The organism is Thiothrix caldifontis (genome assembly GCF_900107695.1).
Lineage (GTDB): Bacteria > Pseudomonadota > Gammaproteobacteria > Thiotrichales > Thiotrichaceae > Thiothrix > Thiothrix caldifontis.
The window spans coordinates 1-57,671 of sequence record NZ_FNQP01000013.1 but is presented as its reverse complement, the minus strand read 5'-3'; the positions used below and the strand labels follow the sequence as shown (position 1 = coordinate 57,671).

Below are 57,671 nucleotides of genomic sequence, written 5' to 3'. Positions count from 1 at the left end.
CCACTCATTCTCGATTCAAAATCTGTTAAGCCATATTACGTTTGTGTTTGGGGCATTCCCTCAATACGCCAGTAATAACAGTTTACCTGACTGGAGCCTCAGTCTGGAGATGCAATTTTACTTTGTATTTCCACTACTGTTAGTATTTTTCAAACCTTCACGGGTATTTTATGTGTTGGCTATAGCAATTCTTGCTGTACTTACCTTTGAAAAGCTGTTTGGTCTCTACTTAGATAATGGTTTACTCGGCAACTACCCGCAACCGAGTTTCTTGCCATTCAAATTTCATGTCTTCGTCGCAGGCATGGCACTGGGCTATCTGTGCAAATATGTGGACAGAAAAATCCTGTTACGCAGCCCTTACTGGTTAGTATTTTTATTACCTCTGCTATTGCTGAATAAATATGTGATCATTATTGCTCTCAGTATCGCAGTGCTCGTACTTTCCCAACATAAGCTGGTACTAGCCATTAATGGCTTACTTGAGAAAAAATTATTTAGATTTTTAGGTGATATTTCCTATGGCGTTTACCTAGTCCATTTACCCATTGCTTACTTTGTTGTGCAGCAACTATTGGCTTGGGATCACTTTCATGCCATAGGAGCGTTAAGCCGTTTTGCAGTGGCATCATCTATTTCACTGACCATTATTATTCCAGTTGCCTACCTGCTACATCAGGCAATAGAAATTCCCGGCATCAACTTAGGGAAGCGCTTAACTAGCAATCGCGATGTGAAGCATGTGCCCAGCATCGGAACAGGACAATAACACCGCTATACTACAGTGCCGCTAACTGAGTTAGCGGCCAACGTGGTTTGGCTTGAATCACCGCCGCTTCATTCGCACCTGCCTTCAAACGTAATGCGCCCGCATACGCAATCATTGCACCGTTATCGGTGCAAAATGCCAGACGCGGGAAATACACTTCTCCCGGCAACTCTGCCAATCGTGCCCGCAAGCGTCGGTTTGCGCCCACGCCACCCGCCACCACCAGCCGCTTGCGCCCCGCCTGTTCCAACGCCCGCCGACATTTGATAAACAGCGTATCTACCACTGCTTCCTCAAACGCTCGCGCAATATCTGCTTTATCCTGTTCCGTCTGCCCAGACTTCTGCCAAGTCGTCAGTGAAAACGTCTTTAAGCCGCTGAAGCTGAAATCACAGCCTGGTCGATCCACCATTGGGCGTGGAAATTTGTACACCCCCTCACGCCCTTGTTCCGCCAGCTTTGCCAGTAAAGGCCCCCCCGGATACTCTAGGCCCATCAGTTTGGCGGTCTTATCAAACGCTTCACCCGCCGCGTCATCCACGCTTTCGCCTAGAATGTGATATTCACCAATGCGCGGCACATCCACCAGCATGGTATGCCCACCTGACACCAGCAACGCCACAAACGGCAATTCTGGCGGGTTTTCTTCCAACATCGGCGCGAGCAAATGCCCCTCCATGTGATGCACGCCCACGGCGGGGACATTCAAGCCCCAGGCCATCGACCGCGCAATCGAAGCGCCCGTCAGCAATGCGCCAATCAGCCCCGGCCCTGCGGTGTAGGCAATGCCATCAATATCCGCCATTGTCATATCAGCATCCACCAACGCCTCGCGCAGCAAGGGCAACACGCGGCGAATATGATCCCGCGATGCCAATTCCGGCACCACGCCACCGTATTCAGCGTGCATCGCAATTTGGCTGAACAAGCGATGCGCCAACAAGCCTTTGTCGGTGTCGTACAACGCCACGCCGGTTTCATCACAAGAGCTTTCAATTCCAAGTACGCGCATGAGGGTCTTCTGGGGTTAAACAAGATGAACGGCAGTATATATGCTAAAGTTGCGCGATGACAAAACAAGGTATTGGAAACATGCGATTCTTCTGGATGCCCTTGCTGGCGCTCTTACTGCTGGCACAGACACCCGCTATCTGGGCAAAAGACCGGCTGATTTTACTCGCCGGACAATCCAACATGATGGGGCGTGGCAAAGTGAGTGAACTGCCTGCCACCTACAAAACCACCCCGGCGAATGTGAAATATTTCTACCAAGGGCGCGAACACCCACTGGCAAAATTTGCATGGTTTGGCCCCGAAGTCAGCTTTGCGCACGAAGTTGCCCGCGCTTTCCCCAACGACACCATTATCCTTGTCAAGCAAGCCGCATCGGGCAGCCTGATCCAGCAATGGCAGCCTGATCAGGCGCTTTATAAAGCCTTGCTACGCCAAGTGGGTTTTGCTACCCCCAAAGACACAACCTTGCAGGCAGATGCGATTCTATGGATGCAAGGGGAGAGCGATGCACAAGAATCCATCGGTGTCGCCCAACAATACGGCAAGCGCCTGACCACATTGGTGACACAATTGCGCACGGATTTGGCTGCCCCCAATAGTTTATTCATTTACGGGCAAATTAATCTGGAACACGAGAAACATGCCGAATCCATTGCAGCGGTACGTAGCCAGCAGCAAGCGGCACAGCAACAATTACCGCGTGCGTTGATGGTGTCTAGCGACGGTTTAGGTAAGCAGATTGATGGCATTCACTACGATGCTGCGGGCCAAATGGAATTAGGCAAACGCTTCGCAAAAGCCTACATTCAACAGATGAAATAGCACACGAAATCATGGTATTCACGCGCATTTTCACCTACGATTGTGCACCACAACAAAAACAGTCGCCGCCCGCAGTTGATTAACCATCAAGGGAGTAGAGCCATGACCATTATTAAGCAAGACGACGTAATTGCCAGTGTGGCGGATGCGTTGCAATTCATTTCATATTACCACCCCATCGACTTCATCGAAGCGATGCACAAGGCGTGGGAACGTGAAGAATCACCAGCGGCGAAGGATTCTATTGCGCAAATCCTCGTCAATTCGCGCATGTGTGCCGAAGGCCACCGCCCGATTTGCCAAGATACCGGCATCGTCACCGTATTCGTCAAAGTTGGTATGAACGTGCAGTGGGAAGGTGAGATGAGCCTCTCCGACATGATCAACGAAGGCGTGCGCCGTGCGTACTTGAACCCTGATAACGTATTGCGTGCCTCCATCCTCGCCGACCCTGCGGGTGCGCGAAAAAACACCAAAGACAATACGCCAGCGGTGATTCATTACGAAATCGTCCCCGGCGACACCGTGTCGTTTGACGTGGCAGCCAAAGGCGGCGGTTCTGAAAACAAATCTAAAATGGTTATGCTTAACCCCTCTGACAGCATTGTGGATTGGGTGTTGAAAACCGTGCCAACGATGGGAGCAGGCTGGTGTCCGCCGGGAATGCTCGGCATTGGCATTGGCGGCACGGCTGAAAAAGCCGCTGTATTGGCAAAAGAAGTGCTGATGGAACCCATCGACATTCAGGAACTGCAAGCCCGTGGTGCACAAAACCGCGTCGAAGAATTGCGTCTGGAACTCTACGAAAAGGTCAATCAACTCGGTATTGGCGCACAAGGTTTGGGCGGCTTGACCACCGTGCTGGATGTCAAAATCAAAGACTACCCGACGCACGCTGCATCTTTGCCCGTGTGCATGATCCCCAACTGTGCAGCGACGCGCCACACCCATTTCGTGCTGGACGGTTCGGATGCATCCTTGCAAACCCCGCCAGACTTATCCAACTGGCCGCAAATCTCGCTAGCAGGTGGTGCATCAGCCACCCGCGTCAACCTCGATACCATCACCCCAGAGCAAGTACGCAACTTGAAACCGGGCGAAACCGTATTACTGTCTGGCAAAATGTTGACCGGGCGTGATGCGGCGCACAAGCGCATGATCGACATGCTCAACAAAGGCGAAGCGCTACCAGTTGATTTGAAAGGACGCTTCATTTACTACGTTGGCCCCGTTGATCCGGTGCGTGATGAAGTCGTCGGCCCTGCTGGCCCTACCACTTCCACCCGTATGGATAAATTCACCCGTCAAATCCTGCAACAAACCGGCTTGCTGGGCATGATCGGCAAATCCGAACGTGGGCCGATTGCGATTGACGCGATCAAGGAATTCGGTGCGGTGTACCTGATGGCAGTCGGTGGGGCGGCGTATTTGGTGTCCAAAGCGATTACTGGCGCAAAAGTGCTGGCATTCCCCGAACTGGGCATGGAAGCCATTTATGAGTTCGAGGTCAAGGATATGCCAGTCACCGTTGCTGTCGATAGCAATGGTGAGTCGGTGCATACCACCGGCCCTGCACAATGGAAAAAGATTATTGATGCACGTTTAGCACACTAATTGCCACAGACTGGCGCAACGGCTGATCAATGCGCCAAAATCTTCGCCAAAAATGCCTGCGTGCGCTCGTTGCGCGGGCGGTTGAAGAAATCGTGCGGGTTGTTTTCCTCCACGATTTGCCCCGCATCCATGAAAATCACGCGATCGGCTACCGATTTGGCAAAGCCCATTTCGTGGGTAACGCACAGCATGGTAATGCCCTGTTCGGCGAGTTCGGTCATCACATCCAGCACTTCCTTGATCATTTCAGGGTCAAGCGCGGAGGTAGGTTCGTCGAACAGCAGCACTTGCGGGGTCAGGCATAAGGTACGCGCAATAGCAACGCGCTGTTGCTGCCCGCCGGAGAGTTGCAGCGGGTATTTGTGCGCTTGTTCGGCAATCTGTACCCGCCTGAGTTGCGTCATGGCACGTTCTTCCGCCTCGGCTTTGGAGAGTTTGTTGACCTGAATCGGCGCAAGCGTGAGGTTTTCCAGCACAGTCAAATGCGGGAACAGGTTGAATTGCTGGAATACCATGCCGACTTTGCGGCGCACTTCGTGCAGCACTTTCACGTCGTCGCTGAGTTCCAAACCATCCACCGTCAGCTTGCCCTGCTGATGGGCTTCCAAACGGTTGATACAGCGGATTAGGGTGGATTTGCCGGAACCGGATGGGCCGCAAATGACAATGCGTTCACCCTTGCGCACCTGCAAGTCGATGTCACGCAAGACGTGGAAGTGGTTGCCGTACCATTTGTTGACTTTGGCGAATTCGATCATGTAATCAGGCATTAATGCACTCACTTATCCGTTTGTATAATGCTAACGATACAAAAAAAGGTTCTTCAACTTGTTACCTGTCACCCCTGTTTTAGCGGCTGCTATATACATATTACTAGGAGCATCCGCAAAAAACGTATTGTTACTCAATTTCTGAGTCTCCAGAATCGCCACAATATCAAAGTTCTGCTTATCTTCTTCCTTGCCGGAGATAGCCACCGTATTACCACTGAACGTAATACGTTTACCACGCAAAAATAATCGATACCATGTATGACTACTGGGTGCATCCAGTTTAAACTGGCAACCGGATACCTGCACATTGGGAGTATCCCCAACCATCAACAACACCGCCTGTGCAGACTGAGAAGAGTTGAACTGACACTTGCTGACTTTCGTCAACGTTGCATCTTCACTATAAGTATAGCTAGGCCACAACGCCACTTCGTCGAAATAACAACCGGTAAAAGTAATATTAGCAGCGGCAGGCACAACAGCCGCATCTGCTTTCTTGCTATTCTTAAACAAACAATTGCTCAATTGTACTGGGTTTTGGGTGGAATACTTGTCGGTGGCGACGAACTCAAACCCTTCATTATCCACAAAGCGGCAATTGTCAAAGGTAATATTACCGGTCGAATGATCACCTTTACTCGTCCCTGACGGATCATCATGCCGGTAATTTGGCTCAATATCGACACCCGCAGCAGGTGAATGCGACCCATACAGCCCCGTATCCCCGGTATTGCTGAACGTACAATTGCGAAATGTCGCATAACGCAACTGGATAATACTCACACCTTGGCGGGCATTGCGGTCAAATACGCAATTTGTCACTGTCAGGTATTGGGTAACTTTAAAGTTGTTGATCTCACCCGCTTCCTATACATACAAGCCATCAGTACAACAATGGTGAAGGTTAACATTGGTCAGTGCCACTTTATAGCAACCGCTCAGGGAAATGCCACAAGATGCGCCTTCTGCGGTAGCCTGCTTGGTAATAGTACCAGCACCACCATCCAAGGTCAGTCCATCAATACTGAGGTTTTTGCAGCTAGTAAACATCAATCCGACACTATCATGATAAGAATAGCTAAAACCTTCATACTCCCAATCAGCCGTTCTCACCCACCCCCCATCGCAAACAATCTGGGCGTTCTGCCCGGCAATGGATACGTTGGTGCAATTGCTAAGCGTCAAATCCGTCACCTTATTGGCAAACTGCCCGTCAGATACCTTGTGTACCCCAATCCGATAAACACCGGGCGGAAAATATAAGACGCCTGTGCGTTGCTTATTGATCTGTGCGAACGCCCGCTGCAAGGCAAGATAATCATCGGTTATCCCATTCCCCAACGCACCGTATTGTTTGACATTTACTACCGGTAATTTTGCCGCAGATGCGGCCTGAGCATCGCTCAACAAACCCGCCAAACCTAAACCAGCATACAGATGAAATGTTCGTCTATGCATCACTCCCCCAATTATTAATTAATAGTTTTATTGCAAATAACACACTGAAGTATTAATGCGCCTTCCCCCGATTCACCTGCCGCTCCACCCACTGGCTGTAGCGCGACAAACTGAAACAAAACACGAAATAAATCGCCGCGATAAACAAATACCCTTCCAGCTTGTACGCCATCCAGTTCGGGTCGCTGTTCACAGCGAGATCCAACGAGCCAGTCAGCTCGTACAGGCTCACAATCGTCACCAGTGAGGTATCCTTGAAGGTGGAAATGAAGTTATTCATGATCCCCGGCACAACCGTTGCCAAGGCTTGCGGCAAAATAATCTTGCGCTGCATCTGCCAGTAAGTCAGCCCCAAAGATGCCGCCGCTTCGTATTGCCCACGCGGAATCGCCTGCAAACCACCGCGAATCACTTCCGCCAGATACGCCGCCGCAAACAACGTCATTGCCACCAACACCCGCAGCAGCACATCAATCGAGAAACCTTCCGGCATGAACAGCGGAAACAGAAACGATGCCATAAACAGCACCGAAATCAGCGGCACACCGCGAATCAGTTCCACATAAACCGTGCAGAGCGTCCTGATCACCGGCAAAGCCGACATGCGCCCCAATGCCAGCAAAATCGACAACGGAAATGCGCCCACCACCGACAACGATGCCAGCAAAATGGTCAACGGCAAACCGCCCCATTGATCGGTTGTGACCACGCTCAGACCAAACACACCGCCATGCATCAGGGTAAAAAATACCGCTAACACCCCCAGCCACAACGCTGCCAACCACGGCTTCCAAAACATCCGCATACAGCTTGCCAACAACAATGCCATCAGCAACAAAGTCGCCGCGAACGGTCGCCACTGTTCCTCAAACGGGTAACGCCCGAAAATGATCACGCGGTATTTTTCTGCCACCACACCCCAACACGCGCCCGCGCCACGTGCCGCATTGCATTGCTCCGCATCGGCTGCCCATACCGCATGATGGATGCCCCAACCCCACAGGTGCGAAACCGCGTAGACCAACAACATTCCCAATAGCAGCGTTACCGCACTGTTAAACATATTATTAAACAAATTGGCGCGTAACCATGCCATTGCCTAACGCTCCTTAATCGCCGCACGACGATTGTAAGCATTCATCAGTACGGAAGTGAGCAACGAAAGCGTCAGGTAAACCGCCATAATCACCGCGATACACTCCACCGCCCGCCCCGTCTGATTGATCGAGGTATTCGCAATCGACACCAGATCAGGGTAGCCCACCGCTACTGCGAGCGAAGAGTTTTTGGTCAGATTCAAATACTGATTGGTCAACGGTGGAATAATCACCCGCAACGCTTGCGGCAACTGAATCAAACGCATGGCTTGCCCCCGACTCAAACCCAGTGCCAGCGCCGCTTCGTGCTGTCCACGCGACACAGAAGCAATGCCACTGCGCACGATTTCTGCAATGTAAGACGCAGTATAAATCACCAACCCCAACAATAAGGCCAGAAATTCCGGCGAAACATTGATGCCACCTTTAATACCAAATCCGGCCTTGACCGGCATATCCCCAAACCAAGGCAAGGTTAAGCCTGTTTTGGTGAGAAACATGCCGAGAAAAGGGTCGGCTTCCCGTGCAGTTGGCAAAAACTCAACCAATAACAGATACCACATCAGCAATTGCAACAACAGTGGGATATTGCGGAAGATTTCCACATACATCAGGCACAAACCACGAATCAGGATATTCTGGGAAAAGCGCCCTACCCCCAGCAATACGCCGAGAATAGTGGTGAGAATAATGCCAATGAGGGCAACTTTTAGGGTATTACCTAAGCCGGTAAGAAAAGCTTTCCAATAAGGTTGCGTCGATTCAAACCCAAACAGGCTTTCACTAATGTCAAATCCGGCAGGTTGCAACAGGAAGCCGAAGCCGCTTTGAATGCCACGGGTACGCATGTTTTCCAGCGTATTGTCGGCGAGAATGGCAACGCACAATACCACCAGCAACAACGCGGCAAGCTGATAGAGCCAACCGCGTATTTTTTGGTTGCGCCAGAAGCTCATTAACACGTTTAACGAATCGGTGGCGCGTACAAAATCCCGCCCTGATTCCACAGCTTATTCAAACCGCGATCCAGTTTCAGTTGGGAATCATTACCAACATTGCGCTCGAAAACTTCGCCGTAATTGCCCGTCGCTTTCAAGGCTCGGTATGCCCATTCCTTATCCAAACCCAGCAATGCTCCCATGTCTTCCGCTGTACCCAGAATACGCTGGATATTCGGATCATCGCTGGTTTTCTTTTCATCCAAATTGGCTTGGGTAAGCCCGTATTCTTCGGCTTCGATCAGCGCATTCAACACCCACTTGCTGATGGCAAAGAACTCGTCATCACCACGGCGTACCAACGGCCCCAATGGTTCTTTGGAAATAATTTCGGGCAAAATCAGGTGTTCATCAGGATTTTTCGCAATGGTACGCTCCGCTGCCAAGCCTGACGCATCCGTGGTATACGCCTCGCAACGCCCGCTGTGGTAAGCACCCGTTGCCGCTTCATTTTTTTCAAACACCAACGGTTTAATATCCAATTTATTGGCTCGCGCAAAATCAGTCAGGTTTTTTTCGGTCGTCGTGCCGGATTGGACACAGACGGTTGCCCCATCCAGTTCCTTGGCACTGGCAACTTTCAGCTCTTTTTTCACCATGAAACCTTGTCCATCGTAATAAATTGTGCCGACAAAGTTTGCCCCTAGCGACGCATCGCGGGTCAACGTCCAGGTCGTATTGCGTGACAAGATGTCGATTTCACCCGATTGCAATGCCGTAAAACGCTGTTGCGCATTCAAGGGGACGTATTTCACCTTGCTGGCATCGCCTAACACGGCTGCTGCGAGTGCTTTGCAGTAATCCACATCCATCCCACTCCACTTGCCTTCGCTATCGGCGGAAGAAAAACCCGCCAGTGCCACATTGACGCCGCACACCAATTGATCGCGGGACTTGATGGTATCCAACGTTTTACCTGCCTGAACAGGCAAACTGAGCATGACCGCCGTACACAGGGTAACGCCCGCCAAAGCACGCGCAAGAGTAGTTGTTAGCATCGGTGTTCCTCTTTTAATAAAATTTGCCGCGCAACAATAGCAACGGAACACCCAATAGTATAAACATCAATGGAATAATCAGCCAATTGCCAACCCGCACATAAGGGGTTGTGCCTTGCATCGGTGTGGCATAACCACTGATTACCGTAGCAATACGCGGCTCAGCCGTAGCAGTTACTTTACCGTTTTCATCAATAATCGCGCTAACACCGTTATTGGTAGCCCGCAACAAATAGCGCCCGGTTTCCAACGCCCGCATCCGCGCAATTTCCGCGTGTTGTGCCGGTTCAATTGAGCCGGTAAACCAGCCGTCATTGCTGACATTCACCAACATCGTCGCTTGTGGCAATCCGGCAATCATTTCTTCGGCATATGCATCTTCGTAACACACCGACATGCGCATCGGTTGGCCCGCCACCATCAGGGTATTCGTACCATCCCAAGCGGTCACATTGTCATACGGCAATTTGATGATATGTTCCAAAAAGCGCAGGTATTTCAACAAGGGAATGTATTCGCTGAATGGCACAAGGTGTTGCTTCGCGTACACATGCTCCCCCGTATTGATGGAAACTTCCACATCACGCTCACCACCCACCGCCATCACTGCGTTGTACACCGCCTCGGTATCACGATTCACATGAAAGCCACCGACCAATAAATCGGCTTTTGCCTCACGCGCCCAATCCTGTAACGGCAACATCACATCCAAGGATTGCGGGAAAAAATCGGCGAGCGCGGTTTCCGGCCAAATCACCAAGTGGGAGGATTCAACGTTCGGGTACTTATCCCCATCCATCAAATCCAAATAGGCTTGGATATTGTCATTGCGGAATTCGCGTGACCACTTGGTCAATTGATCAACATTACCTTGCAACATACTGACATATAACGGCTCCCCTGCGGGTTCAGTCCAACGAATTTGTCCCAAACCAAACCCACCCGCTACTACAACCATCGCCAAGCAGCTAGCAATCACCCGTTCACGCAAAGTTCCCAGCACCAACAAAACCGACACACCCGCGCAGACAGCGACCAACCAACTAACCCCTAACACCCCAGTTATTGGTGCATAATGTGCCAGCCAAGTATCAATTTGACTGCTACCCAGTTGTAGCCACGGAAACCCTGTTAGAAACCAACCGCGAAACCATTCCGTCAATACCCAAATCGCTGGAAATACCACCAATAAACGCACCGCTTGTGGCATATGCGCGGTATACCCCGCCAACCAACCAAACACTAATAAAAATAGCGCCATGATCACCACAAAAATTGCCACCATGAAAGCTGCAATGAAAGAATTTGCGCCGCCGAAAAAATGGATACTGACATAAATCCAGTGTGCCCCCCCGGCAAACACCCCCACTCCAAACACCCACGCCAACCACAAGCGTTGCTTGGTGGGCACCGACTTCAGATTCAGCCAAAATAATACCGCAGGGGCAAGAAATGCAAACGCACGCCACTCAAGAGGCGCAAACGCTAAAGTCATCGATGCACCTGCCAGCAAAGCCAGCAGGTAAGCAAATGTTGAAAGGGAGTCGTTAGAGTTACGAAAAGACAGCATGATTGGAATATCCAGCGCAGCAAAATGTGAGCGGATTATAACGCAGGCACTTCCTCAGAACATGAATTTTCCGTGTGGGGCAACACTTCCAGCAACAAAATACGCCGGGAATCGCTGCGCAATACCCGAAACAACCACCCCATTAACACCACCTCCTCGCCCTGACGCGGGATTTTGCCCAATTCATGGATCACAATCCCTGCAATGGTATCGAATTCCTCGGTATCAAATGCGGTTCCCACCGCCTCATTGAACTCATCAATCGGGGTCATGGCCTCAACAATGAAACGCCCGTCACCTTGCGGCTGGATATTGGTGGAAATATCTTCCTCATCGTCGTGTTCATCGTCAATATCGCCGACAATCTGTTCCAGCACGTCTTCAAACGTCACTAGCCCAGAAATACCCGCGTATTCGTCGATAACGACCGCCATGTGGTTACGGGTTTTACGAAATTCAGTCAGTAGCCGATTCAAACGCTGGCTTTCGGGGACAATTAATGCAGGGCGAATAATGTCATCAATTTCAAATTCTTGTTCACGTCCGCTGTATTTGAGCAAATCTTTTGCTAACAATACCCCAACCAAATCATCGCGGTCTTCATCTACCACGGGATAACGCGAATGCTCAGTTTCTGCAATACGAGCGAGAATTTGGGTGAAGTCATCTTCATGGTAGATGAAATTGATTTGCGAGCGCGGAACCATGATGTCACGTACCTGTAGCGCACCAAATTCCAATACCCCTTGCAACATTCCCACCGTTTCACCCGGAAGGAGGTTTTTTTCATTAGCCCGTTGTAAATCGTCTATTAAATCTTCCCGACTTTGGGAAGTAAGATCGAGTTTATTGATTAACCATTGTTTCCATCGCGGTCGAGGTCGCGAGTCACCTATGTCAGTTTTCATTGTTCCTCTGGAGGTCAGTGATAAGGGTCGGGAAAGCCGAGTTTAAGCAGCAAAGTGGTTTCTAAACCTTCCATCTCTTCTGCTTCGGTGTCCGTTATATGGTCATAACCTTGTAAATGCAACAAACCATGTATCAGCAAATGTGCCCAATGTTGGGTGGCAGTTTTGCCCTGTTCGGCTGCTTCTCGCTCGACCACGGGCAAACAAATAACCAGATCACCGAGGTATTCGATGTCATCGTCATCTTCTGGAATCGGTGGCGCATCGTAAGGAAACGACAATACGTTTGTCGGGTAATCTTTGTCCCGATAAGCGCGATTGAGTGCCTGGCTTTCGGCTTCATTGACGATGCGCACCACCACACCGGCTTCTGCATCCTCCGACCATACGGCTTGCGCCCAGTGTAATAAATCGCCTTCAGCAGGAATCGTCGGGTAAGCTTCAGGGTTTTGAATATCAAGTTGCAGGCTCATGTTGCACGCTCTCGCTCAAAGCCTTCATACGCTGCCACAATCTTTTGTACCAGTTTGTGCCGCACCACGTCACGCCCGCTGAACCAGTTAAAGCTAATACCTTTAACACCTTCCAGAATTTCAGCCGCTTGACGCAGGCCGGAAGTTTGATGGCGTGGCAAGTCAATCTGGGTAATGTCACCCGTAATCACGGCGGAAGAGCCGAACCCTAAGCGTGTCAGGAACATTTTCATTTGTTCTGTTGTGGTATTTTGCGCTTCATCCAGCAAAATAAACGCATCATTCAAGGTGCGCCCACGCATATAAGCCAACGGCGCTACTTCAATGACATTGCGCTCAATCAGCTTGTTGACTTTTTCGACACCCAGCATTTCGTATAATGCGTCATACATTGGACGCAAATACGGGTCGATTTTTTGCGACAAGTCCCCGGGTAAGAAACCCAGACGTTCCCCCGCTTCCACCGCTGGTCGTACCAGCACCAAACGGCGCACTTCATCACGCTCCAAGGCTTCGACCGCGCACGCCACTGCCAGCCAAGTCTTACCTGTACCAGCAGGACCAATGCCGAAGGTAACATCGTGGGTGCGGATATTTTGGATGTACTGACTTTGCGCTAAACCTTTCGGTTTGATGTAACCACGCTTGGTGCGAATGCGCACATCGTCGCCAGTATTGGCTTGCACCTTGTCGAGATTGGCTTCTTGCAGAAACAGATGGATACTTTCTGGGCTGAGCACAGTTTCCGCCGTTTCTCGATAAAGGTCGTGCAGTAGATTGATGGTTAACTGTGTAGTCAGCGGCGTTCCGGTAATCTGGAACAAATTGCCGCGATTGCTCAGCTCAACGCCGAGGCGATGCTCTAATTGACGCAAGTGCTGATCAAATTGACCGCACAAGTTCATTAAACGCTCGGTATTTGCAGGTTCAAGCTCAAACTGAACGGTGTGCCTGTCACTTTCCGTTGCAGCAGTAGTTGTAGTGGTCAAGAAGACTGAGAATTCCATAAAGGGAGACAGTTAAAGTATAGCCACAGCCCTACCTAGGTTCAACCGTTCCGATAAATGGTAGGATAATCGCGCGTAATCTTATGATATTATTTTGACCAAGTACAATATAGCAAAATAATGACGATGCACATCCGGGGGAAACAACCGTGCAAGTGACGCTAAGCTTTTTTACGCAGGCAACAGGTTGGCATAAACCCTTACCTGATGTTGACTCATCCCAGACGTTGGTATTGATATTCAGCCCGCCCGATAGCAAACACCACCAAACTGCTATAGAACAGTTACATGCCTTTTATCCGCAATCAGTGATCGCGGGTTGTTCCACTGTTGCTGGTATTTTCAACGAGCATTTGCTGGAAAATGCCTTAGTGGTAGGTATTATTTGCTTTAAGACAACCCGTCTAGCCTTTTCCAGTGCTGAATTACCGCATCTAGAAGATTCTTTTAAAATAGGCAAGCAAATTGCCACTGACTTGAATGCACCTGATCTTAAAGGTATTTTTATTCTAACCGATGGTCTTAACACCAATGGCCACGAATTAATTCGTGGCATAGCATCGGTTATTAATGAAACCAACGTCACCGTAGTCGGTGGCTTAGCCAGTGACAATATGCAGTTTGTATCCACATGGATATTGTACCAAGGGCAAGCGGTCTCACAGCGAGCCTGTGGCGTTGGTTTTTATGGTAAAGATCTCGTCTTTACCAGCTACGCTCGTGACGGCTTCAAGCCGTTTGGCCCTGAACGTATGATTACTCGTTCAGCGGGTAATACTCTGTATGAAATTGATGGTCGCCCTGCCCTACAACTCTATAAAGAATACCTTGGGGAACATGCTGATAACTTACCCGCAACAGCCCTACACTTTCCCTTAGCTATCTGGAACCAAACCAAAGATCACTACGTAGTACGCACCGTGATTTCAGTCGATGAAGCGAATAACAGCCTAGGGTTTGTGGCAGATATTCCACAGGGTTATCAGACTCAATTGATGTATGGCAGTTTTGATAATTTGCTGGAAGGCGCAGAAATAGCCTCACGCAGCTTAGCAAATCGCCTACCGCCACAAACCCCCGTCTTCGCACTCACCATCAGTTGCTCAGGACGCAAGCTCGTCATGGGCGATGACGCTGATCAAGAATTAGAAGCCACGCTTGAAAACCTTCCTAGCGGTAGTCAACAGCTTGGATTTTACTCCTACGGTGAATTAGCCCCCACTGCACTCGGTGGGCAGTGCTGCCTGCACAACGAAACCATGACCTTAACGGTGATGTATGAAGGAAGTTAAACCCCTCCATAAGCGCTTACAAAAACAATTAAAGCGCAGTGGCCTGCTCCAACATGGCTTACCGGATGATCAAAATAAATGGCAGAATTTTCTGCACCAAATCGACCTCTCGTACACCGGCACAAGTGACGCGCAATATTTGCTGGAACGCTCCCTAGAAGTATCGTCGCAGGAAATGCGCAAACTGTATGACGATCTCAAAGCCGAAACCGAACAACGTATCGAAGCCTTACACAAATCCGAACAAAAAACCCGCTTCATGGCCAATATGAGCCACGAACTACGTACCCCAATACACGGCATTTTGGGTTCATTGGAAATCGTGAAAGATACGACACTGGATCCGCGTCAGAAATTATTCGTCGATACTGCGTATGCATCCTGTGAAGTCATGCTGGATGTCATTAACAATATTCTAGACTTTTCCAAACTCAAAGCAGGAGGTATTGAGCTGGAAATTATCGAGTTTTCCCCGCGTGAATTGGTGGAAAACATCAGCGGCATTATGTCGACGATGGCACAGGAGAAAAATCTCGAAGTTCAATGTTACATCCCCGAAAACATTCCTGAGCGCGTTAAAGGCGACCCAGCTCGCTTACGGCAGATGTTAATGAACTTGGTCGGCAATGCCGTCAAATTTACCGAACGCGGCGAAGTGTATACCGGCTTGGAATTGCTGGAAATCCGCGATGACAAAGCCGTATTACGTTTTGAAGTCCGTGATACTGGCATCGGCATTCCCTTCGCCATGCAAAAAAGTGTATTTGAATCGTTTGTGCAAGTCGATGCTTCCATCAACCGGCGTTACGGCGGTACAGGCTTGGGGTTAACCATTGTACGCGAGTTTACTGAAATGATGGGTGGTCGCCTTGGACTGGACAGCGTTCCCGGTCAGGGAACAACTTTCTGGTTTGAAATCACCTTTCCAATCACCGAAAATCATGCATTAAGCAACACTAGCCACCATTTAGAAGGTCGCCGTATTCTGGTGGTGGACGATAATGAAACCAACCGGCGAATTCTGGAAAACTACCTGCAAGCTTGGAAAGCCGAAGCCATTATCGTTAGTAACGGGCATGATGCATTGCACAAACTCGAAGAATCCATCACTCAGCAAAAACCTATCGACCTCATGCTGTTGGACTGGTTTATGCCACAAATGGATGGTATCGCGTTAGCCAAAACTATCCGCAGTGACAACCGCCATGACCAAACTCCGATTGTAATGCTCACCTCTTACGGTATTTCACTCGAAAAGCAGCAGCAAGCAGGCGTGCAAGCTGCCGTTACCAAACCCGTGCGCTCCATCACTTTACGGGATGTATTGCTGGATACTTTACGGCGACACACAATCCATAATCAGCCCAAACCAACGCCAGCGACTACTCTGCCCTTCCCCAATATCATCTTGAAATCTGTCGCATCAATCGAACCTGCGATTTTGTTAGCCGAAGACAACCCCGTCAATGCCCTGATTGCCATCACCATGTTGGAAAAACTCAATATACAAGTCAATCACGTCACCACTGGCAAGTTAGCGCTCAAATCCATGCGTACTCGCCCTTACAAACTCGTGTTGATGGATATTAATATGCCAGAAATGGATGGTTACACGGCTACCCGTTACATCCGCAAATGGGAAAAAGAGGGCATATTCAAGCAACATATTCCGGTGATTGCCATGACCGCCAATGCGCTCAAAGGCGACCGTGAACGCTGCCTAAAAATGGGTATGGATGATTATCTGGCAAAACCTGTCAAACAAGATGAGCTACTCAAAGTTGTCGAGCAATGGTTACAGTAAGGTCGAACATGCTTCCGCCCCTAACGAATCACCCGTGGTTCTGGCTCTAAGGTAATTCCAAAGCTATCCTGTACCGAAGCAATAATCGTCTGGGCAAAATTCCACACCTCTATACCAGTGGCATTGCCATGATTCACCAAGACCAACGCATGTTTGGCGTAAGTGCCTGTATCACCGTCACGTTTACCCTTCCAGCCACATTGATCAATTAACCAACCCGCTGAGGTTTTCACTTGACCCTGTTGAGGCCACCCCGGTATATCAGGAAATTGCGTTTTGAGTGCCGCCCATTGTGCTGGTGTAATAAGTGGGTTTTTGAAAAAACTGCCTGCGTTACCAATTTCAGCAGGATCTGGCAATTTGCTTTGGCGGATGCTGATAATGGCATCGCTGATCAAACGCGCATTTAACATTTTGCCTGCTAACAGCTCTTTCACCCCTGAATAGTCGATTTTCCACTGTGGCTGACGCGGCAAACGTAATACTACAGCCACAATCAACCAACGATCCGGTTCTACCGATTTGAAATAGCTATCACGGTAAGTAAAACGGCACTCTTCAACATTAAAATCACGGATTTCTGCGGTGCGCCAGTCTAAAGCTTGTACTTCATACACATGATCTTTTAGCTCTACGCCATACGCACCAATATTCTGCATTGGTGCTGCGCCGACGGTTCCTGGAATCAACGATAAGTTTTCAAGCCCTGCAAAGCCTTGTGCGATAGTCCATTGCACAAATTCATGCCAGTTATTGCCTGCTCCCGCACGTACATAATGGTAATTCTCATCCTGTCCCAATACTTCCAAGGTTTCCAAGCGCACTTGCACGACTAAGCCCGGATAATCATTGACGAACAATATATTACTGCCGCCTCCCAGAAATAATAGCGGTAAATCAGGATGTTCCTGCTGCCAGGCCATCAAGGTGCGTACTCCACTCAGCTTGTGCAAGCTACAGAAATAACGGGCTTTAACAGCTAACCCAAAGGTATTGAGTGCTTTCAGGGAATAATTTTCGCGAATCTTCATGTGGAAATCGTTTGTATTAAAAGTTCATAACGCAAAAAGGCCGGAACAAATCCGGCCTCTATCATACCTGAAAACAGCGTACCTTACTGTGCCGTAGCACCGCCAGACATTTGTTGCAGGTAAGCAACCAATACTTTGATTTCAGTATCAGACAGGTTACGACCGTCTTTACCGAACACAGGCATTTGGCGCTTAACACCATTATGGATAACGGCTTTCACCGCTTCCAATTTAGCTTCAGGGGTTTCTGCGGCTGGCAGGTTAGCAATTGTCCAAACTTTATCAGTCAGGTTAGCAGAACCTTGTGCGTGCATACCTGTGCCTTCCTTTGTATGGCACATGTAGCAACCACCTGCTTGGCCTTGGAAGATTTTTTGACCTTCTGCGGCGGCGGCTGCATCTACTGCTGGCTCCCCAGACAGTGTTAACACGTAGTTAGCCACTTGATTGAGTTGCGTTTCATCAAAGGTTTTGCTGTAAGCAGGCATGTAACCCAAACGACCATGACGGATAGTATTTTCAATCGCCGTGGTGTCACCACCCCACAACCAATCATCATCCACCAAGTTAGGGAATTGACCGACCACACCTTGACCGCCAGACTGGTGGCAAGCGGCACAGTTATCACCGAACATCCCTACGCCGTAAGAACGCACGAAAGAAGACATATCAGGATCTTGTGCAATTTGCTCATAAGAAGCCGCGCCAACTTTAGCGAGGTATTCTTGCTGCTTGATCGCTTCTGCACCGTTTTGCATGTCATGCGCCAATAGTGCACGCATGTTCCAGTGGGTGGTTTTCTCTTCGCCAGCATCAGTCTTATAGGTAATATCGTTACCAATACCTTTTAAATAGGTATTACCAATCGGCCAAGAAGGGTACATAACCCAGTACAAAATAGTAAAAATGATCGTGCCGTAGAATGTCCACAACCACCAGCGTGGCAGGGGGTTGTTAAATTCTTGTAACGAATCATCCCAAACGTGACCAGTAGTTTCTGCGCCGGTCAAAGGGTCTTTTACAGGAGTAGCCATAACTATTTCTCACCTTTTGCTTGGGAAGCCGCCTCTGCTGCTTTGACACGCTTGTCTGCTTCATCCTCATCCATCAGCGGCATGTAGCGATAAGACTCAAGCCTTTCGCCACGCTTGCGGCTAGAATAGACGTAAATGACGATACCCACAAACGTCGTAAAAAAGATCAGCAACGCAACGGTCTTGCTGTTACCTAGATCCAAGATCCATGTCCAGAAGTCTGTCAGCATTTGATCCTCACCTTGTCAACAGAGGCCACTATCCAGTAGCACAGAAAATTAACGGAATTGAATGAAGTGGTCTTCATCAAACTTTTTAAAGTCAACCATCGTACCCAGCACTTGCAGGTAAGCAACCAAGGCATCCATCTCACTGATGTTGTTAGGATTACCGTCGTAGTTGCCTGCTTTAGCCTGTGCAATCAGATTAGCCTCTGCTTGATTGATGTCGAGTTTCTTAGCAACCTCTTCACCAAATTTCTTCACGTTATCTTCGTATTCAACCGTAGTTTGCGAGTAAGGCACGCCTACCCGTTTCAACGCCACCATACGATCTTGAAGATCCGACAAATCCAAATCCGTTTCAGTCAACCAAGGATAGTTAGGCATGATGGATTCAGGTACGACTGAACGCGGAGCTTTTAAATGCTGCACTTGCCATTCGTTGGAATACTTCCCACCCACACGCGCCAGATCCGGGCCAGTACGCTTAGAACCCCATTGGAATGGGTGGTCATACTTGGACTCAGCCGCCAGTGAATAGTGACCATAGCGAAGGTCTTCATCACGGAACGGACGGATCATTTGTGAGTGGCAAGTGTAGCAACCTTCACGGATGTAAATGTCACGCCCACGTTGCTCTAACGGTGTGTAAGGACGCACAACTTCCAAACCGGTCGCGGGGTCTTTCACATCTTCCACAGTTTCATTGATGTAGTGCAATGGAACGATTTCCACCAGACCACCAATACTGATAGCAACCAGGGTCAGGACAATCAACAGTCCCGAATTGGTTTCGATACTTTCGTGTTTAAACATATCTCAACTCTCCCTGATTACGCTTTAGCAGCAGCAGTCGCAGGAACACCTTCTTCCTGTTTTGCACGCGAAATGGTCATGTAGATGTTATAAGCCATCAACAACATACCAGACAAGAAGAACAAGCCGCCTACCGCACGTGCTACCAATGGGCCATGCATGAACGCAACCGTTTCAACGAAGGTATAAGCCAAGTTGCCGTATTCATCAAACGCACGCAACATTAAACCTTGACCGATACCGGATACCCACAATGCAGTGATGTACAGGATAGTACCGATAGTCGCTAAGAAGAAGTGCGTATAAACCAATTGCATACTGTAAAGTGTGGTATTCCACAGACGCGGAATCATGTGGTAGAACGACGCAATCGAGATCATCGCAACCCAGCCCAGAGCGCCGGAGTGAACGTGACCAACCGTCCAGTCAGTGTAATGTGACAGCGCGTTAACACTCTTCAAAGACATCATCGGGCCTTCAAAGGTAGACATACCATAGAAAGACAGCGCTGTAATCATGAACATCATGATAGGGTCAGTACGCAGTTTATCCCATGCACCTGAAAGGGTCATGATACCGTTGATCATACCACCCCACGATGGCATCAACAGCATGATGGAGAAGGTTGCTGCCAATGTGGAAGTCCAGTCAGGGATCGCCGTCCAGTGCAGGTGGTGAGTACCTACCCACATATACATGAAGCTCAACGCCCAGAAGTGGATGATGGACAAACGGTAAGAGTAAACCGGACGACCTGCTTGCTTAGGCACGAAGTAGTACATCATCCCCAAGAACGCCGCTGTCAGGAAGAAACCCACCGCGTTGTGACCGTACCACCACTGCGTCATCGCATCTTGCGCACCAGAAAACAAGCTGTAAGACACTGGCGATGTCAAGCTGATCGGCATCGCCAAGTTATTGAAGATGTGCAACAGTGCTGTCGCCAAAATGAATGACATGTAGAACCAGTTAGCCACATAAATGTGTGGTTGGTTACGTTTCATCAGGGTAACAGTGAAGATCAGGAAATAAGTAACCCAAACCACCGCGATAGCTAAGTCAACAAACCACACTGGTTCAGCGTATTCACGGCCTTGCGTGAAACCTTGCAGATAGAGCAAACCAGCAATAAGCACGGACAGATTCCAACCCCAGAAGGTGAAGTTCGGCCAGAATGTGCCACCCGCCAAACGGGCTTGGCAAGTACGTTGTACTACATAGTAAGAAGTCGCAAACAGCGCATTACCACCGAAACCGAAGATAACACCACTGGTGTGTAACGGACGTAAACGTCCGAAAGTGATCTGGGCAATATCGAAGTTCAGAAAAGGCCAAGCCAATTCTGACGCGATATACACACCGGCAGTCATGCCGAGGATACCCCAGATGATCGAAGCTATCGCGAATTTCTTCACGATATCATAGTTGTATTGCTCTGAAGAGAGTGCAGCACTATGAGCCATCGTTTGCCCTCTGGATTAACAAGATTGAAAAAATTAAAACACTGTAATGTGCGGCAAGCATACAGTAAAAAACCGGATAAGAAAACGTTAATACTGTGTGAAAACACGCACTCAAGCTGGGCATGGTGCGTCTAATGCCCTCAAATTGACTTAGGTCAAGAAAGCATGAATCCCCAAATGATAACGACATTAAGAATGGCGATTGTTACCGCAGCAGACCCCATATCTTTCGCCCGACCAGAGAGTTTATGACGTTCCATCCCGGTTCGATCAACCACAGCCTCAACAGCAGAGTTCAACAACTCCACGATCAGCAACAGCAAAACACTACCAATCATCAATGCCTTTTCCACACCATTTTCACCTAACCACAACGCGAGTGGGAAAGCAATCGCCATAATCCACACTTCTTGCCGAAACGCCTCCTCGTGCTTGTAGGCGGCACAGAAACCTTGCCATGAATATTGGGCTGCTTTGATGATACGGGTGAGTCCGGTGTTACCGCTGTAAGCCATGTTGATAACTCCTTACTGCATACAACATTTTTTATACTTCTTACCACTACCACAGGGACAAGGCTCATTGCGCCCAATCTTCGGCTCGGCACGAATCACCTGCTCCACCAACTGCGCATCATCTTCGTCTTCATCATCAGCGTCGTCCTGCTCGACCTTGTAGTTATGGCGTGGTGTAGCACGTTCCGTGCGCAACCCCATGCCCAGTTCCACATCCTCCAAATCACCGCTGACCGTCCAATCCACCTGATCTTCCGCAAACGCTCGCCGAATCTCAGGCATCGCCTCCACCGCCCGCAACGCCACCAACTCCGCCACGATCAACCCGCGCAAACCATAATCTCGCACTGCCGAATGCTGCAAAGCATACACCAGCCGCTCAATCACCGGCTTACGCAACTTGCTGTGGCGCTTGCCTGTTTCCACCAAGCACTGCAACGCCAGCGGAATCGCGAACTCGTCGTTACGCTTATCCAACACATAATCCAACAGCGGATCAAGTGCCGCATCACAAGCCGCAGCCACCACCGTCGGAATTTCATCCACCGCCCAATCGTCTTCTGCCACTACGTCGAAAATGCCGATCAGCTCATGCAACCCCGCAGGCATCAAATGCAGCAACGCCCGCCAAGAATGCAACGGAACCCAATAATCCTCCCTCTCGCTTTCCAAAAAACTATTATCCGCCACTAACTCCACCAGCGTGGACGCATCCGCCGCCGTAAAACCATAACGGGAATAGTCGCGCCAAGGCTTGTTATCCGGTGGCTCTCCGAGAGAGGCTAAAATTTTCACAATACTTTTCTTATCCACGTCAAATCCTTTTCCTGTTTGTCAGCACCAAACCTACGACGACCAATATCATCCCTGCCACATGGTAAAACTGCAAGCGCTCCCCTAACAACAACGTCGCCAACAAAATCCCAAACACCGGCATCAAATGGCTGAACTGCCCGGTACGGCTCACCCCCAGCTTTTGCGTCGCATGATTCCAGAACATATACGACAATAACGACGGAAATACCGCCACATACGCAATACTCGCTAGGCTTACCTCCGTCACCGGCATGGTCTGAAACGTCACACTTTCATACACATACAACGGCAAAATCGCCAACGCTCCCAAGGTAATCGAAAACCCCAGAATCGGCATTCCCTTCAAACCTTCCGGCAACTTGCGCAGCAACACCGTGTACAACGACCAATCCAGCGTTGCCAACACAATCCACATATCGCCGCGATTGAACGCCAACTGCTGCAATACCTGCCAATCCGCCTTGGTAATTATCACCAATACGCCCACTAACGAAACGCCAATCCCCAGCCATTGCGCCAGCGTACTTTTTTCCTGCAACACCAATCCCGCCAGCAAAATCATCGTGATTGGCGTAACCGATTGCAGCAACACCCCATTGGTCGCTGTCGTCGTTTGCAAGCCGACATACACCAAACTGTTGAAACCCGCGATCCCCAACACCGCTAACGCCAGCACCAAGCGCCAATGTTCACGCACCAACGGCAACGCCGCCCGCATCGAACCCCACGCAAACGGCAATAACAGCAACGCAGCCACCGCCCAACGCCAAAACGACAAGCCCAACGGCGGCACATCCGCATGAATCGCCCGTGCCAAATTAAAATTACCCGCCCAGAACAGAATCGTTAGCACCAACAATAAATAGGGAGAGAAACGGTCAAGAAATGAAGTTTGCATCCGCCGCAGTATAGTCGATGGTCTATCTCACCGCATTCCCTGCCACCACCAGTCAGATACTTCTCAATTCCTCAAAGATTCCGCTAAAATTAATTTTCTGTTGGAAGTACGCTACAGTAGTACCACATTACCACAAGGCCAGAAGATTCAGTGAACACTGCTACAACCCCAAACCCTGCGTTGCTTCAGCAACTGAAAGATATTCTGCCGGAAGAAGCCATTCTCACCGCAAAGGAAGATCTGCATCCTTATGAGTGTGATGGATTAACTGCTTATCGGCATTTGCCCCTCGCAGTGGTATTACCCACTACGACCGAACAAGTGCAACTGATCCTCAAAACGTGCTCGCGCTTAAAAGTACCCGTCGTGGCACGCGGTGCTGGCACCGGTTTATCGGGGGGTGCTTTGCCCCATGAAGGTGGAATTGTCCTCAGCCTTGCGCGTTTCAAACAAATTTTGGAAATCGACACTGCCAATCTGCACGCGCGTGTCCAACCGGGGGTGCGCAACCTCGCTATCAGCCAAGCAGTGGACCATCTAGGACTATTTTACGCCCCCGACCCATCGTCACAAATTGCCTGCTCGATTGGCGGGAATGTGGCGGAAAATTCAGGCGGGGTGCATTGCCTGAAATACGGTTTGACGGTACACAATATTCTCGAAATTCAACTCGTCACCATTGACGGCGAACTCATGACCATCGGCAATGACCGCCAAGACACCCCCGGCTACGATTTACTGGCATTGCTGACCGGCTCGGAAGGCATGTTGGGGGTGGTCGTCGAAGTATTGGTCAGACTCACTGTAAAACCCGATACGGTGCAGGTGTTAATGGCAGATTTCGCAGCGGTGAATGATGCCGGTGATGCCGTGGCAGCGATTATCAGCAAAGGCATTATTCCCGCTGGATTAGAGATGATGGATAACCCCGCGATTCGTGCCGCCGAAGATTTCATCCACGCAGGCTACCCCATCGACGCCAACGCCATTTTGCTGTGTGAACTTGATGGCACCGAAGATGAAGTCAGCGAACAAGTCGCCCGTGTCAGTGCCATTCTCAAAAATCACCGAGCAGGCACGATTCACATTGCCAAAACTGCTGCTGAACGGGCGCGTTTGTGGGCGGGGCGCAAAGCCGCTTTCCCTGCCGTGGGGCGTATCTCCCCCGATTATTACTGCATGGATGGCACGATTCCCCGCAAACATCTGGCGCATGTATTGAACAAAATTAATGACTATTCGCAGCAATACGGCTTAGGGGTTGCGAATGTGTTCCACGCGGGTGATGGTAATTTACATCCCTTGATTCTTTACGATGCCAATCGCACTGGTGAATTGGAAAAAGCCGAACGTTTCGGTGCCGATATTCTGGAATTATGTGTTAAAGTGGGCGGCTCTATTACGGGCGAACACGGCGTTGGGCATGAAAAGCTGGACTCGATGTGTGTGCAATTTGGCGAAGCAGAACTCGAAGTCTTCCACGCTGTCAAACGTGCATTCGACCCTGACGAATTACTAAACCCCGGAAAAGCTGTCCCTACCTTGCACCGTTGCGCAGAACTGGGTGCAATGCATGTCCATCACGGGCAGCTTTCCCACCCTGAACTGCCAAGATTTTGATTCGGGCCTGATATGATTGCTGATAACGATATAACCTCAACATTGCAAGAACAGGTCGTAGCAGGGATTGCTGCAAACCAACCGTTAACCATCATCGGCGGTGGCAGTAAAGCCTTTTACGGCAACGAAACCCAAGGCACCGCCTTACACGTTTCCCCCCATACAGGCGTGATGGCTTACGAGCCATCGGAGTTGTGTATCACCGCCCGCGCGGGGACGCGCTTGCAAGACATTGAAGCTTTGCTTGCTGCCAATGGGCAAAAACTGGCATTTGAACCACCCTGCTTCAGCGCAACCTCTACCATCGGTGGCGTAGTCGCTGCGGGTTTATCCGGCCCCGCCCGCCCTTGGGCAGGTTCGGTGCGTGACCATGTATTAGGCGTGAAGCTAATCACTGGCTACGGCAAAGTGGCAAGCTTTGGCGGGCAAGTCATGAAAAACGTTGCGGGTTACGACATTTCGCGATTGATTACCGGCTCTATGGGAACACTTGGGGTCATTCTGGAAGTTTCCCTGAAAGTCATGCCGCGCCCCGTTACCGAACTGACCCTAGCGCTGGAAATGCCCAGCGAAGAAGCGTTTGAGTTAACCACCACCATGCGCCGCTCCACTTTTCCGTTGAGCGCCACTTGTTATTTTGACGGTTGCCTCTACCTGCGGCTGAGTGGCGTACCCAGTCATGTATTTGCCTCACACCGTAAAATTGGTGGCGAAGCGATTAATAATGCCGATGAATTCTGGTTAGCCTTGCGCAACCAAACCCACGAATTTTTCCAGCAATACGACCGCCCGTTGTGGCGTTTATCTTTCCCGCCTGCCACCAACGTCATCAGTCGTCTGGAAGGCAACTCCTTGGTGGAATGGGGTGGCTCACAACGCTGGGTCTACACCAATATTCCGGTCAACCTGATCCGCAACATTGCACACAAAGGCGACGGTCACGCCACAGTGTATCGCGGCAGTTTGCCGGGGGTTAACCCCTTCCATCCACTCGCCGATAATCTACGCAATGTGCAACAGCGCTTGAAACAAGCGCTGGATCCGCACGGTATTTTCAACCCTGGTCGAATGTACAAGGACTGGTAATGCAAACCCAGATACTCTCCGCACTGCGGCACACCTCGGCTGGCAAAGTCGCCGAAGATATTTTACGCCGTTGCGTACACTGTGGCTTTTGCAATGCAACCTGCCCGACGTATCAATTGCTTGGCGATGAAAACGATGGCCCACGCGGGCGTATTTACCTCATCAAACAATTGATGGAAGGCAATCTGGAAAACACCCCAGACAGTGGGCGCAAAACGCTGCAACATCTTGATCGCTGCCTGCTGTGCCGCAGTTGCGAAACCACTTGCCCCTCTGGCGTGGAGTACGGCAAACTGTTGGACATTGGGCGGCATCTCGCTGAAGAACATGCTGGACGTGAACGTGCGGACAGAACCCTGCGTAAGCGCCTGCGTACCTACTTACCCAAAACCAACTTGTTTGGTTTAGGTTTGAAGCTGGGACGCACCTTTAAACCTTTGTTGCCAGACAAACTAGCCAGCAAAATTACTGCTCCACGCCCCGCAGGCGATTGGCCCAAAGCACGCCACAACCGCTGGATATTAGTACTGGATGGCTGCGTACAACCGGCACTTTCCCCCGACATCAATGCTGCTACTGCCCGGGTATTGGATAAATTAGGCGTCAGCTTAGTAACGGCTCCAAAAGCAGGCTGTTGCGGTGCTATCAGCCAACACTTAGGCGCACCGGAGGCTGCCTTAGACTACATGAGGCGTAATATTGACGCGTGGTGGCCTTATTTGTATCGCAAAGAAGGTGCAGTGGAAGCCATTGTCACCACCGCTAGTGGTTGTGGTGTTATGGTGAAAGAATACGCGCATCACTTGCGCCATGACCCAGAATACGCCATCAAAGCCGAGCGTATTTCCCATTTGTGCAAGGACATTGCCGAAATCATCGCCAAAGAAAATTACCAGCAATTGGCTCCTAGCCAAGCCACCCGCATTGCATGGCATCCACCTTGTACACTGCAACACGGGCAAAAAATTCGCGGCGTGGTCGAAAACATTCTCACCGATTGTGGTTATGTCTTAACGCCCGTAGCAGATGAGCACCTGTGTTGCGGTTCAGCGGGTACATATTCAATTTTACAGCCGGAACTCTCCCAGCAACTGCGCCACAATAAATTGGCTAATTTGACCGCAAACGCACCAGAAATGATTGTCACCGCCAATATCGGTTGCCAAACACATTTGCAGGAAGGTAGCGACTTACCGGTAATGCACTGGATTCATTTGCTCGATAAAACAAATTCATAAAACCAAACTGACATTTGCAACGACTCACTTTATACTCATGCACAGCATCATGCAGTGTCGGTGAAATGAGGCTCTACTTGTTGTTTAAGTAAGCATCATTGGAAAGGGAGGCCCCGTGCAATGCGGGGCTTTTTTACATTAGCCCGCAACGTCTCTCAGAAAAAAAGTAGCCAACGCTAAATCGGCCGGGCGGGTAATCTTAATATTACGGGCATCACCTTCCACCAAAATAGGATGCAACCCCGCATACTCCAGCGCCGAAGCTTCATCGGTAACAGCCAAGCCTTTTTGCCAAGCATCCGCTAATGCTGCTTGCAATACGCCCAAGGTTGCCATTTGTGGGGTAAGGGCGTGCCACAAACCATTGCGCTCTTCGGTGTGGGAAATGTGTGCACCATCGGCTTGCGCACGTTTCATGGTGTCACGCACCGGTACAGCCAGAATCGCACCGGCAGCCTCCATATATCCTGCTGCCAACAATTTATTCAAGTCTTGGCGACTTAGGCAAGGGCGGGCGGCATCATGTACCAACACCCCTGTTTCGGGAGGAATGTGCAGGGTATCTGTTAGATAAGTCAAAGCATTCAATACAGAATCAGCCCTTTCCCGTCCGCCAGGGGCAGTATAAAGGTTGCGCTGCGTAGCCAGTGTTGTTGCCATGAGTTCTGCCCAAAAGGGGTCACCGTCACTGACGGCGACCACTATCCCCGCAACGGCCGGATGTCCTACAAAACACTCAAGGGTATGCTCAATAACGGTTTTTTCAACTAAAGGCAGGTATTGCTTAGGGCGATCAGCTTGCATGCGCACACCAACGCCAGCAGCGGGGATTACAACCCAAATCTTATTCGACATTAGGAGCCGCCTTAGCTTGTGACACGGGCAGCGTGGCTACTGGATCGGATTTCAGGATGACCTGATAAAACGTTTCACCTTGGCGTACCATGCCGAGTTCACTGCGGGCGTGTTCCTCAACCGCCTCATCGTCTTTGGATAAACCGACAACATCCATTTGCAACTTGCGCTTGATTTCGGCCTGCTCGTCATTTGCAGCATTCTGCTGCTCAATCTGTTGCTCCAGACGCCGAATGTCAGGGTAACTGGCAGGGCCTACCCACAGACGAATAAACAAAACGAAAGCCAGTAAGCCAAGACCCCAGAATAAAATACGTGTCATGTTCATAAATTAAAATGTTAAAAATCGTAAAAGCTATTCATAGCCAAAGAATAGCAGATGATACCGCTACGCTGGCAAAAACATTGGACACCTCACCCAAAATTTCCATTGAATAGGCAAATAATACCACTCATCAGCAAATCACCATCGCTGGGATTTTACTTACCAAACACTTGAGCATTATTAATTACTATAAAAACATGTGGTGTGGAGTATTACTGAGTGTTTCTGTTCATATTACACATCATCCAAACAGGTCGCTGATTGACAGCAGCCTTCATTGCATAATGACAAGGAGATTAGTCATGACATACATTAATAGTGGATATGGGGCAAGCAATTACAGCAACAGTCTCAACTCGCAAGATCTTTCCAGCACCACCTCAACCAGTAATACGCAACCGAGTGCCAAAGCCACAGAAAGCTTTAATAAAAGTATGCAAGGTTCCGAGCAAGGCGCAGCCGGAGATATGGATATTTCCAAGTTAGTTGCCTTGATTGAACAATTTCTGAAAACCCTGAAAGGTGGTGGCTCCGAAGGTGGCTCCCAAGCTGAAGGTGGTCAAGGTGGTGGTTCTGCGGGTGGTAGCGGTTCAGGTTGCGCAGGTGGTGGTCACGCTGGCAACACTGGCTCCACCAGTGGCAGTGAAGGCAGCGCGGGCGGTGCAGGTTCCCTGGGTGGCAGCGAAGGCAACGGCGGCGGGGCGGTTAACAACACTGGCGGTGGCAGCAAAGGCGATGCGGCTGGCGGTCAAACGCACGGTAGCGGTGGTCATGGTGGTAACAGTCAGGGCGGCTGTGGTGTAGGCAATAACTCCGGCTCAACGGGCGGCACTTCTACCGGTCATGGTGGCAATGTTGGCGGTAGTGGACATGGTGGCAGCACCTCAACGGGTGGTAGCGATAATACTGGTTCTGCCGGTGGCAGCAAGAGCGACAAAGGTGATCACTCTGTCGGCGGTGGCAGCAAGAGCGACAAGGGTGATCACTCTGTCGGCGGCGGTAGCAAGGGCGATAAAGGCGACACTGGCTTTGGCTTCGGCGGCAAAAGCGATGCCGCCGCTGGCAGTCACAACAGCGGTAGCAAAGGCGATTCACCTTCTAGCAGTCACAACAGCGGCAGCAAAGGTGATTCAAGCGGCAGCTACGGCGGCGGCAAAGGTGATTCAGCCACTACTGTTGGTTGCTCCAACAAAGGTAGTGGTAAAGGCAAAGAATAATACTTATTGCCTAGCCTAATAAAAAAGCCCCCAGCCTATCGCTAGACTGAGGGCTTTCTCAGCTCAGGCATTCAGCGGCTAAAATCAGCCCAACTGTTTAAACGCTGATTTTCCCGCATAAGTGCCGTTGCTACCCAACTGCTCGGCAATACGCAGCAACTGGTTGTACTTGGCAATCCGATCAGAACGCGACAATGAACCCGTCTTGATCTGGCAAGCATTGGTCGCCACGGCAATGTCTGCAATCGTGGTATCTTCGGTTTCGCCCGAACGGTGTGACACCACCGCCGTGTAACCCGCTTTATGCGCCATACCAATCGCTTCCAAGGTTTCAGTCAGCGTGCCAATCTGATTAACTTTGATCAGGATGGAGTTCGCAATCCCCTTGTCGATGCCTTCTTGCAAGATCTTGGTATTGGTCACGAACAAATCATCCCCAACGATCTGCACACGCTTGCCCAGCACATTGGTGAAATGCGCCCAACCCGCCCAATCGCCTTCCGCCATCGCATCTTCAATGGTCAGAATCGGGTATTGGTTGACCCAGTTTTCGAGGTAAGCGGTGAACTCTTCCGCGCTGAATTGCTTGCCTTCGGATTCCAAATCGTATTTGCCGTTTTTGTAGAACTCAGAGCTGGCAACGTCCAGACCCAGCCAGATGTCTTGACCCGCTTTGAAACCGGCTTTATCAATCGCTTCCAGAATGACTTCAATCGCCTGCTCGTTGGAGGACAGGTCAGGGGCAAAACCGCCTTCGTCGCCCACCGCCGTGTTCATGCCACGCTTTTTCAGCACGGATTTGAGGTTATGGAACACTTCTGCACCGTAACGTACCGCTTCCGCCATGCTGGTTGCACCGACCGGCAGGATCATGAATTCCTGCATGTCCACGCTATTGTCCGCGTGTGCGCCACCGTTGATGATGTTCATCATGGGCACAGGCAGTTTGTAAGCATCCGCTTTGCCGAGGTATTGGTACAGGGGCAAACCTTGGTCGTTAGCTGCCGCGTGTGCGGTTGCCATTGACACCGCCAGCAGCGCGTTTGCGCCCAAACGGCCTTTGTTTTCAGTACCATCCAGCGTGATCATCGCACGGTCAATACCGCCTTGATCGGTGACATCCATGCCTACCACGGCTTTGGCGATTTCGCCGTTCACGTTAGCAACAGCCGTTTGCACGCCTTTGCCCATGTAACGTGCACCACCGTCGCGCAATTCAATCGCTTCACGCGAGCCCGTGGATGCACCGGATGGCACAGCCGCACGCCCCATCACGCCATTGTTGAGGATAACATCAGCTTCCACGGTAGGATTGCCACGGGAATCGACGATTTCACGCGCCCTTACTGCTTTAATTTCAGACATAATCTCTATTTCCCAATTAAACTTACAAAGTATTTTCTAGCAATTTTTGTGCCTTGATGACGCGATCCAACTCGACCAGCGTGATCAGTAATTCTTCCATGCGATCCATCGGCCATGAATTCGGGCCATCGCTCAGGGCATTAGCGGGGTCGGGGTGCGATTCCATGAATAGCCCAGCAATGCCGACCGCAACTGCCGCACGCGCCAACACAGGTACGTGTTCGCGTTGCCCGCCGGAACAACTGCCCTGCCCGCCCGGTAATTGCACCGAATGCGTGGCATCAAACACCACCGGGCATTGCGTATCGCGCATAATCGCGAGGCTGCGCATATCCGATACGAGGTTGTTGTAGCCAAAGCTATAACCGCGCTCACATACCATGATCTGCTGGTTACCAGTTGCACGGGCTTTTTCGACCACGTTACCCATATCCCATGGCGCGAGGAATTGACCTTTTTTGATGTTCACTGGCTTGCCAGTCCGCGCCACGCTTTGGATAAAATTGGTTTGGCGGCACAGGAACGCAGGCGTTTGCAATACATCCACTACGCTGGCGACTTCATCCATCGGGGTATCTTCGTGCACATCGGTGAGCACGGGTACACCCATCTCGGTTTTGACGCGCTCCAGAATCCGCAAACCCGCTTCCAGCCCTACACCGCGTGCACTGTTGTGCGATGAGCGGTTGGCTTTGTCAAACGACGATTTGTAAATGAAGGGAATGCCCAAACGGGTGGTCATCTCCTTCAGCTTGCTGGCGGTTTCCAGCGCCAGTTTTTCGGTCTCAATCGCGCAAGGGCCTGAAATCAGGAAAAATGGCTGATCCAGCCCTACGTCAAATCCGCACAGTTTCATGATCGTTTGCTGCTCGTTTTGGTTTCGTGATAACGGCGTGCCGCATTGACAAACCCGCTAAACAGCGGATGCCCTTGGCGTGGACGCGAGGTAAATTCTGGGTGGAACTGGCAAGCCAAGAACCAAGGGTGATCTTGCAACTCCACCATTTCGATCAGATTGCCGTCAATGGAAGTGCCGGACAATACCAAACCATGCTTGATCAGCGTTTCGCGGTAATGGTTGTTGAATTCGTAACGGTGGCGATGGCGTTCCACAATTTGTGCCGCGCCATAAGTGGTGCGAGCCAACGAGCCTTCTTGCAATACGCACGCTTGCCCACCAAGGCGCATCGTGCCGCCCAGATCGGAATCGTGGGAGCGCTTTTCAATCGTGCCATCTTCCGCTTGCCATTCGGTGATCAAACCGATGACCGGATGCGGGGAATCCGGCGCGAATTCGGTGCTGTGTGCGCCTGCCAAGCCTGCACAATGGCGTGAAAATTCGATGACTGCGACCTGCATCCCCAAGCAAATGCCGAGGTACGGTATCTTGTTTTCACGCGCATATTGGGCTGCACGGATTTTACCTTCGACACCGCGATTCCCAAAACCGCCGGGGACGAGAATCGCATCGACCCTGCCCAAAACTTCAAAGGCTTGCTCATCGTCAGATTCAAGACGTTCGGAATCGAGGTAATGAATCCGGACTTTGGTATGGGTCTGGATGCCTGCGTGGGTCAGCGCTTCGTTCAAAGATTTATACGATTCGGTCAAATCGACGTATTTACCGACCATTGCCACGGTGATTTCCGCTTCGGGGAATTCCATCGAGCTGACCACATTCTTCCAATCGGAAAGGTCAGCTTCCGGCAAGTTGGTTAACCCCAATTTTTCGGCAACGATGCGATCCAATTTTTGCGCGTGCAGCCACAAGGGAATTTTGTAGATATTGTCTAAATCTACTGCCGAAATAACGGCGCGTTCTTCCACATTGGTGAACAGGGAAATCTTTTTGCGCTCGTTTTCGGGGAACGGGCGTTCGCTACGGCACAGCAAAATATCGGGCTGGATGCCGATGGAGCGCAGTTCCTTCACCGAGTGTTGAGTAGGCTTGGTTTTTAACTCGCCTGCCGCCGCAACGTAAGGCAACAGGGTCAGGTGGATGAACAAGGCATTGCTTCTGCCCTCTTCCACACCCATTTGGCGAATAGCTTCCATGAACGGCATGGCTTCGATGTCGCCGACCGTGCCGCCGATTTCGACCATCGCAATGTCGGCATCACCCGCGCCCGCACTTACACAACGTTTGATTTCGTCGGTAATGTGTGGAATCACTTGCACGGTTGCGCCGAGGTATTCGCCGCGCCGTTCCTTGCTGATCACGGTTTGGTAAATGCGCCCGGTGGTGAAATTGTTGAGCTTGCTGGCTTTGAAACCGACAAAACGCTCGTAATGCCCAAGGTCGAGGTCGGTTTCCGCGCCATCTTCCGTGACGAAGACTTCGCCGTGTTGGAAGGGACTCATGGTGCCGGGGTCAACGTTGATGTAGGGGTCAAGTTTGAGCATAGTGACTTTGAGGCCACGCGCTTCGAGGATTGCACCGAGAGAGGCGGCAGCAATGCCTTTCCCTAAAGAGGAAACCACGCCGCCAGTGATGAAGATGTATCGAGCCATAGGGGGAAATACGCATCCGTGTGAGTCACAATTATGCGGGCGCATCCTACCATAGATGGATGGGTTTTGCTAAGGCAAGAAAAGCGCCTTACGTTGGTGGATGCTCACGCAGATTGACCAATGATACCCAAATCGTGCATGAGTTTATCCAGCGAGACTTGACGCAGTTGTGCCAAGGTCACGAGATGCTGCACACGTTCGGTATCGAATTGCTCAATCTGCTCAATGACTTGAAGCAGTTCAGCGTATTCATTTGCGCTTAGCGTATTTGCACGCTGTTTGTGTGTAAGCAGGTCGTAGCGACTTTGCACTGTGGTGGGAACAGGGCGGTTGATCAGTTGCAGCAATCTACTTTCCTGTTCATTCAGACTGTTGGCTTTGCGTCTGGCACACAGCACCAACACACGCGCAACAAACTGTTCAAGCTCTTCAGTCGGCAGGCTTTCTACGCCGTGCAATAGGTCTTCGGTGGAAACCTGCGAAGTGACTTGTATGGTAGACATGAGTGTTACCTATCAGGTGGTTGCATGGCTAGAGTATGCCACAAACAATGGCAATGAAATTGTCTTACCCCCCATCCCCTCCCTCGCTTGTGTCCCATTCGCTCCACAACACTTGTCCCAACTGGCTATTGGTCTGCTTTTGCATGACCCGACTAGCTGAAGCACAAAAACCGTGGGTAAAACGAAACCCATAACCACCACTGCGGTAGGTAGGACTACCATAATCGCGGTAAGCAGCACGACAGCCACTGCCATTACTGAACCATGAACCGCCGCGCAACACACGATGCTCACCTGTCTCTGGCCCTATAGGGTCGATTAACGACGGCTGTACTGGATAGTTGCTGAACCAATTCTGACACCATTCCTGCACATTGCCGTGCATTTCGTATAAGCCCCAGTCGTTGGGATGAAGAGTGCCAACCTCAACGGTTTGCTGTCTAAATTCGCTTTCCCTGCCGTTGTTGTAAGGTGTTGTACCATTGAAATTGGCTCTCTCAGAATTGATTTGCTCACCGAGGTAAAATGGGGTGCTTGTTCCTGCCCGACAGGCATATTCCCATTGCGCTTCAGTCGGAAGACTCAACTGTAGTTCCTCTTTCATACTGTTCATTTTGCTGATGAAAGCTTGAGCATCATTCCAACTGACATTATCTACTGGGTGATTTTTATCCTTAAAACGACTGAAATTATTTCCCATCACTGTTTCCCACAATGATTGAGTAACAGCAGTGTTAGCCAGCCAAAAGCCTTTGCTAAGAGTAACTTCGTGCTGAATTTCGTTACTCCTGCGTTCTGCCTCATCTTCTGGAGACCCCATTAAGAATGTCCCCGGTTCAATCCAGCGGAAATCCTGCCTCACGCCTTTGTAGGTGAAGCCCATGAACAGGCCGTATTCATCTTCGCCCCAATCGGATGCCCAAGGTTCAGGGAACTCAGTGGGAAATATTTTGTGGGTTCGCATAATCACTTTCCGTTCCCCTTCATGCCGTTTTCTTAAAAATTAAAAAATACTTTCCTTGCGCACAAAAAATCTAGCTACATATGGAAATTGCCTTCCGGCTCATAGCCCAATGGAACAGGGCTTGGCAACTGCTTTAGATGCTCCAACTCCCCACTACGAGTATATTTATCAAACAAATAATCATTACCCTTCCCTTGCAAATACTTGCCTCTCTTCCTTTCAATCCAAGCACTGCACACAACACCGACAAATTTTGGGTAATGTTGCTTTTTAGCCAAGGGGCGCGAGGTAGAAAAAGATTCTCGCTCATTACCAGATAAATTGGCTTGGGGATGTTTATTATGATCGTACTTCCACCATACACTGATTTTTACCTCACCAAAGCCTATTCCAGTCCAAGCGATTATAGAGTTATAGCCTGTGATATTGGTTTCAATATATGCTGCATCATCGCTTGTCTCGCCATCCCAATCTAACGAAAGTAGTCCTCGCATGAGCAATTCATTCAATCCCAACATCATCAGTTTTCTATAAGGATTCATGTCTTTTTTTACATTTATCCCATGCACTTCATCATGAGTGTCCCTAGCTGCGGCTGGCTTGGTCATATTTAATTGAACTGGCTGAAGCTCAAGACATCGGGCAAGACGAAAACCATAGCGCCCTATTCGAGCAGTTGGATCAAAATGTTCACGGTAAGCAGAACGACAATGCCCACCATCGGATATCCACGAGCCACCACGTAGCACACGGTCAAAACCTGACGGTAACACTTGTGGTTCGGCTACCTCCTGCGTTGGATACGAACAATAGTAATCCTGACACCACTCATACACATTTCCATGCATTTCATACAAGCCCCAATTGTTGGGAGTAACGCTACCCACTTCAAAAGTCTGACCCAAAAATCTACTTTTACTGCTGTTGTTATAAGGGTAGTTGCCATCATAATTAACAATTTCCGAACTAATTTGCTCACCAAAGTAAAACGGGGTAACTGTTCCCGCCCGACATGAATATTCCCACTGTGCTTCAGTTGGGAGGCATAACCGTAGCTCCTCTTTCATTTCGTTCATCTTATTTATGAAGACTTGAACATCGTCCCAACTAACCTTTTCCACAGGGCGGCGCGTACCTTTAAAGTTACTGGGGTTTTCATCCATCACAGCTTCCCATAGGGCTTGAGTTACAGTTGTATCGGCGATCCAAAAGCCTTTGATGAAAGTGACTTCATGTTGAGTCTCATCACTTTCACGCTCTGGCTCATCTTCCGGCGATCCCATTAGAAATCTCCCAGGCTCTATCCAGCGGAAGATCTGCCGCACACCTTTGTAAGTAAACCCCATAAAAATACCGTATTCATCTTCTCCCCAATCGGATGCCCAAGATTCGGGGAATTCATCAGGAAGGATTTGGTGGATTCGAGCCATATTTAAATTTACTTGTATTTTGCTGTTCTGAAAGGAGGAAAATTATGGCTTCGAGCAAGACGGAAACCAAGGTTATCTAAAACTTCACGCTTCACAGGGTCATAATAATCACGAGTCCCAGAACGACAAGACTTTGCATTACTACGCCACGAACCACCGCGTAACACACGATCCGAATCTATCAATCCATAAGAAAAACCCAAATTAACTCCCAAAGGATCTACTACCGGATGTTTTGAATAGTCACCATATTTATCCTGACAACACTCCCATACATTGCCATGCATATCATACAATCCCCAAGCATTGGCAGGATAATTTGCCACCGCGACTGTTCCCGATGCATTGAAATTAGCCTGCTCTTTAGTCAATTCATTTCCAAAAGCATAACGTGTTGTTGTCTCTGCTCGACATGCATATTCCCATTGTGCCTCTGTCGGAAGACATAAACGTAATTCTGCTTTCATCCTGTTAAGTTTACTTATGAAGGTTTGAGTATCATTCCAAGTAACATTTTCTACAGGGTAATTTTCACCTTTGAAACGACTAGGATTTTCACCCATTACTGCCTTCCAGAGAGCCTGAGTCACAGCTGTATCTGCAAGCCAAAAACCTTTGGTTAGAGTAACTTCATGTTGAACCTCATCGCTATTACGCTCCAGTTCATTTTCAGATGCCCCCATCAAAAATATTCCTGGCTCTATCCAACGAAACAGTTGCCGTACATCCTTGTAAGTAAAACCCATGAAAATACCGAAGTCGTCTTCGCCCCAATCAGATGCCCAAGATTCGGGGAACTCGGCTGGAAATACTGTATGTTTACGTGCCATATATTTACCGAATTATTCAAAACTCTATACCATTTTTTATTAAAAAATTAGTTCCTAACTGAGAAATAGATGGAAAATAATCATCTATCCAAAGTCCTACACTAATTCCCTCATGCAACATGAAAACACGCTTCTTCCTACCATTAGTTGCATACACCCGAATACCAGTGTCATGTAATTTTTCATGAATTTCTAACAAATTTTCATTATTATCGCCTCGTAAAGTGCAAACCACAGGTTCCCAATCATGACTACGATAAGCATCAATTAGATCAAGATAAAAATCCATATCCGTCGTAATAGTATTATCAAAGTCCATCACTACAATGCGAGAAGTTGGCGAATCTGCTAATATATAGGCATCAATTCTGAATTCATCAAAGTCGGAAGTTAGTTCATGTTCTCCATTAATTTCAATAGCACTCTTTAGAATATTAAATGCTGCACATGGAAGCTTATTGTTATAGTAAAAAACCAAACCCCTGTCAGATAAAACATTCAAAGGCTTACTTTTCTTTACAAGTGTAACTGTAGGAAGCAAATGGCAAGTTCGTGCTAATCGAAAACCATATGTTTCATGGTGATGAGTTTGGATAATTCGAGAACGATGTGCAGAACGGCAATTTTCACCATCCGAAAGCCATGATCCACCACGCAACACTCGGCGGGTAATAGAAGAATATTCGCCCGGAAGATTACCGTCATACCCATTTTGACACCATTCCCATACATTTCCGTGCATTTCATGCAATCCCCAAGCATTTGGTGGAAAGCTTTTTACCTCAATAGTTCGCTCTCGAAACTCACTGCTTTCACTATTATCGTAAGGAACAGTGCCATCGAAATTAACAAAATCTGATGTAATCAGTTCTCCAAAGTGAAATGGTGAAACACTACCCGCTCGACAAGAATATTCCCATTGAATTTCAGTCGGCAAACACAACTTAAGTTCAGGTTTCATCTCATTCATTCTTGTGATGAAAGATTGAGCATCATCCCAACTGATATTTTCTACTGGGCAATTAGGGTGTATAAACACACTAGGGTTATTGCCCATGACCGCTTGCCATAGTCCCTGTGTCACTGTAGTCTCTGCAATCCAGAAGCCACCGGAAAATATTACCTCATGCTGGGTTTCTTCCACACTAGTAGACCCCCGTCCTAACTGATTCTCTGGAGATCCCATTAAAAATGTTCCCGGTTCACACCACCGAAATAACTGCTTCACACCTTTGTAAGTAAAAGCCATCCACAAGCCATATTCATCTTCCCCCCAATCTGATGCCCAAGATTCAGGAAATTCGTCAGGAAGGATTTTATGGATTCGCACAGTAAACTCCAAAAAATAAAAAACAAATAAGCCCTATTCCATCAATCAAATATGGAATCATATGCATTTTTAAAACTTACCCATACGACGTTTAAATTTATCTTCTGTCATAACTGCAACTAACGGTAACTGAACATCTATAACCAGACGAAAACTAAATCGGTCATTTCCGTCAGACGGATCATCAAACTCTCTCGTAGCCGAACGGCAATACATACCACTATCTCCCCAAGAGCCTCCTCGTAATACTCGATATTTACCTGATGCTGAACCTTCTGGATTAGATATTGAATCTACTGGGTAATCACCATACCAATCTTGGCACCATTCCCAGACATTGCCATGCATTTCATATAATCCCCAAGTATTTGGAGAGTAACTTTTAACCTCAATAGTTTTTTGAATGGCTTTTATGTCAAAACCTGAATCATCCCAAACACCTGAATAATTAACTTTTTCAAGTGATAACTCACCTTCAAAACTGAATGCGCTAGACACACCAGCTCGACAAGCATTTTCCCACTCAGCTTCAGTAGGAAGACGTGGCTTTAGATCTGGATACTTAAAGTTAATTTCCCTTAGAAAGATATTAACATCATGCCAACTGATATTTTCAACCGGGTTATTTTCATTAACAAACCGACTTGGATTATTCCCCATAACATCTTCCCACAAGAACTGGGTACACGCTGTATCAGCCATCCAATATCCCTTTGAGAGTATGACAGGATGTTGATTTTCATATCTACCACGACCAACTTCATATTCTGGAGAACCCATCAAAAAAGATGCTGGCTCTATCCAACGAAAACGTTGAGCCACATGAAACTGTTTTGATGGCAAAATAACATCTATATAAACGCCATATTGGTCATGCCCTATAGATCGCCCCCATCCTTTTGGCAACCAAAGTGGATCATCTGCTGGACTTGGATACCAGACTCCACGCATCAGATTTCCGTTATGATCATAATCAGGCGGATGCCAATACCACCGATAAACATTCCCCACATTATCCTTCGACTCCGCCCACAACCCATGCACATCATTCCCAATCGCCACCGCCCATTCCGGCTTGATCAACGGCTCAACCGAAATCCGCTCCTGATCCGTTTCCAGTTCATAGCTGCGCGTCCCCGCCATTGCAATAGTCGCAGTTTTATCACGCTCGAACCGCAGAATATGCGAAGCCTGCAAATCCTGCTGGGTAGTTGAATTCTTGACGATAAAATCGACGCTGGAATTGAGCGTAGCCAACAAGCTACCTTGCGCCCCAAAACCATCATCACTTTCCGCGCCACCTTCCGGCACAAATACCAACTTTCGTCCTTGCTGGCGGAGTTCATAACGGCGCGGCTGTTTCACACCCGACAAAAACGGCTGCATCAATTCCTTATCGAAACCCGCCGGAAACGGAATTTCCTTACCCGTTGCCAGCGAATGCCGCAACCGAATACCCTTGATTGCCGCCAGTATCGCATTGTGCTGGCGCAAAACATCAGCTTGCTGACGATCTTCAAACCGCCCTGTCCACTGGCTCAAACCCTTGTATTCAGGGTGCTCATTAAACGTTCTGACCAATGCCGCCATGTAACGGCGTGTCGCCTCCTGAACTTCGGTATCGACCTGTTCTGGGCTAAGCTGGATACAGTTCTGTATCGCCTCGAAATACACCACTTCCGGTAAAGTAGCATGATAGCGGGCGATGAAATCAATCATCGCCTGCTGTTGCGGCGCAGGCAATTGCCGGAATGCCTGCAAGAATTGCTCGTGGTCGGACATCTGCCAAACGAATTCATCGCCATGATTCTGGATGGCGGGATGCTGCCACACCGCCGCTTCATGCCCCACATCAAACGCTTCGGACGCTAACAAATAGCGCGTTGCCCGCAACAAACTACTATTGACCCGCACCGCAGGCGCAAGCCGGTTCAGCAATTGCCTGACCTTGGCCTGATGCTCGTCAGGCGCAATGTTATCCGGGCGGACATTCAACACCGGCTGCAAACGGCTGCCCCGATCCCAACTGATGCAAGTGAAATATTTCAGCAAACGTGCATCAATCATCCGCACCGGAACAGGCATCAACACCACCGGGCGGCAACCCTTCGCCGCCAGTTCGCGCCCAAACACCAACCACGCATACAACTTGCGCCGCGACTGGGTTAACGCCCCCAAATCGCTGATGATCAGCAATGGCACATCCGGCGGCGGAGTCACCCACGGCTCGACCACCTCGCGCTCATGCTCCCAGTGATAGACCTGACCACCCGGCTCATCCTCCAGATAGCGCACCTGCAAACCGTACTCGCCGCGCAAGCGCAACAACTTGTCACGCAAATGGATGAAGTCGTAACGCAGCCCAAACGTCCCCGCATTAATATCAACCAGCACACAGGCACTACCCGCCCACGTCTTACGCGACTTGAGCGGCATCCGCCGCAACAACTCACCCTGCGCCACCCGCTTGACCACCTGTTCCATATCCGGTTGCCAACCGCTGCACAGATTGCTCAAAGTGTTATGCAAAAAAGGCCATAACCGCGCCCACGGCACTAGTGGCTGGAACTTGAGCTTCTGGTGTTGCGGCACAAGCGAAACCCGCCCTTGATCCAGCAAAGTTTCATCACTGTCGGTATACCAAGCGGGGTAATCCGTAGGGGACTCATCCCCTTGCTTCAGTGATTCGCGTTTTGTTACGCGGTAGAAGTGCATCCGTTCCTGCTCAACCGGCGGCAGTTCTTTAGGAAGCGGTGGTGGTTCCGCTGGCGGCAGGGTTCCCAGATCAATAATTGGTGGGATATGACGGGCGGGCAAGGGTCTGATTTCTGGCCTTGCTTCCCGTGTAAAACCGAGTGCAGCCGCCACCCCATCCAACTCCTGACCTTTGCCCACCACCCAACAGCGTAGCAAGTCGGCACGGCTGATAATGGCTACCCGCTCAGTCACCATGCAGCACCGGGTATTTTTTCAGGGCAAAATCGCTGATTGCCGCTAACATGGTGTGTTGGTCTTCGCCAGCCTCACCAAACAGTGCCAAGGCTCGCAACATATCGAGATATTCAGCCTGACCCGGCGGAGTCAGCCCCAAATCTTTGGCTGCTTTGCGGTCTTTCAGCAATTGGCGGGCGGCTTCGTGGCGAATATCTGCGGGGCAACGTTCGCCGAAATGCAGTTCACCACGTTTCACCAGCCACTCTTCCAGCTTGTCAGCAGCAGGCAGTTTGAGGTTCAGCACCAAACAACGGCGCACAAACGCAGCAGGCAATTCGCGTTCTTCATTGGTGCTGATAATAATCAAAGGCGGAATGCTTGTACCATTACCCAATGTTTGGTTTACCCACGGGATGGTCACTGCATTATTGCCCAAGGTTTCCAACAAACCATTCGGCAACTCGGCATCGGCTTTGTCGATTTCGTCGATCAGCAATACGCTGCCATGTTCCGGCTTCCAACCCTTCGGTGCTTCGGGGCGTTGCAGTTGGTATTCGCTGTTGGTATGCACTTCATCGGCAGATTTCCAATCCAGCACCCACCACAATGCACCCGGCGAGATGAATTTTTCCGGCTTCAACTCGGCTTTGATTTTGGCATCATCGGTGGTTTCCGTCTTCAGGGTTTGCGCCTTTGCCAAACGCCCGACAGCATCGAAACGGCAAATTAAATCCTGACTTTCACTGCGGGCGTTCACCACTTCCGAAACGAATTGCCGCCCCAATACATGCGCGGCGGCGCGTGCCAACTGGCTTTTGCCTGTTCCCGGCTCACCGCGTACCAGCAATGGGCGTTGTGCCGCCAACGCTGCTTTGAGGGCATTCACCACTTTTTCATCGTCGAAACAGTGCTTGCTGGCAGGCCATGAGCCATAGGCGGGCAGGTCAATGTCCTGATTGGCGTTGAGTTTCTTCAGGTCTTCAATGATCTTTTTCTGGCTCATAGGGTCGGTACTTATTCAACATTTGGTAAAAATCGAAAATAAGCGAAGCAAGGTCAGCATCATCAGGAATCACCAAGACATCCTGACAATCTTCTGTCCGCAATATGATCAATGGTAAATCCGGCAACTTGCGCGTCAATTCCGCCCGAACGTCGGGGTCACTCAGAGGATGGTTGCTGTCACCGGATACAATACAATAGTAGTTGTTTTTTTCCTCATCTTGCCGTTGATGACGATTGCGTATTTGACTCCCCAACCGACGCAGTTTACTTTCCTGATAGTTTTCAGGCAGGTCTTCTGGAAATACCTTCACCCAAACCTGTCGCAGAATACCTGTCACGATGTCATCTTTTTCAAAACCGTGCTCAGGAACGACAAAACCTTCTTTACCCACCGCATCCGAACTGGTCAGGCTGAAAGTGGGTATCCTCTGCAAATGCCGTGAGGTCACAATTTCCACGGCAGTTATCGTCTCGAACGGCATATGCCGAAGATTAGAGCCAGCCGACGCACAACCTTGACGGTATTTATCCATCCAGTCGTCCCGAATAGCATATAGCACCAAACAGGAAAATAAGGTGTCAGCACTATTCGTCAGTTGGTCAACATCTTTGATTACGGCAGGAGAATCCTTATCTGGACTCCCGGAAAGTGCCTGTAACGATAATCGGGTAGCCCGAAAAATATCATTCCGCAGCAAACGCCCCAAAGTATCTTCATCAGCGCAACGTTCCACCAGAATGTCTGCCAACTTATCCGCAGCTTCAGCCGTTCCGTTTAGTTTCAATTGCTCTACGATAGCTTTTCGCAAGATCGACGAATAACTAAGAGATACCACCATCCTAAGCCGTATCGCAGCCATGAACTCTTGGTCGGATTGAGTGGGCAGGAAAAGAGCGGCAGGAGGAATCTGATACAACGGGCAAATCAGATCAAGGACACTGGAATATTTCTGTTCGTTGCAAGTTGTTGTCTGCACAGCAAGTATGTCACCCGCCTGCTTCATCAATTTACCAATCTTGATGACAAACTCTTGATAAAGATTGAGTCGCTCATCTAAAGCAGGATTTATACCAACCCCATTTTTAATAACCAGTGCTTCCAGTTCATCCCTTTTCTGTTTCCAGTGCTGTACCAGTTTGGTGATGGCAGCGGCATCATCCAACTTCAAATCATCTGCCATCACCGGATAGATTTTCTGTTCCAGTCCTTTGTACTGAAGGACATTCATCAGCTCATACAGGCAATACTCAGACTCGAAGTAACGCTGGCTGAAAACGGTAATGACATAACTTGCACCTGCAATGCGCTCCATAAACTTGCTGATCCGCTCACCCGGCTGTAATGTTTTGGCATCCCGAATCAGCTTGATGTTGCGCAAATGGCATTGCTCTCCTAGCCCATCAAGGAAATGACTCTCGTCTTCCAGCTTCCACGAATAGGAAACAAATACACTGATCGTTTTTGCCATTTCCACCGCCTCTTTGCCAGTCTTTAACTGACCAATTTGTAGGCCACTACCACCAAGGTCAGCATCCCAAAATACACAGGCCAAGTCGCTGGCGAGGTCAACGCCTTAAGGTAAAAACGCCAAACTTCCCCAGCAGGCAAGAGCTTGAACAGCTTAGTTCTGGGAAAACGATCTTCACTGATTAACACCGCATCTTGGTTAAAACCCTTCCTGAAACGGTTTTCAAGCATCAAGTAATAGCTATCCAGCAAATAGAAAATCAGCAGAGCCCACACCGATAACCAAACGAGCACATAGATTTTCTCTTTCACCACGTAGGCCAGAATAGCGGTTATCAGTGGTAAGCCCCATTGCTTGATAGCCGCGCTATTGTTGGCCATACGGGTAATAATCCCCTGATACATATCCATGTGCTTCAGTACTGCACCATCGTTATGTGCCAAATACGCCGTTTCATCTCTGTTTGTAGAATCCATCCACTATATCTCCTGTTTGCTATAGGTAAAACACTCGTGGCTTGAGTATAAAACTTCCGAGAGCTGTCTGTCTTTCGTATCACACTGAACGGAAACTCAAAGACCTCGGACAAGACGAAAACTACTGAGATCATCCTTTGAGGGTCATTAATACGATAAGGATGAGTGAAAGCCCACAAACGTTTATAATCCAAATCATGAACAGAAATATTACCTTATCCCTACTGCTTGCCGTCCTACTATCCACCGCCGCGCTGGCAGCACCGCAAGATGTCCGCATCATCCCCATGACCAACGCCCAGCAACCTTTCGAGCTTGCCGCCAAGTTGCAATGGAATCCGCATGACAAAGTGTGGGACAAGGTGCTAGTACTCTACAACGGCAACCCCAGCCCACCCGACAATCACCCGGTTTGGACGTATCTTGACGGGTTACAAACTCCCCAACGCCCCCCCAAAACTCCCGGCGAAAATCTGTATTACAAAGCCTTTCACCTCAATGCCTATTGCAGTGGCACGACACCTCTGACTTCCGGCAAGCCATTACGCATTACCTTCGACCAAAATACCTTAGGTAGCTACACCGAAGCTGACTACTTCCGCGACTGGAATTGCCCCAGCTGGAACATGGGTCTAAACAACGCCAATATCGTCAAAGGACAAGATGCCCACAGCGGTCAAGGCTTGCGGATCAAACTTCTCAAAGGCTCATCGGGTTGCCACAGTGACGATTGCGCCAACTGGAAACCCCATATCGGTACACAACTCGATAGCCTGTATTACTCGTATTGGGTGAAATTTCCCGCTAATTTCGACTTTGTACGCGGCGGCAAACTCCCCGGTATTGGCAGTGCTGAACCCCGTGTCGGTGGAGAAAAGCCTGACGGACGCGATGGCTGGAGTGTCCGCATGATGTGGGAAAAAGACGGCAAACCGGGGCAATACGTCTATCACCCTGACCAACCAAAAAACTTTGGCGACTTTTTTCCATGGGACACTCCACCGTTAGAAAAAGAAAAATGGTATCACATCAAAACTTTCATGCGCCTCAACACCCCCGGCAAACGCGATGGCATCATTACGACATGGCTAAATGGTAAAGAAGTCCTCAACCAACGCGACCTACGTTTTCGTATCGGCAACGATCTCAAAATTGAGCGTTTCTTGTTTGCTGTTTTTTTCGGCGGAACGGGGGCAGAATGGGCACCTAAGCGCGATATGCTGCTTTACCTTGATGACTTCACCCTTTCAGCTACGCCGCACTGATCATGAGCAACCTTCCTGTTATTTTCGCACATCTCTGGCGTAGTTTGGTCTTGCTAATCCTGCTGACCTTAACGCTACAGGCTAATGCCAATGAGTTTGCCACTGAGCGTTTAGACGCACTCAGCGCCCAACTGAGTGTCGCTGAAACCGCGTTTCGGCAACAAACCCGCCAAGACATCAGCAAACTCGACAACCTGACCACCACCGCCGCCAATTTGGAACAAAGCGCCAAAACCTGCATCACCCAACAGGAACAACAGCAAACCCAAACCCAACAAGCGATGGATAGCTTGGGTGAAGCCACCACCGACGAAGATGCCGACGTTAAACGCAAACGCAAAGAACTGACCGAGCAAAAGCAGCAAATTGAAAAAACCTTATCCCAATGCCGCTTGATCAGCCTCCGCGCCACTACCTTATTAATCGAAGCACGCCAAGCCCGGCAAACATTGCTCAAGCAACAACTGTTTGCGCACAGTGCTTCGGTGTTTGACTATGCACAGGTCATCCTGCTGGAGCCGGGAATCTGGAAAACAGAAATTAATGGCATGTTGCACACTTTCGGTAATCTGCCCCTACACCGCAATAATGTGTGGATGGCACTGCTGTATGGTGTAGCAGGGCTGGTTGCTGGCATGTTCTGGAGTATTCAGAAACGACGGCAATACCGCGAAACCTTACCCCCGATTCATGCTACTAGCCCTACCCTAGCAGCAGTGTGGATTAGCTTGTTACGCTTTCTGCCGTATACCTTGTTTACGGGATTAACCTCGCTATCGTTATACTTTTCGCCACCAGGTGTGCCGATTATTTTGCAGTTGATGCAAATGTTACTGTTATTTAGTTTGAGCTACGGTGTCATGCACTCGTTACTACGCCGTGCCGTACAGGTCGAAGGTGTGGTTCCCCCCAACCAACGCACCGGACACAAACTGTACTTTTGGGCGCGTCTGCTGATTATCACAACGCTAATTGGGACTATTTTTCATTCACCCTTGCTCGACTCTGCCACACAAGCCAGTACCGACCCCAGTCATTTAGTCGGGTTGATACGCATCGTCATTGGCACGGTTGTTGGATTTTCACTGGCTCGCCTGATTTGGCTGATGTCTGATCATTTTTTGTTTATCCAGCGTATCCGCTTGCATTGGCTGGCAGCCGGAACATTGGTCATTGCCGTGCTTAGCCTGTACGCGGGTTATCGCAATTTTGCGGTGTTCTTGTTTAGCGGGGTGTTTGGCACGTTGTTTTTGTTATTAGCCGCGTGGTTATTGCTCAAAATTCCCACCGAAATATTTGACGGTTTGGATGCAGGCGCAACACCTTGGCAACAACGCTTACGCCAACAACTAGGGCTAAGAAACAACCAGCTTGTACCGGGGTTATTATGGGTACGGCTGACCAATACCTTAGTGGTTTCCGGGGTCGCCTTGATTCTGTCACTGCGCCTGTGGGGGATGCCGGAACAAAACTTCACACTGTTGCTCACGCAACTGACTAGCGGCATCCAGCTAGGTGGTTTCACCTTAGAACCGCTACGCATTGTGAGTGGTTTGCTGATCTTAGCCTTGTTAGTCAGCCTCACCCATGTATTCAAAAAGAATCTGGCAGAAAGTTGGCTAAGGCGCACTACCCTGAGCCGGGGAGCGCGGGAAGCAATTACGACGGTTTCGGGTTACGCGGGTATTTTATTCGCCATTTTGATTGGCTTGTCGGTAGCAGGCATTCAGTTTGAAAATTTGGCGATTATTGCGGGGGCATTATCGGTCGGTATCGGTTTTGGCTTACAAAACATCGTCAATAATTTCGTATCTGGGTTGATTTTGCTGTTTGAACGCCCGATCCGGCGCGGTGATTGGATCAGCGTAGGCACAGCGGAAGGCTATGTGCGGGATATTAGCATTCGCTCAACCACCATCCAAACCTTTGATCATTCTGACATTATTGTACCAAACTCGCAAATCATTTCCGGGCAAGTCACCAATATGATGCTGAATGATAATTTCGGCAGGGTGATTATTCCCGTCAATGTGGCTTACGGTGCTGACACCGAACGTGTCATGGCGGTATTGCAAGAAGCGGCTAATGCACACCCGTTGGTATTGAAAGATCGTAGTGATATGAAAATCAACGTATTCTTTCGGTCATTTGGCGATCATGCGCTACAGTTTGAATTACGCTGCTTTATTCGTGACATTGAAACCAAAGCCAGAGTCACCAGCGACTTGAACTTAACGATTGATAAAGCGCTACGTCAACAAGAAATCCCCATGCCATTTACCCGCAGCGAACCGTATACATGGTCAGGAAAAACTGTCAAATCGCAGGATTTAAGCTAGAATATGCGCTTCTCGCCGTTTGGCCCCATAGTTTAATGGATAAAACGGCCCCCTCCTAAGGGGCAACTACAGGTTCGATTCCTGTTGGGGCCGCCAATAGATTGTTTCAGCATGTTTCAGACCGTCTCAAAAACCCTTACAGGCCGCATTCTGTAAGGGTTTTTACGTCTCAGGGTGTTGCATACCGTGTCAGGTTATCTCACGTCATTGGCTGCATTATTGTCTGCATACTCCACAATCGTCATAAAGGATGCAGCCAAAATGGAAAGAAAGCTAAGAGATTCAAAGGTTAAGAACGCAAAAACCAAATCAGATGGACAACCTAACATTCTTACTGATGGGGGAGGGCTTTACTTGTACGTCACGCCAAAAGGTAAACACTGGCGTTTCTCGTACCGTTACGATAACAAACGCCAAACCCTATCCATCGGCAGTTATCCTGAAATCAGCTTAGAACAAGCCCGCGAACTGCACCGGCAAGCACGGGCGCAACTGGCTAGGGGAATCAAACCTAACAACCACAGGCATACCTCAAGCAAGGTAAACACTTTCCAAGCCATCACCGCAGAATGGTTAAACCGTGGTAAATCAGGCTGGTCAGATGGTTATGTTGAACGCATGGAAAGCTGGTTTAGACGTGATGTTTTCCCAGCCATAGGCGCAATGGACATCAGCGAGGTTAACCCAAGCGACATTATTAGAATTCTCCAAAAGATAGAAGCAAGGGGAGCTGGCGATAGCGCCCGACGGGTGAAACAGTCCATTAACCAAGTATTTCGGTACGCCGTCACATTGGGACTTAGCAACCGTAACCCGGCTACTGACATAGATACCCGCATAATCCTAAAACCACTGGTTAGCAAACACTTTGCTGCGATCACGGAGCCGCTCAAGGTCGGGCAACTGTTGCGGGATATGGCGAATTATCAAGGCTCGTTTGTGGTGCGGTGTGCTTTGCAACTTTCAGCCCTGGTGATGTTAAGACCGGGGGAATTACGGGCGGCGGAATGGGAGGAAATCGACCTTGAAGCTGCTATATGGACAATCGAAGTTAGGCGCATGAAAGCCCCCACCCACATTAAGCAGGCTAACCAGTCAAAGCACGTTATCCCGCTATCCATGCAGGCGGTAGCGATCTTGCAAGAATTGCAACCACTGACAGGGCGGTTTAAATACGTGTTCCCCAGTGCCAGAGGTGCAAGCCGCTGTATGAGTGAAAACGCAGTACGAGCAGCCTTACGAACCATGGGATACGACAACGACACCATGACCGCGCACGGATTCAGGGGCATGGCATCCAGCTTGCTAAACGAACTAGGGTTTAACCCTGATGCGATTGAACGCCAACTGGCACACAAGGAAACCAACAAAATCAGGGCGGCATACAACCGGGCGCAATACATGGAAGAACGAACCAGAATGATGCAGGCGTGGGCAGACTACCTAGATCAACTGAGGACGGGTGGGCAGGTGATACCCTTTAAAACCAAGGTAAAATAGGCTGATACCGTCACAGTAACGTAACCAAGCCGGGTAAGTTCCCGGCTTTTTTGTGCCTGTTCTTAGAAAAAGAAAAATATCCCAACTTTCCCAACTTTTAAAAAATGTATATATAAGTATATGTATTATATAGATATTCAGAGTTGGGATTTATCCCAACTTTTCCCAACTTATCCCAACTCATTGAAAATAAAGCGCTTTATCTCATGGTTTTCTATTCCGGTGCTTGCCCCGTCAACCCCGAAGTGAAAAGCGCAGCGCAAAAGCGTAGCTTTTTTTCACGTAGCCCGCAGGGTTGGGTTGTTACCACCCCACGTTCCCCGCAACCAACGGGCGCGGCGGTAGCACCTCAATACGGCTGATGAAAGAAACAAGCTATTGGCAGGGGTGCAGACGTATTCCGGCTGCACCCCTTGCCCCATGGCGAATGTGGGGTTTGGGGCAAAGCCCCAAGGGTCTTACTCCTTTAGTTGACGGTTGTTTTCTTTATGGAAAACTTCACTATAATGGAAGCGACCAACACGGAAAGGAGAAACCCGAATGACCACCGCCACACTACGCACCGTCGGTAATTCCGTCGCTGTGGTAATCCCCAAACAATGGTTAACCCTGCTAGGGCTGGAAGCAGGTGCAAAAGTAGAACTGAGTCTCGACGACGGCAAGCTCACGCTACAGCCAAAAACGGCGGCTAGACGTAAAAAGTACAAACTAGCGGACTTGTTAGCCAAGTGTGACCCATCCGCGCCTATCCCAACAGCCGTAACCGAATGGGACAACATGCCAGCGGTAGGGAATGAAGTATGGTAAAGCGTAGCGGATTTGAGCGCGGTGACATTGTGAGGGTAAGTTTTAACCCGACAGTGGGGCGGGAAATGCAGGGCGATATGCGACCCGCGTTAGTGCTTTCAACCCGTGAGTTCAATAACACCGTTGGTACTGCTTTGGTAGCGCCGATCACCCAAGGCGGCAATCTTGCACGGGTAGCGGGTTTCGCTGTGCCATTGATGGGCAGTGGAACGGAAACACAGGGCGTTATTTTGGTTAGTGCGGTGCGTACCCTTGACCTCGTGGGCAGAGGGGCAAGGTGCATAGAAACGGCACCTGATAGCATTGTTGATGAAGTGCTTGAAATACTCGCTGGCATTATTGAGTAACGTAAGGTGTAGACATCCCCATGACGCTTGATTTACTGGTTCTGCGGTGCAGAGATATTGAAAAAACCAGAGCCTTCTATGCTCAGCTTGGCTTGATATTTGAGCGTGAGCAGCATGGCAATAGCCCTGTTCACTACTCTGCTCATATTGGCAGTATGTTACTGGAACTTTATCCGGCAACCGGTGAGCCGGATAACGTGCGCTTAGGTTTTGTCGTTTCGTCAACGATATTGGCGCATTTTGGCGTGAGCCATCATGGCGTTATTCGTGACCCTGATGGCAGAGGTGTCGAGCTTTCCATGGCTGGTTAGTGCTTTTTCTGGCGGTTGGTGAGTTTTGGCGGTCGCCCACCTAAACCTCTGGTAGGGTGGTGATTCCAGTCACCGCGCAAATGCGGCTCCCAGTCGGGCCATTTGCCCAACGCATCCGCTACTGCCCGACAAGTACGCCAGTAGTCGTAACGGGTAGCGTTGGCTAAGCTGCTGGTTTGGGTTTCCAGATACCATCTTAGGTGCTTAGCTTGCCACTGGTAGGGCGTTTTGCAAGGGTAGTGTGCATGGATAGCCTGTGCTAACTGCGTCGCTCGCTTGAGGTGAGCATTTAGTGTGGATTTCGCACCGGGCACTGAGCGTTCCAGCAAACTTTTTATGTTCATGATCTACCGCCAATGTAGGCGGATACCACATCAATCCGCCCATGCCCCAATTCTTCGGTGAGTATTTCCCGTGCCTCTCTGTCGCTTTCCCTAGAGGCGCTCATTCCATCACCCAGCACGGGTGCAAGATGCCCGGTCAATTGTTCGTAGCGCTCGCAAGCGTAAGCGGCGCGTAACTCATGGTATTTTCCTATTCCCGCTTCCTTGAGGTGTTCCCGCGCTTTATTCAGCTCCCCATGGACAAAGCTGATGTAGATTTCATGGGTTGCCAGCAAGTTGCGGGAACCTTCCGGGCTGGCGGCGATTGCCCGTTCAAGTGTTTGCAAACCAGTTTGGCTAACCGGAACCCAGCGATCCACCTCATGACCACGACCGCCTTTTGTGCCTTCCGTTACGTTGATTGCGCCTTTTTCTTTTGCTTCTTGGTGCCAGCGCTCCAAATTGCCAAGAATCGCCTCCCGCTCTCTCAAACCAAATTCCCTTGCGAGTTCAGTGACGGCAGCGGCGCGTTCTAGCCCTGCATGTCTCATGTTTTCGCTGGCAGTCCGTACCTCTGTCCGATCAAGGCCATCGGGTGCGACCGTGCGGACATGGGAGCGTTCGCCGACCATCCCGGAAGGGCTGACGCTAATGGACTCGTCCCCACGCAGGCAAGCCAGTGTGGTATTGACACTGGAAAGCAAATTTTGAGCGTAGGAAACCGCCATTTCGCCAGCAGCAACCTTTTCGTTTAATTGTTGCCCGTACCGTTCCACGGCGTCTTGGGTGATGTCTTTCGCATCGCGTATGCCTTCCTCTGTTTTTAAGTAATCCGCGAATTGGCTAAAACGTGACTGATGCGCCGCAACAGCGTTGAAGTGCCCCTCACCGTAATGCTCTTTGAGTGCTTGGCTGGCAGCGTAGGACATGCTTTTACCGTAGCCAAAATTTCTACCTGACGTGAATTTACCCATTATTTACCCCACAGAAAACCTTAAATCTTATTGCTTGTATTAAGTTGACCAGTGAGCAGACCACAATAACTACCCTTTATTTTTTGGTGAGTGAAAAAGAGGATTAAGCGCCTCCCGCGCCTGTGGTTTGCCCATCCGGGTCGGTTACATGCTTGTTTTTACCGGCGGCATGTTGCCGGTGCTTTGCTTGTGTATTGTCTGATTCCCCCCCATCGCGTCTCCGGTTATCCGGCGGTAGTGGATGGTTGCCGCGTTGCCTGCGGCAGGGAAGCTCAGCTAAATCCTGTGGCTAATGGTCGAGACAAGGCAAGGTGGAGTTGCTGACAAGTGGTTAAAATCTTGTCGCCCCGTCATCATCCAATAGGTTTTAGTGCAGGTATTTGCGCTGCGGCAGATACCTTATTGCTGTTGTAGATCAATTGGTTGTAGCAGGTTTCCGGCGTCTGTCTCTTTTGACAAAGAGACAGACGCAGACCGTGCCACCCCATCCGCTTGGCTGTGCTCCCGTTGGTCGCCTGTAGCGGACGGGTGGCACAGCAGCCTGCTCCCGCTGATCGCGGGTAGCAGGCTATGCCGTGCCAGAAAGCTTGGCGGGTAGCTATCGCTACTTGCCAAGGCATTTCCGGCACGCTGGCTTGAGGCGCACTTCGGGTGCGCTCAAGCGTGAGTCCAGACTGATGCAGGTATTTGCCCCTTGCTGGTAAGCCCTGTACGGGACAGTAGTCCATGACGAACGCAGACCTCACAATCCCAACGGTTAAATGGTTGGTCTTGGTAAGTTACCCAATTTTTCCCGTCTTTTTCGGTCGGTGTCAGGGTAATGCGCTTGCCGTTTTCCAGCAGCATCAAAAACTGACTGTAACGTAAGCCGTCATCAGGGTGATGGCAGACCGTAGAGTTAAGCCACTGAACACGGATGCTCGTCTGATGCTGGATTTCACCATCAGCAGAATCACGGAACAGATGGACAATGACCGCTTTCTCCCCAAAGAGGAGGGTCTTGGTACGTTTGTACAAACTTAAAGACGCAGGCTCAGGTTTTAACTTTGCCCGTTTTGGTGGTGTTGCGGTGAGCCGCACAGTTTTGACTTTGCCAGTTTTCCTGACAGCTTTGATAGCAACAAAGATCAGGATCGCAAACAAAAGGATAGTTGTCATGATGAGTCTCCGGGGTGATAACCGAGTAGACGCATCTTTCCCGTGGGAGTGTGTCTCCCAGTAGGGTGGATTGAAAATAGCCTAGTGCTTAGGCGAGGTGAAATACAAAAAAGTAGAATATAGCCACCAGATCACCCGAAGGTGAGCCGCATCCAGCAATGGCATAGGATGCTTTAAGGGGTTGTACATTTAGTCCTGTTACGGACGGCTCCCGCCAAAATGGCTGTACAGGGAGCGAAGGGCGTGTTGAGAATGCAACACCACACAAGAAAACTTCATCTTGCTTTTTTTAGTCTGGGCAAGACACTTCATGGAAATTATAAATCATTTATCTTACTGTTCAAGAATAACTATTATTGATGGGCAAGAATAATGAACTGGGAAATATACACTTACGGTGGTGGTGAATTTTTAGCAACAGTGCTTAATGCTGTTGCCGCCATCACCCAAAACAGCAACTACACGGGGCTTTTGGCAGTCGTTGCGATGATTGGCCTATTGTGGGTCATCATCGAGGGCGCTTTCGGCAAGGAGATCAATTACAAGTGGCTCCTGATGATGGTCTTCGTGTACATGGGCTTCATGGTTCCCAAGTCGACGGTGATTGTCACCGACCGCATCAATCCGGCGTTCAATCAAGTCATTGCCAATGTGCCGTTTGGCCTTGCTGCTACCGCTGGTACTGCCAGCAGGATAGGCGATTACCTGACACGTACCTTTGATACGGTGTTTGCCTTGCCGGATGATCTGACGTATTCCAAAACCGGAATGCTCTTTGGTCAGAATCTCATGATGGCATCGACACGGTTTCAGATAACGGATTCACGCTTACGGCGGAATATGGGCGATTTCTGGCAATCCTGTGTGCTTTATGACGTGTTACTGGGGCTGTATGAATGGGATGAGCTACTGAGCGCACCGGATACATGGGAGTTCCTTAAAGCCAATACGTCCAAAGCACGGGCATTCACCTACCGGGATGCGACAAAGCGACGCAATGTGATTGAATGCCGGGTCGGTGCTACGGGTCAACTCAATAGTGACCTGAATGATGCCCTGAGACTGGCTAAATCCCATTACGGTGCAAAACTGGGTAAAGGTGCGACGGCTTCAGCCGCAGCCGCACAATTTGCCGCAGCCCTCCCTATCTCATACCAAGCACTGGCAGGCATGAGCATGAGCGCTGAGCAAACCATACGGCAAAACTGGCTGGCAAACTCGATGGAAGCCGATGGTTTTCAGGCATACGCCACGCGTGTGGATGCTGCCGCAGCCGCGCAAAGCTTTGCGATAGCACGGGCAGAGACTGAACGCAGAACCACTTACGCCGTATTGGGTGAGCTGGCGGGGCGTACTCTGCCGTTAATTCGCAATATTTTTGAAGCCTTCATTTACGGCATTTTCCCACTGGTGTTTGCCCTGATGCTGTTGCCGCAAGCTGGCAAGGTTGTGATGACCTATATCAAAGGTTTGCTGTGGTTACAACTGTGGGCACCACTGTACGCCATCCTGCATTTCGGCATGACGCTATACGGCACACACTCAGCAACCAGTGCATTGACAACCATCCACGGTTCCGCCTTGTCACTGGCAACCAATACCGGCTTATATCAAGCGCTGGCTGATATGTCCCTTGTTGCCGGGTATCTCTCCATGTCCATTCCCATGATTTCTTACCTGATCGTGAACCAAGGCGGCGCAATGATGGCGGGCTTAGCGGGCAAGGTGATGGGCAGTTACGAAGCGCCAGCCGCCAAAGGTGCAGAGGAAGCCACCACCGGTAATATCAGCCTAGGTAACACCTCCTTGGGTAATGCGAACTGGTGGGCGCAAAACACCGCACCTAGCACCAATAGCGGTACTTACACGCACACGGACGGTATGGGAACTAAGCATATCCATACGGCTAACGGTGGCGAAATTACCCAACAGGCCGTTAGTAGCTACGCGATGTCCGCGAACATGAGTGATGCGGTCAAGTCGAGCATGGCGACGCAGGCCGGACAGTCGGTACAGGCAGCACGGACGGATTCCACCGAGTATGCCCAACAGACAGCGGCTATCTTTAGCGACATGAAGTCGTTTAGTCATCAGGTGCAGCAATCCCTTGGAACCTCTGATACCGCAACGAAGCAGCAATCCACGCAATTGGCTCAGGCACTCGACAAAATGCAGTCAGCCGCACAAACGCTAAAGGCAAGTAACCAATTCTCCCTAGAAGACAACATTTCTTTACTGGGCAAAGTGGCAAAAGGTATCGGTATCAGCGGCAATGCCAGTTCAGCAGCACAAGAAGCCTATAACCAAGCCGTGGATGTGGCGCAGCAGACAGGTTTTAAGAAAAACTGGCAAACCGCTACCCAGTTGTCTAGCCAATTGGCAGAGACTAAACAAAATGGGGTGTCGGATGCAGCCGCTCAAAACCTGCAAGCCGGTATCCAGCAAAACAATGCCCTCGCAGAAAAAGCGGCGGCATCGTTCCAACGCGCCGAAAACTGGTCACAAGTGCAGTCACGGCTGGAAGAGCACGGCATTTCGTTCAGTGGGAACATTGATAATGCCATTTGGAAGTCTTCGGGTATGTCTCGCCCTGAATTCATGGCATTGCAACAACGAGCAGAAAGCGGTGACATGCAAGCCGCCCAACAATTGAATGGCTTGGTTGATCGGTTTGTGGACAAAAACGGAGCCGCGTTAGTCGGTTTGCAAGCAGCGCCTACAGCGGGTGCGGTCAATGACTTCTATTCACAAAACCGTGATGACGTTTCGGCACAGGGTCAGGCGGGAATGCACACACTACAAACTGAAGGGGCTGGCAGGGTCGCAAGTGCATCAGGTGCAGCCGGGGTAGATGGTTCCAGCACCGCACCAACAGGCTACAACGCCATCAGAACCGCAACCCAAGGCGGTATGCGTCACGATCAGGCTAATATCCAGTCAGGTAAGAGTCAGCTCCAAGAGGAGTATGACAACAAAAGCGGGAAAATTGACTACATGGCGCATCGTGGTGCTTATGAGGGCGGTCAGGAACGCTTAGCCAGCAATGCCATGAACATGGCTAATGCAGTCGTACCGGGTTTTGAGGAAGGTTATCGCAAAGTTGACGGAGTGGTGACCGAAGCCATGTTTAAAGCAGCCGAGGGAGTGGGCGGCATTAAGGGTATCTTCAATGGTCAAGGGTATGCAGAAGGCGCAAAACAGGAACGCGCTGAATTGCAGGCAGCTATGCAGATAATAGGCGGACAACCTGATGCACCGGACGCCAGCATTAGGGATGAGTTATTGGGTGCGGGTCGTGCTGTGGAAAAAAAAAGCTCAATGAGTGATGGTGTTCCCAGTGGCAACCCCATTGCAGACGGCGGACGCATCAGTTCAGAGTTTGGTATGCGCACGCATCCCGTGCACGGTGATCGGCGAATGCACGCGGGCATTGATATTGCCGCACCCAATGGCACGGCAGTCAGTTCAACCGCCGCTGGGGTGGTAAAGTTCGCCGGTGAGAAGGGTGGTTATGGCAATGTGGTGATACTGGATCACGGTAATGGGGTGGAAACCCGTTATGCCCACTTGTCCAGCATGAGCGTCAAGGCGGGAGACGTGGTGGCTGATGGGGATCTGGTCGGCAAGGTTGGCTCCACCGGAACATCGACGGGCAACCACCTGCATTATGAGGTGAGGGAAGACGACAAGCCGGTAGACCCCCAAAAGTATCTAAAGGGGTAAGACCCTTGGGGCTTTGCCCCAAACCCCACATTCGCCATGGGGCAAGGGGTGCAGCCGGAATACGTCTGCACCCCTGCCAATAGCTTGTTTCTTTCATCAGCCGTATTGAGGTGCTACCGCCGCGCCCGTTGGTTGCGGGGAACGTGGGGTGGTAACAACCCAACCCTGCGGGCTACGTGAAAAAAAGCTACGCTTTTGCGCTGCGCTTTTCACTTCGGGGTTGACGGGATCATCCAGCAATTGATGCGCCTGTCCGGTCGTCAGGTTGTTGCTGATTTTGGGGGACAGATCAATCAGCTTCTTGGCATCACCAAGAGCGTAAGATTTCGGCTTATTCCCCCTCAATCCACCGCCTTTCAAAAAAAGGTCGCAAGT

At 49.9% G+C, this 57,671-nt stretch carries 52 protein-coding genes, 1 tRNA gene and 2 pseudogenes (1 of these 55 running past the window's edge); 18 read left to right on the top strand and 37 right to left on the bottom strand.

All coding sequences use genetic code 11. The features are described 5' to 3' along the window. A protein-coding gene (locus BLV87_RS11940) for an acyltransferase family protein (protein ID WP_093068968.1) crosses the window boundary here: on the top strand, window positions 1-769 show its 3' portion. It extends 407 nt beyond the left edge of the window; the window shows 769 of its 1,176 coding nt (coding positions 408-1,176); its start codon lies off the left edge, out of view; the stop codon is at window positions 767-769. Window positions 770-779: 10 nt separating this feature from the next. Here the strand turns inward: BLV87_RS11940 and tsaD are convergent, their stop codons facing one another. Beyond that, the gene (gene tsaD, locus BLV87_RS11935) at window positions 780-1,781 is read right to left on the bottom strand and encodes a tRNA (adenosine(37)-N6)-threonylcarbamoyltransferase complex transferase subunit TsaD (RefSeq protein WP_093068966.1); all 1,002 of its coding nucleotides are present in this window, start codon (window positions 1,779-1,781) and stop codon (window positions 780-782) included. Window positions 1,782-1,861: 80 nt separating this feature from the next. On the opposite strand from tsaD, the gene BLV87_RS11930 reads away from it, so the two are divergent. Together BLV87_RS11930 and BLV87_RS11925 are read left to right on the top strand one after the other, a co-directional pair. After that, window positions 1,862-2,605, top strand: a complete 744-nt coding sequence (locus BLV87_RS11930) for a sialate O-acetylesterase (RefSeq protein ID WP_093068965.1) — start codon at window positions 1,862-1,864, stop codon at window positions 2,603-2,605. A 102-nt stretch (window positions 2,606-2,707) separates the two neighbouring features. Beyond that, the gene (locus BLV87_RS11925; protein WP_093068963.1) at window positions 2,708-4,219 is read left to right on the top strand and encodes a fumarate hydratase; all 1,512 of its coding nucleotides are present in this window, start codon (window positions 2,708-2,710) and stop codon (window positions 4,217-4,219) included. A gap of 26 nt (window positions 4,220-4,245) precedes the next feature. Here the strand turns inward: BLV87_RS11925 and BLV87_RS11920 are convergent, their stop codons facing one another. The 10 genes from BLV87_RS11920 to BLV87_RS11875 are packed head-to-tail and all read right to left on the bottom strand — an operon-like array spanning window position 4,246 to window position 13,399. Next, complete coding sequence (locus tag BLV87_RS11920) at window positions 4,246-4,989, bottom strand: amino acid ABC transporter ATP-binding protein (RefSeq protein WP_093068962.1); 744 nt, start codon at window positions 4,987-4,989, stop codon at window positions 4,246-4,248. A 30-nt stretch (window positions 4,990-5,019) separates the two neighbouring features. Next, window positions 5,020-5,814: a right-handed parallel beta-helix repeat-containing protein gene (locus BLV87_RS11915; RefSeq protein WP_175517923.1), complete on the bottom strand. Its 795-nt coding sequence runs from the start codon at window positions 5,812-5,814 to the stop codon at window positions 5,020-5,022. A 45-nt stretch (window positions 5,815-5,859) separates the two neighbouring features. After that, window positions 5,860-6,450: a glycosyl hydrolase family 28-related protein gene (locus BLV87_RS11910; protein ID WP_093068958.1), complete on the bottom strand. Its 591-nt coding sequence runs from the start codon at window positions 6,448-6,450 to the stop codon at window positions 5,860-5,862. 52 nt (window positions 6,451-6,502) lie between these two features. After that, window positions 6,503-7,546, bottom strand: coding sequence for an amino acid ABC transporter permease (locus tag BLV87_RS11905; RefSeq protein ID WP_093068957.1), 1,044 nt, complete (start codon window positions 7,544-7,546; stop codon window positions 6,503-6,505). Between the two features lie 3 nt (window positions 7,547-7,549). After that, entirely contained in the window at window positions 7,550-8,554 is a 1,005-nt protein-coding gene (locus BLV87_RS11900; protein ID WP_245707015.1) for an amino acid ABC transporter permease, read from the bottom strand. Further along, window positions 8,512-9,543 (bottom strand): amino acid ABC transporter substrate-binding protein, encoded by a 1,032-nt coding sequence (locus BLV87_RS11895; protein WP_093068955.1) that lies wholly within the window; start codon window positions 9,541-9,543, stop codon window positions 8,512-8,514. The genes BLV87_RS11900 and BLV87_RS11895 overlap by 43 nt, the downstream gene beginning before the upstream one ends. A gap of 13 nt (window positions 9,544-9,556) precedes the next feature. Continuing rightward, complete coding sequence (lnt, locus tag BLV87_RS11890; RefSeq protein WP_093068954.1) at window positions 9,557-11,113, bottom strand: apolipoprotein N-acyltransferase; 1,557 nt, start codon at window positions 11,111-11,113, stop codon at window positions 9,557-9,559. A gap of 35 nt (window positions 11,114-11,148) precedes the next feature. Next, window positions 11,149-12,021, bottom strand: a complete 873-nt coding sequence (locus BLV87_RS11885) for a CorC family transporter (protein WP_093068952.1) — start codon at window positions 12,019-12,021, stop codon at window positions 11,149-11,151. Window positions 12,022-12,035: 14 nt separating this feature from the next. Further along, entirely contained in the window at window positions 12,036-12,494 is a 459-nt protein-coding gene (gene ybeY, locus BLV87_RS11880) for an rRNA maturation RNase YbeY (protein WP_093068951.1), read from the bottom strand. Further along, window positions 12,491-13,399: a PhoH family protein gene (locus BLV87_RS11875; RefSeq protein WP_175517926.1), complete on the bottom strand. Its 909-nt coding sequence runs from the start codon at window positions 13,397-13,399 to the stop codon at window positions 12,491-12,493. Before BLV87_RS11875 ends, ybeY begins: the two co-directional genes overlap by 4 nt. 251 nt (window positions 13,400-13,650) lie before the next feature. Between BLV87_RS11875 and BLV87_RS11870 the strand changes: the two genes are divergently transcribed. Both BLV87_RS11870 and BLV87_RS11865 read left to right on the top strand, forming a co-directional pair. Further along, entirely contained in the window at window positions 13,651-14,793 is a 1,143-nt protein-coding gene (locus tag BLV87_RS11870) for an FIST signal transduction protein (RefSeq protein ID WP_093068948.1), read from the top strand. After that, window positions 14,780-16,597: a response regulator gene (locus tag BLV87_RS11865; RefSeq protein WP_093068946.1), complete on the top strand. Its 1,818-nt coding sequence runs from the start codon at window positions 14,780-14,782 to the stop codon at window positions 16,595-16,597. The genes BLV87_RS11870 and BLV87_RS11865 overlap by 14 nt, the downstream gene beginning before the upstream one ends. Before the next feature lie 20 nt (window positions 16,598-16,617). Here BLV87_RS11865 and murB read toward each other — a convergent pair whose 3' ends face one another. The 8 genes and pseudogenes from murB to BLV87_RS11825 all read right to left on the bottom strand — a co-directional run bounded on the left by murB (window position 16,618) and on the right by BLV87_RS11825 (window position 23,391). Next, the gene (gene murB, locus BLV87_RS11860; RefSeq protein WP_093068945.1) at window positions 16,618-17,628 is read right to left on the bottom strand and encodes a UDP-N-acetylmuramate dehydrogenase; all 1,011 of its coding nucleotides are present in this window, start codon (window positions 17,626-17,628) and stop codon (window positions 16,618-16,620) included. An 83-nt stretch (window positions 17,629-17,711) separates the two neighbouring features. Beyond that, the gene (gene ccoP / locus BLV87_RS11855) at window positions 17,712-18,662 is read right to left on the bottom strand and encodes a cytochrome-c oxidase, cbb3-type subunit III (protein ID WP_093068944.1); all 951 of its coding nucleotides are present in this window, start codon (window positions 18,660-18,662) and stop codon (window positions 17,712-17,714) included. Between the two features lie 2 nt (window positions 18,663-18,664). Beyond that, on the bottom strand, window positions 18,665-18,892 hold the full coding sequence (locus BLV87_RS11850; protein WP_175517922.1) for a cbb3-type cytochrome oxidase subunit 3: 228 nt from the start codon (window positions 18,890-18,892) through the stop codon (window positions 18,665-18,667). A 48-nt stretch (window positions 18,893-18,940) separates the two neighbouring features. Further along, window positions 18,941-19,699: a cytochrome-c oxidase, cbb3-type subunit II gene (ccoO, locus tag BLV87_RS11845; RefSeq protein ID WP_093068943.1), complete on the bottom strand. Its 759-nt coding sequence runs from the start codon at window positions 19,697-19,699 to the stop codon at window positions 18,941-18,943. A 17-nt stretch (window positions 19,700-19,716) separates the two neighbouring features. Continuing rightward, complete coding sequence (gene ccoN / locus BLV87_RS11840; RefSeq protein ID WP_093068942.1) at window positions 19,717-21,162, bottom strand: cytochrome-c oxidase, cbb3-type subunit I; 1,446 nt, start codon at window positions 21,160-21,162, stop codon at window positions 19,717-19,719. Between the two features lie 155 nt (window positions 21,163-21,317). Beyond that, on the bottom strand, window positions 21,318-21,677 hold the full coding sequence (locus tag BLV87_RS11835) for a diacylglycerol kinase (protein ID WP_093068941.1): 360 nt from the start codon (window positions 21,675-21,677) through the stop codon (window positions 21,318-21,320). A gap of 12 nt (window positions 21,678-21,689) precedes the next feature. Continuing rightward, window positions 21,690-21,815 (bottom strand): annotated as a pseudogene (locus BLV87_RS19840) (SEC-C metal-binding domain-containing protein); the annotation flags it as partial. 676 nt (window positions 21,816-22,491) lie between these two features. Next, window positions 22,492-23,391, bottom strand: coding sequence for a DMT family transporter (locus BLV87_RS11825; RefSeq protein WP_093068935.1), 900 nt, complete (start codon window positions 23,389-23,391; stop codon window positions 22,492-22,494). Window positions 23,392-23,541: 150 nt separating this feature from the next. Here BLV87_RS11825 and BLV87_RS11820 point away from each other — a divergent pair, with 150 nt between their 5' ends. The 3 genes and pseudogenes from BLV87_RS11820 to glcF all read left to right on the top strand — a co-directional run bounded on the left by BLV87_RS11820 (window position 23,542) and on the right by glcF (window position 27,335). Then, window positions 23,542-25,011: an FAD-linked oxidase C-terminal domain-containing protein gene (locus tag BLV87_RS11820; RefSeq protein ID WP_093068933.1), complete on the top strand. Its 1,470-nt coding sequence runs from the start codon at window positions 23,542-23,544 to the stop codon at window positions 25,009-25,011. 12 nt (window positions 25,012-25,023) lie between these two features. Then, a pseudogene (gene glcE / locus BLV87_RS11815) lies at window positions 25,024-26,031 on the top strand (glycolate oxidase subunit GlcE); the annotation flags it as partial. A gap of 65 nt (window positions 26,032-26,096) precedes the next feature. After that, on the top strand, window positions 26,097-27,335 hold the full coding sequence (glcF, locus tag BLV87_RS11810) for a glycolate oxidase subunit GlcF (RefSeq protein WP_093068930.1): 1,239 nt from the start codon (window positions 26,097-26,099) through the stop codon (window positions 27,333-27,335). Window positions 27,336-27,473: 138 nt separating this feature from the next. Here the strand turns inward: glcF and ispD are convergent, their stop codons facing one another. Continuing rightward, window positions 27,474-28,190: a 2-C-methyl-D-erythritol 4-phosphate cytidylyltransferase gene (gene ispD / locus BLV87_RS11805; protein WP_093068929.1), complete on the bottom strand. Its 717-nt coding sequence runs from the start codon at window positions 28,188-28,190 to the stop codon at window positions 27,474-27,476. Continuing rightward, the gene (locus BLV87_RS11800; protein WP_093068927.1) at window positions 28,180-28,518 is read right to left on the bottom strand and encodes an FtsB family cell division protein; all 339 of its coding nucleotides are present in this window, start codon (window positions 28,516-28,518) and stop codon (window positions 28,180-28,182) included. Before BLV87_RS11800 ends, ispD begins: the two co-directional genes overlap by 11 nt. Window positions 28,519-28,817: 299 nt before the next feature. On the opposite strand from BLV87_RS11800, the gene BLV87_RS11795 reads away from it, so the two are divergent. Then, the gene (locus BLV87_RS11795) at window positions 28,818-29,732 is read left to right on the top strand and encodes a hypothetical protein (RefSeq protein WP_093068925.1); all 915 of its coding nucleotides are present in this window, start codon (window positions 28,818-28,820) and stop codon (window positions 29,730-29,732) included. Window positions 29,733-29,816: 84 nt separating this feature from the next. On the opposite strand, the gene eno is transcribed toward BLV87_RS11795, so the two are convergent. The 12 genes from eno to BLV87_RS11735 all read right to left on the bottom strand — a co-directional run bounded on the left by eno (window position 29,817) and on the right by BLV87_RS11735 (window position 44,549). Continuing rightward, window positions 29,817-31,097, bottom strand: coding sequence for a phosphopyruvate hydratase (gene eno / locus BLV87_RS11790; RefSeq protein ID WP_093068924.1), 1,281 nt, complete (start codon window positions 31,095-31,097; stop codon window positions 29,817-29,819). A gap of 22 nt (window positions 31,098-31,119) precedes the next feature. Beyond that, entirely contained in the window at window positions 31,120-31,953 is an 834-nt protein-coding gene (gene kdsA, locus BLV87_RS11785) for a 3-deoxy-8-phosphooctulonate synthase (protein ID WP_093068916.1), read from the bottom strand. Next, the gene (locus BLV87_RS11780) at window positions 31,950-33,608 is read right to left on the bottom strand and encodes a CTP synthase (protein WP_175517921.1); all 1,659 of its coding nucleotides are present in this window, start codon (window positions 33,606-33,608) and stop codon (window positions 31,950-31,952) included. The genes kdsA and BLV87_RS11780 overlap by 4 nt, the downstream gene beginning before the upstream one ends. Window positions 33,609-33,712: 104 nt before the next feature. Further along, the gene (locus tag BLV87_RS11775; protein ID WP_093068914.1) at window positions 33,713-34,111 is read right to left on the bottom strand and encodes a hypothetical protein; all 399 of its coding nucleotides are present in this window, start codon (window positions 34,109-34,111) and stop codon (window positions 33,713-33,715) included. A gap of 64 nt (window positions 34,112-34,175) precedes the next feature. Further along, the gene (locus BLV87_RS11770; RefSeq protein ID WP_093068912.1) at window positions 34,176-35,075 is read right to left on the bottom strand and encodes a formylglycine-generating enzyme family protein; all 900 of its coding nucleotides are present in this window, start codon (window positions 35,073-35,075) and stop codon (window positions 34,176-34,178) included. Window positions 35,076-35,149: 74 nt separating this feature from the next. Beyond that, window positions 35,150-36,505, bottom strand: a complete 1,356-nt coding sequence (locus tag BLV87_RS11765) for a formylglycine-generating enzyme family protein (protein WP_093068911.1) — start codon at window positions 36,503-36,505, stop codon at window positions 35,150-35,152. 8 nt (window positions 36,506-36,513) lie between these two features. After that, window positions 36,514-37,335, bottom strand: coding sequence for a formylglycine-generating enzyme family protein (locus tag BLV87_RS11760; protein WP_093068909.1), 822 nt, complete (start codon window positions 37,333-37,335; stop codon window positions 36,514-36,516). A gap of 16 nt (window positions 37,336-37,351) precedes the next feature. Then, window positions 37,352-38,665, bottom strand: a complete 1,314-nt coding sequence (locus tag BLV87_RS11755; protein ID WP_245707013.1) for a formylglycine-generating enzyme family protein — start codon at window positions 38,663-38,665, stop codon at window positions 37,352-37,354. A 69-nt stretch (window positions 38,666-38,734) separates the two neighbouring features. Then, window positions 38,735-41,614, bottom strand: a complete 2,880-nt coding sequence (locus BLV87_RS11750) for a formylglycine-generating enzyme family protein (RefSeq protein WP_175517920.1) — start codon at window positions 41,612-41,614, stop codon at window positions 38,735-38,737. After that, entirely contained in the window at window positions 41,607-42,602 is a 996-nt protein-coding gene (locus tag BLV87_RS11745) for an AAA family ATPase (protein ID WP_093068906.1), read from the bottom strand. Before BLV87_RS11745 ends, BLV87_RS11750 begins: the two co-directional genes overlap by 8 nt. Beyond that, entirely contained in the window at window positions 42,580-44,073 is a 1,494-nt protein-coding gene (locus BLV87_RS11740) for a toll/interleukin-1 receptor domain-containing protein (protein ID WP_093068905.1), read from the bottom strand. Before BLV87_RS11740 ends, BLV87_RS11745 begins: the two co-directional genes overlap by 23 nt. 23 nt (window positions 44,074-44,096) lie before the next feature. Further along, entirely contained in the window at window positions 44,097-44,549 is a 453-nt protein-coding gene (locus BLV87_RS11735) for a hypothetical protein (protein ID WP_093068903.1), read from the bottom strand. Between the two features lie 197 nt (window positions 44,550-44,746). On the opposite strand from BLV87_RS11735, the gene BLV87_RS11730 reads away from it, so the two are divergent. The 8 genes from BLV87_RS11730 to BLV87_RS11700 all read left to right on the top strand — a co-directional run bounded on the left by BLV87_RS11730 (window position 44,747) and on the right by BLV87_RS11700 (window position 51,118). Beyond that, window positions 44,747-45,814, top strand: coding sequence for a polysaccharide lyase (locus BLV87_RS11730; protein ID WP_093068902.1), 1,068 nt, complete (start codon window positions 44,747-44,749; stop codon window positions 45,812-45,814). Window positions 45,815-45,816: 2 nt separating this feature from the next. Continuing rightward, entirely contained in the window at window positions 45,817-48,153 is a 2,337-nt protein-coding gene (locus BLV87_RS11725; RefSeq protein WP_093068900.1) for a mechanosensitive ion channel family protein, read from the top strand. 21 nt (window positions 48,154-48,174) lie between these two features. Next, a tRNA-Arg gene (locus BLV87_RS11720) sits at window positions 48,175-48,249 on the top strand. 165 nt (window positions 48,250-48,414) lie between these two features. Next, window positions 48,415-49,653 carry a tyrosine-type recombinase/integrase gene (locus BLV87_RS11715; protein ID WP_093068899.1) on the top strand — a complete coding sequence of 413 codons (1,239 nt, stop codon included), beginning with the start codon at window positions 48,415-48,417 and terminating at the stop codon, window positions 49,651-49,653. Window positions 49,654-49,859: 206 nt separating this feature from the next. After that, complete coding sequence (locus BLV87_RS19395; RefSeq protein ID WP_175517919.1) at window positions 49,860-50,015, top strand: hypothetical protein; 156 nt, start codon at window positions 49,860-49,862, stop codon at window positions 50,013-50,015. Between the two features lie 178 nt (window positions 50,016-50,193). Then, window positions 50,194-50,460 (top strand): AbrB/MazE/SpoVT family DNA-binding domain-containing protein, encoded by a 267-nt coding sequence (locus BLV87_RS11710; RefSeq protein ID WP_093068897.1) that lies wholly within the window; start codon window positions 50,194-50,196, stop codon window positions 50,458-50,460. After that, the gene (locus BLV87_RS11705) at window positions 50,454-50,807 is read left to right on the top strand and encodes a type II toxin-antitoxin system ChpB family toxin (protein WP_093068895.1); all 354 of its coding nucleotides are present in this window, start codon (window positions 50,454-50,456) and stop codon (window positions 50,805-50,807) included. The genes BLV87_RS11710 and BLV87_RS11705 overlap by 7 nt, the downstream gene beginning before the upstream one ends. Window positions 50,808-50,827: 20 nt before the next feature. Then, window positions 50,828-51,118, top strand: a complete 291-nt coding sequence (locus BLV87_RS11700) for a VOC family protein (protein WP_093068894.1) — start codon at window positions 50,828-50,830, stop codon at window positions 51,116-51,118. Here the strand turns inward: BLV87_RS11700 and BLV87_RS11695 are convergent. The 3 genes from BLV87_RS11695 to BLV87_RS11685 form a co-directional block, all read right to left on the bottom strand. After that, window positions 51,115-51,462 carry a hypothetical protein gene (locus BLV87_RS11695; protein ID WP_093068893.1) on the bottom strand — a complete coding sequence of 116 codons (348 nt, stop codon included), beginning with the start codon at window positions 51,460-51,462 and terminating at the stop codon, window positions 51,115-51,117. The genes BLV87_RS11700 and BLV87_RS11695 overlap by 4 nt on opposite strands. Further along, window positions 51,459-52,415 (bottom strand): integrase domain-containing protein, encoded by a 957-nt coding sequence (locus BLV87_RS11690; protein ID WP_093068891.1) that lies wholly within the window; start codon window positions 52,413-52,415, stop codon window positions 51,459-51,461. The genes BLV87_RS11695 and BLV87_RS11690 overlap by 4 nt, the downstream gene beginning before the upstream one ends. A 657-nt stretch (window positions 52,416-53,072) precedes the next feature. Beyond that, the gene (locus tag BLV87_RS11685) at window positions 53,073-53,573 is read right to left on the bottom strand and encodes a hypothetical protein (RefSeq protein WP_093068890.1); all 501 of its coding nucleotides are present in this window, start codon (window positions 53,571-53,573) and stop codon (window positions 53,073-53,075) included. Between the two features lie 372 nt (window positions 53,574-53,945). Here BLV87_RS11685 and BLV87_RS11680 point away from each other — a divergent pair, with 372 nt between their 5' ends. Then, window positions 53,946-57,296, top strand: coding sequence for a conjugal transfer protein TraG N-terminal domain-containing protein (locus BLV87_RS11680; RefSeq protein WP_093068888.1), 3,351 nt, complete (start codon window positions 53,946-53,948; stop codon window positions 57,294-57,296). A 96-nt stretch (window positions 57,297-57,392) separates the two neighbouring features. On the opposite strand, the gene BLV87_RS11675 is transcribed toward BLV87_RS11680, so the two are convergent. Continuing rightward, on the bottom strand, window positions 57,393-57,671 hold a 279-nt coding region (locus BLV87_RS11675), incomplete at its 5' end, for a hypothetical protein (protein WP_217629987.1).

Coding starts and splice junctions, on each gene's coding strand:
- tsaD (WP_093068966.1), bottom strand. CDS start 1,781: ATGCGCGTACTTGGAATTGAAAGCTCTTGTGATGAAACCGGCGTGGCG.
- BLV87_RS11930 (WP_093068965.1), top strand. CDS start 1,862: ATGCGATTCTTCTGGATGCCCTTGCTGGCGCTCTTACTGCTGGCACAG.
- BLV87_RS11925 (WP_093068963.1), top strand. CDS start 2,708: ATGACCATTATTAAGCAAGACGACGTAATTGCCAGTGTGGCGGATGCG.
- BLV87_RS11920 (WP_093068962.1), bottom strand. CDS start 4,989: ATGCCTGATTACATGATCGAATTCGCCAAAGTCAACAAATGGTACGGC.
- BLV87_RS11910 (WP_093068958.1), bottom strand. CDS start 6,450: ATGCATAGACGAACATTTCATCTGTATGCTGGTTTAGGTTTGGCGGGT.
- BLV87_RS11905 (WP_093068957.1), bottom strand. CDS start 7,546: ATGGCATGGTTACGCGCCAATTTGTTTAATAATATGTTTAACAGTGCG.
- BLV87_RS11895 (WP_093068955.1), bottom strand. CDS start 9,543: ATGCTAACAACTACTCTTGCGCGTGCTTTGGCGGGCGTTACCCTGTGT.
- lnt (WP_093068954.1), bottom strand. CDS start 11,113: ATGCTGTCTTTTCGTAACTCTAACGACTCCCTTTCAACATTTGCTTAC.
- BLV87_RS11885 (WP_093068952.1), bottom strand. CDS start 12,021: ATGAAAACTGACATAGGTGACTCGCGACCTCGACCGCGATGGAAACAA.
- ybeY (WP_093068951.1), bottom strand. CDS start 12,494: ATGAGCCTGCAACTTGATATTCAAAACCCTGAAGCTTACCCGACGATT.
- BLV87_RS11875 (WP_175517926.1), bottom strand. CDS start 13,399: ATGAACTTGTGCGGTCAATTTGATCAGCACTTGCGTCAATTAGAGCAT.
- BLV87_RS11865 (WP_093068946.1), top strand. CDS start 14,780: ATGAAGGAAGTTAAACCCCTCCATAAGCGCTTACAAAAACAATTAAAG.
- murB (WP_093068945.1), bottom strand. CDS start 17,628: ATGAAGATTCGCGAAAATTATTCCCTGAAAGCACTCAATACCTTTGGG.
- ccoP (WP_093068944.1), bottom strand. CDS start 18,662: ATGGCTACTCCTGTAAAAGACCCTTTGACCGGCGCAGAAACTACTGGT.
- BLV87_RS11850 (WP_175517922.1), bottom strand. CDS start 18,892: ATGCTGACAGACTTCTGGACATGGATCTTGGATCTAGGTAACAGCAAG.
- ccoO (WP_093068943.1), bottom strand. CDS start 19,699: ATGTTTAAACACGAAAGTATCGAAACCAATTCGGGACTGTTGATTGTC.
- ccoN (WP_093068942.1), bottom strand. CDS start 21,162: ATGGCTCATAGTGCTGCACTCTCTTCAGAGCAATACAACTATGATATC.
- BLV87_RS11835 (WP_093068941.1), bottom strand. CDS start 21,677: ATGGCTTACAGCGGTAACACCGGACTCACCCGTATCATCAAAGCAGCC.
- BLV87_RS11825 (WP_093068935.1), bottom strand. CDS start 23,391: ATGCAAACTTCATTTCTTGACCGTTTCTCTCCCTATTTATTGTTGGTG.
- glcF (WP_093068930.1), top strand. CDS start 26,097: ATGCAAACCCAGATACTCTCCGCACTGCGGCACACCTCGGCTGGCAAA.
- ispD (WP_093068929.1), bottom strand. CDS start 28,190: ATGTCGAATAAGATTTGGGTTGTAATCCCCGCTGCTGGCGTTGGTGTG.
- BLV87_RS11800 (WP_093068927.1), bottom strand. CDS start 28,518: ATGAACATGACACGTATTTTATTCTGGGGTCTTGGCTTACTGGCTTTC.
- BLV87_RS11795 (WP_093068925.1), top strand. CDS start 28,818: ATGACATACATTAATAGTGGATATGGGGCAAGCAATTACAGCAACAGT.
- eno (WP_093068924.1), bottom strand. CDS start 31,097: ATGTCTGAAATTAAAGCAGTAAGGGCGCGTGAAATCGTCGATTCCCGT.
- kdsA (WP_093068916.1), bottom strand. CDS start 31,953: ATGAAACTGTGCGGATTTGACGTAGGGCTGGATCAGCCATTTTTCCTG.
- BLV87_RS11780 (WP_175517921.1), bottom strand. CDS start 33,608: ATGGCTCGATACATCTTCATCACTGGCGGCGTGGTTTCCTCTTTAGGG.
- BLV87_RS11775 (WP_093068914.1), bottom strand. CDS start 34,111: ATGTCTACCATACAAGTCACTTCGCAGGTTTCCACCGAAGACCTATTG.
- BLV87_RS11770 (WP_093068912.1), bottom strand. CDS start 35,075: ATGCGAACCCACAAAATATTTCCCACTGAGTTCCCTGAACCTTGGGCA.
- BLV87_RS11765 (WP_093068911.1), bottom strand. CDS start 36,505: ATGGCTCGAATCCACCAAATCCTTCCTGATGAATTCCCCGAATCTTGG.
- BLV87_RS11760 (WP_093068909.1), bottom strand. CDS start 37,335: ATGGCACGTAAACATACAGTATTTCCAGCCGAGTTCCCCGAATCTTGG.
- BLV87_RS11745 (WP_093068906.1), bottom strand. CDS start 42,602: ATGAGCCAGAAAAAGATCATTGAAGACCTGAAGAAACTCAACGCCAAT.
- BLV87_RS11740 (WP_093068905.1), bottom strand. CDS start 44,073: ATGGCAAAAACGATCAGTGTATTTGTTTCCTATTCGTGGAAGCTGGAA.
- BLV87_RS11735 (WP_093068903.1), bottom strand. CDS start 44,549: ATGGATTCTACAAACAGAGATGAAACGGCGTATTTGGCACATAACGAT.
- BLV87_RS11730 (WP_093068902.1), top strand. CDS start 44,747: ATGAACAGAAATATTACCTTATCCCTACTGCTTGCCGTCCTACTATCC.
- BLV87_RS11725 (WP_093068900.1), top strand. CDS start 45,817: ATGAGCAACCTTCCTGTTATTTTCGCACATCTCTGGCGTAGTTTGGTC.
- BLV87_RS11715 (WP_093068899.1), top strand. CDS start 48,415: ATGGAAAGAAAGCTAAGAGATTCAAAGGTTAAGAACGCAAAAACCAAA.
- BLV87_RS19395 (WP_175517919.1), top strand. CDS start 49,860: ATGGTTTTCTATTCCGGTGCTTGCCCCGTCAACCCCGAAGTGAAAAGC.
- BLV87_RS11710 (WP_093068897.1), top strand. CDS start 50,194: ATGACCACCGCCACACTACGCACCGTCGGTAATTCCGTCGCTGTGGTA.
- BLV87_RS11705 (WP_093068895.1), top strand. CDS start 50,454: ATGGTAAAGCGTAGCGGATTTGAGCGCGGTGACATTGTGAGGGTAAGT.
- BLV87_RS11700 (WP_093068894.1), top strand. CDS start 50,828: ATGACGCTTGATTTACTGGTTCTGCGGTGCAGAGATATTGAAAAAACC.
- BLV87_RS11695 (WP_093068893.1), bottom strand. CDS start 51,462: ATGAACATAAAAAGTTTGCTGGAACGCTCAGTGCCCGGTGCGAAATCC.
- BLV87_RS11690 (WP_093068891.1), bottom strand. CDS start 52,415: ATGGGTAAATTCACGTCAGGTAGAAATTTTGGCTACGGTAAAAGCATG.
- BLV87_RS11685 (WP_093068890.1), bottom strand. CDS start 53,573: ATGACAACTATCCTTTTGTTTGCGATCCTGATCTTTGTTGCTATCAAA.
- BLV87_RS11680 (WP_093068888.1), top strand. CDS start 53,946: ATGAACTGGGAAATATACACTTACGGTGGTGGTGAATTTTTAGCAACA.